General features: G+C 70.4%; 53 protein-coding genes and 3 pseudogenes. 28 read left to right on the top strand and 28 right to left on the bottom strand.

From position 1 onward, the window contains the following. The 6 genes from ABZT47_RS38485 to ABZT47_RS38460 form a co-directional block, all read left to right on the top strand. Positions 1-177 (top strand): TetR/AcrR family transcriptional regulator C-terminal domain-containing protein (locus ABZT47_RS38485; protein ID WP_354853210.1); only part of this gene is annotated, 177 nt, incomplete at its 5' end. Positions 178-1,335: 1,158 nt separating this feature from the next. Next, positions 1,336-1,737, top strand: a complete 402-nt coding sequence (locus ABZT47_RS38480; protein WP_354853206.1) for a GntR family transcriptional regulator — start codon at positions 1,336-1,338, stop codon at positions 1,735-1,737. Positions 1,738-1,741: 4 nt separating this feature from the next. Beyond that, positions 1,742-2,647, top strand: coding sequence for an ABC transporter ATP-binding protein (locus tag ABZT47_RS38475; protein ID WP_354853204.1), 906 nt, complete (start codon positions 1,742-1,744; stop codon positions 2,645-2,647). Beyond that, on the top strand, positions 2,644-3,261 hold the full coding sequence (locus ABZT47_RS38470) for an ABC-2 transporter permease (protein WP_354853202.1): 618 nt from the start codon (positions 2,644-2,646) through the stop codon (positions 3,259-3,261). The genes ABZT47_RS38475 and ABZT47_RS38470 overlap by 4 nt, the downstream gene beginning before the upstream one ends. Next, positions 3,233-4,807, top strand: coding sequence for a glycosyltransferase family 39 protein (locus tag ABZT47_RS38465; RefSeq protein WP_354853200.1), 1,575 nt, complete (start codon positions 3,233-3,235; stop codon positions 4,805-4,807). The genes ABZT47_RS38470 and ABZT47_RS38465 overlap by 29 nt, the downstream gene beginning before the upstream one ends. 341 nt (positions 4,808-5,148) lie before the next feature. Next, positions 5,149-6,588, top strand: a complete 1,440-nt coding sequence (locus tag ABZT47_RS38460; RefSeq protein WP_354853198.1) for a hypothetical protein — start codon at positions 5,149-5,151, stop codon at positions 6,586-6,588. A 333-nt stretch (positions 6,589-6,921) separates the two neighbouring features. Here ABZT47_RS38460 and ABZT47_RS38455 read toward each other — a convergent pair whose 3' ends face one another. From ABZT47_RS38455 to ABZT47_RS38445, 3 genes are all read right to left on the bottom strand, one after another. Then, a complete protein-coding gene (locus ABZT47_RS38455) occupies positions 6,922-7,389 on the bottom strand; it encodes a hypothetical protein (RefSeq protein WP_354853196.1) in 468 nt (155 codons plus the stop codon). 71 nt (positions 7,390-7,460) lie between these two features. Then, a complete protein-coding gene (locus ABZT47_RS38450) occupies positions 7,461-9,248 on the bottom strand; it encodes a pentapeptide repeat-containing protein (RefSeq protein ID WP_354853194.1) in 1,788 nt (595 codons plus the stop codon). Between the two features lie 72 nt (positions 9,249-9,320). Further along, positions 9,321-9,815 (bottom strand): hypothetical protein, encoded by a 495-nt coding sequence (locus tag ABZT47_RS38445; protein WP_354853192.1) that lies wholly within the window; start codon positions 9,813-9,815, stop codon positions 9,321-9,323. Between the two features lie 2 nt (positions 9,816-9,817). On the opposite strand from ABZT47_RS38445, the gene ABZT47_RS38440 reads away from it, so the two are divergent. Continuing rightward, positions 9,818-10,492, top strand: coding sequence for a hypothetical protein (locus tag ABZT47_RS38440; RefSeq protein WP_354853190.1), 675 nt, complete (start codon positions 9,818-9,820; stop codon positions 10,490-10,492). 114 nt (positions 10,493-10,606) lie between these two features. On the opposite strand, the gene ABZT47_RS38435 is transcribed toward ABZT47_RS38440, so the two are convergent. From ABZT47_RS38435 to ABZT47_RS38425, 3 genes are all read right to left on the bottom strand, one after another. Continuing rightward, a complete protein-coding gene (locus ABZT47_RS38435) occupies positions 10,607-13,078 on the bottom strand; it encodes an NACHT domain-containing protein (RefSeq protein WP_354853188.1) in 2,472 nt (823 codons plus the stop codon). Between the two features lie 118 nt (positions 13,079-13,196). Then, complete coding sequence (locus ABZT47_RS38430) at positions 13,197-13,412, bottom strand: hypothetical protein (protein WP_354853186.1); 216 nt, start codon at positions 13,410-13,412, stop codon at positions 13,197-13,199. Between the two features lie 269 nt (positions 13,413-13,681). Then, positions 13,682-14,170, bottom strand: coding sequence for a CAP family protein (locus ABZT47_RS38425; RefSeq protein WP_354853184.1), 489 nt, complete (start codon positions 14,168-14,170; stop codon positions 13,682-13,684). Positions 14,171-14,658: 488 nt separating this feature from the next. On the opposite strand from ABZT47_RS38425, the gene ABZT47_RS38420 reads away from it, so the two are divergent. From ABZT47_RS38420 to ABZT47_RS38410, 3 genes are all read left to right on the top strand, one after another. Further along, positions 14,659-15,186, top strand: coding sequence for a hypothetical protein (locus ABZT47_RS38420; protein ID WP_354853182.1), 528 nt, complete (start codon positions 14,659-14,661; stop codon positions 15,184-15,186). Further along, complete coding sequence (locus ABZT47_RS38415; protein WP_354853180.1) at positions 15,147-15,488, top strand: tyrosine-type recombinase/integrase; 342 nt, start codon at positions 15,147-15,149, stop codon at positions 15,486-15,488. The genes ABZT47_RS38420 and ABZT47_RS38415 overlap by 40 nt, the downstream gene beginning before the upstream one ends. Positions 15,489-15,741: 253 nt before the next feature. Continuing rightward, on the top strand, positions 15,742-15,882 hold the full coding sequence (locus tag ABZT47_RS38410) for a hypothetical protein (protein ID WP_354853178.1): 141 nt from the start codon (positions 15,742-15,744) through the stop codon (positions 15,880-15,882). 13 nt (positions 15,883-15,895) lie between these two features. Here the strand turns inward: ABZT47_RS38410 and ABZT47_RS38405 are convergent, their stop codons facing one another. The 3 genes and pseudogenes from ABZT47_RS38405 to ABZT47_RS38395 all read right to left on the bottom strand — a co-directional run bounded on the left by ABZT47_RS38405 (position 15,896) and on the right by ABZT47_RS38395 (position 16,947). Then, on the bottom strand, positions 15,896-16,246 hold the full coding sequence (locus ABZT47_RS38405) for a hypothetical protein (protein WP_354853214.1): 351 nt from the start codon (positions 16,244-16,246) through the stop codon (positions 15,896-15,898). Positions 16,247-16,308: 62 nt separating this feature from the next. Beyond that, positions 16,309-16,650: pseudogene (locus ABZT47_RS38400) on the bottom strand (IS5 family transposase); the annotation flags it as partial. A gap of 9 nt (positions 16,651-16,659) precedes the next feature. Continuing rightward, complete coding sequence (locus ABZT47_RS38395) at positions 16,660-16,947, bottom strand: hypothetical protein (protein ID WP_354853174.1); 288 nt, start codon at positions 16,945-16,947, stop codon at positions 16,660-16,662. Positions 16,948-17,527: 580 nt separating this feature from the next. On the opposite strand from ABZT47_RS38395, the gene ABZT47_RS38390 reads away from it, so the two are divergent. Further along, a complete protein-coding gene (locus ABZT47_RS38390) occupies positions 17,528-18,154 on the top strand; it encodes a hypothetical protein (RefSeq protein WP_354853172.1) in 627 nt (208 codons plus the stop codon). 158 nt (positions 18,155-18,312) lie between these two features. After that, a complete protein-coding gene (locus tag ABZT47_RS38385) occupies positions 18,313-18,615 on the top strand; it encodes a hypothetical protein (protein ID WP_354853212.1) in 303 nt (100 codons plus the stop codon). Positions 18,616-18,727: 112 nt separating this feature from the next. On the opposite strand, the pseudogene ABZT47_RS38380 reads toward ABZT47_RS38385, so the two are convergent. Together ABZT47_RS38380 and ABZT47_RS38375 are read right to left on the bottom strand one after the other, a co-directional pair. Further along, positions 18,728-18,988, bottom strand: a pseudogene (locus tag ABZT47_RS38380) (transposase); the annotation flags it as partial. 273 nt (positions 18,989-19,261) lie between these two features. Beyond that, entirely contained in the window at positions 19,262-20,194 is a 933-nt protein-coding gene (locus ABZT47_RS38375; protein WP_354853170.1) for a zinc-binding alcohol dehydrogenase family protein, read from the bottom strand. Positions 20,195-20,279: 85 nt separating this feature from the next. On the opposite strand from ABZT47_RS38375, the gene ABZT47_RS38370 reads away from it, so the two are divergent. Continuing rightward, positions 20,280-20,729 carry a MarR family transcriptional regulator gene (locus ABZT47_RS38370; RefSeq protein ID WP_354853168.1) on the top strand — a complete coding sequence of 150 codons (450 nt, stop codon included), beginning with the start codon at positions 20,280-20,282 and terminating at the stop codon, positions 20,727-20,729. 99 nt (positions 20,730-20,828) lie between these two features. Here ABZT47_RS38370 and ABZT47_RS38365 read toward each other — a convergent pair whose 3' ends face one another. Together ABZT47_RS38365 and ABZT47_RS38360 are read right to left on the bottom strand one after the other, a co-directional pair. Next, a complete protein-coding gene (locus tag ABZT47_RS38365) occupies positions 20,829-21,359 on the bottom strand; it encodes a GNAT family N-acetyltransferase (RefSeq protein ID WP_354853167.1) in 531 nt (176 codons plus the stop codon). Positions 21,360-21,637: 278 nt separating this feature from the next. Further along, on the bottom strand, positions 21,638-22,612 hold the full coding sequence (locus ABZT47_RS38360; protein ID WP_354853165.1) for an NADP-dependent oxidoreductase: 975 nt from the start codon (positions 22,610-22,612) through the stop codon (positions 21,638-21,640). A 170-nt stretch (positions 22,613-22,782) separates the two neighbouring features. Between ABZT47_RS38360 and ABZT47_RS38355 the strand changes: the two genes are divergently transcribed. Next, positions 22,783-23,781, top strand: coding sequence for an AraC family transcriptional regulator (locus ABZT47_RS38355; protein WP_354853163.1), 999 nt, complete (start codon positions 22,783-22,785; stop codon positions 23,779-23,781). 190 nt (positions 23,782-23,971) lie between these two features. Continuing rightward, positions 23,972-24,910, top strand: coding sequence for a cyclase family protein (locus ABZT47_RS38350; protein WP_354853161.1), 939 nt, complete (start codon positions 23,972-23,974; stop codon positions 24,908-24,910). 185 nt (positions 24,911-25,095) lie between these two features. Here ABZT47_RS38350 and ABZT47_RS38345 read toward each other — a convergent pair whose 3' ends face one another. Then, complete coding sequence (locus ABZT47_RS38345; protein WP_354853159.1) at positions 25,096-26,058, bottom strand: zinc-binding alcohol dehydrogenase family protein; 963 nt, start codon at positions 26,056-26,058, stop codon at positions 25,096-25,098. A gap of 360 nt (positions 26,059-26,418) precedes the next feature. Here ABZT47_RS38345 and ABZT47_RS38340 point away from each other — a divergent pair, with 360 nt between their 5' ends. Beyond that, positions 26,419-27,051, top strand: coding sequence for a TetR/AcrR family transcriptional regulator C-terminal domain-containing protein (locus tag ABZT47_RS38340; RefSeq protein ID WP_354853157.1), 633 nt, complete (start codon positions 26,419-26,421; stop codon positions 27,049-27,051). Positions 27,052-27,435: 384 nt separating this feature from the next. Here the strand turns inward: ABZT47_RS38340 and ABZT47_RS38335 are convergent, their stop codons facing one another. The 3 genes from ABZT47_RS38335 to ABZT47_RS38325 all read right to left on the bottom strand — a co-directional run bounded on the left by ABZT47_RS38335 (position 27,436) and on the right by ABZT47_RS38325 (position 30,273). After that, positions 27,436-28,275 (bottom strand): SAM-dependent methyltransferase, encoded by an 840-nt coding sequence (locus ABZT47_RS38335; protein ID WP_354853155.1) that lies wholly within the window; start codon positions 28,273-28,275, stop codon positions 27,436-27,438. Between the two features lie 134 nt (positions 28,276-28,409). Next, positions 28,410-28,856: a MarR family transcriptional regulator gene (locus ABZT47_RS38330; protein ID WP_354853153.1), complete on the bottom strand. Its 447-nt coding sequence runs from the start codon at positions 28,854-28,856 to the stop codon at positions 28,410-28,412. A 487-nt stretch (positions 28,857-29,343) separates the two neighbouring features. Then, complete coding sequence (locus ABZT47_RS38325) at positions 29,344-30,273, bottom strand: AsnC family transcriptional regulator (RefSeq protein ID WP_354853151.1); 930 nt, start codon at positions 30,271-30,273, stop codon at positions 29,344-29,346. Positions 30,274-30,380: 107 nt separating this feature from the next. On the opposite strand from ABZT47_RS38325, the gene ABZT47_RS38320 reads away from it, so the two are divergent. After that, positions 30,381-31,244 carry an NAD(P)H-binding protein gene (locus tag ABZT47_RS38320; protein ID WP_354853149.1) on the top strand — a complete coding sequence of 288 codons (864 nt, stop codon included), beginning with the start codon at positions 30,381-30,383 and terminating at the stop codon, positions 31,242-31,244. After that, a complete protein-coding gene (locus ABZT47_RS38315) occupies positions 31,241-32,302 on the top strand; it encodes an NAD(P)/FAD-dependent oxidoreductase (protein WP_354853147.1) in 1,062 nt (353 codons plus the stop codon). Before ABZT47_RS38320 ends, ABZT47_RS38315 begins: the two co-directional genes overlap by 4 nt. A 43-nt stretch (positions 32,303-32,345) precedes the next feature. Here ABZT47_RS38315 and ABZT47_RS38310 read toward each other — a convergent pair whose 3' ends face one another. Together ABZT47_RS38310 and ABZT47_RS38305 are read right to left on the bottom strand one after the other, a co-directional pair. Further along, positions 32,346-33,245, bottom strand: coding sequence for a phosphotransferase (locus tag ABZT47_RS38310; RefSeq protein WP_354853145.1), 900 nt, complete (start codon positions 33,243-33,245; stop codon positions 32,346-32,348). A gap of 255 nt (positions 33,246-33,500) precedes the next feature. Further along, positions 33,501-34,019: an RICIN domain-containing protein gene (locus ABZT47_RS38305; RefSeq protein WP_354853143.1), complete on the bottom strand. Its 519-nt coding sequence runs from the start codon at positions 34,017-34,019 to the stop codon at positions 33,501-33,503. Between the two features lie 523 nt (positions 34,020-34,542). On the opposite strand from ABZT47_RS38305, the gene ABZT47_RS38300 reads away from it, so the two are divergent. After that, a complete protein-coding gene (locus tag ABZT47_RS38300; RefSeq protein WP_354853141.1) occupies positions 34,543-37,785 on the top strand; it encodes a BTAD domain-containing putative transcriptional regulator in 3,243 nt (1,080 codons plus the stop codon). Positions 37,786-37,841: 56 nt separating this feature from the next. Here ABZT47_RS38300 and ABZT47_RS38295 read toward each other — a convergent pair whose 3' ends face one another. Further along, positions 37,842-38,714: an alpha/beta hydrolase gene (locus ABZT47_RS38295; protein ID WP_354853139.1), complete on the bottom strand. Its 873-nt coding sequence runs from the start codon at positions 38,712-38,714 to the stop codon at positions 37,842-37,844. Between the two features lie 88 nt (positions 38,715-38,802). Between ABZT47_RS38295 and ABZT47_RS38290 the strand changes: the two genes are divergently transcribed. The 3 genes from ABZT47_RS38290 to ABZT47_RS38280 all read left to right on the top strand — a co-directional run bounded on the left by ABZT47_RS38290 (position 38,803) and on the right by ABZT47_RS38280 (position 42,672). Then, complete coding sequence (locus ABZT47_RS38290; protein WP_354853137.1) at positions 38,803-39,327, top strand: CGNR zinc finger domain-containing protein; 525 nt, start codon at positions 38,803-38,805, stop codon at positions 39,325-39,327. Between the two features lie 353 nt (positions 39,328-39,680). Continuing rightward, positions 39,681-41,162 carry an SMP-30/gluconolactonase/LRE family protein gene (locus tag ABZT47_RS38285; protein WP_354853135.1) on the top strand — a complete coding sequence of 494 codons (1,482 nt, stop codon included), beginning with the start codon at positions 39,681-39,683 and terminating at the stop codon, positions 41,160-41,162. 445 nt (positions 41,163-41,607) lie between these two features. Beyond that, complete coding sequence (locus ABZT47_RS38280) at positions 41,608-42,672, top strand: ferritin-like protein (RefSeq protein ID WP_354853133.1); 1,065 nt, start codon at positions 41,608-41,610, stop codon at positions 42,670-42,672. Between the two features lie 45 nt (positions 42,673-42,717). Here ABZT47_RS38280 and ABZT47_RS38275 read toward each other — a convergent pair whose 3' ends face one another. From ABZT47_RS38275 to ABZT47_RS38265, 3 genes are all read right to left on the bottom strand, one after another. Next, entirely contained in the window at positions 42,718-43,299 is a 582-nt protein-coding gene (locus ABZT47_RS38275) for a DinB family protein (protein ID WP_354853131.1), read from the bottom strand. Between the two features lie 119 nt (positions 43,300-43,418). Continuing rightward, positions 43,419-44,645 (bottom strand): monooxygenase, encoded by a 1,227-nt coding sequence (locus tag ABZT47_RS38270; RefSeq protein WP_354853129.1) that lies wholly within the window; start codon positions 44,643-44,645, stop codon positions 43,419-43,421. Between the two features lie 294 nt (positions 44,646-44,939). Next, a complete protein-coding gene (locus tag ABZT47_RS38265) occupies positions 44,940-45,860 on the bottom strand; it encodes an SDR family oxidoreductase (protein ID WP_354853128.1) in 921 nt (306 codons plus the stop codon). Positions 45,861-45,998: 138 nt separating this feature from the next. On the opposite strand from ABZT47_RS38265, the gene ABZT47_RS38260 reads away from it, so the two are divergent. From ABZT47_RS38260 to ABZT47_RS38250, 3 genes and pseudogenes are all read left to right on the top strand, one after another. Beyond that, complete coding sequence (locus tag ABZT47_RS38260) at positions 45,999-46,670, top strand: winged helix-turn-helix transcriptional regulator (protein ID WP_354853126.1); 672 nt, start codon at positions 45,999-46,001, stop codon at positions 46,668-46,670. 155 nt (positions 46,671-46,825) lie between these two features. Continuing rightward, positions 46,826-46,978: a hypothetical protein gene (locus ABZT47_RS38255; protein WP_354853124.1), complete on the top strand. Its 153-nt coding sequence runs from the start codon at positions 46,826-46,828 to the stop codon at positions 46,976-46,978. Positions 46,979-46,980: 2 nt separating this feature from the next. Next, a pseudogene (locus ABZT47_RS38250) lies at positions 46,981-47,103 on the top strand (DUF2975 domain-containing protein); the annotation flags it as partial. A gap of 83 nt (positions 47,104-47,186) precedes the next feature. Here the strand turns inward: ABZT47_RS38250 and ABZT47_RS38245 are convergent. Beyond that, the gene (locus ABZT47_RS38245) at positions 47,187-47,642 is read right to left on the bottom strand and encodes a MarR family winged helix-turn-helix transcriptional regulator (protein WP_354853122.1); all 456 of its coding nucleotides are present in this window, start codon (positions 47,640-47,642) and stop codon (positions 47,187-47,189) included. 107 nt (positions 47,643-47,749) lie between these two features. Here ABZT47_RS38245 and ABZT47_RS38240 point away from each other — a divergent pair, with 107 nt between their 5' ends. After that, on the top strand, positions 47,750-48,607 hold the full coding sequence (locus ABZT47_RS38240; RefSeq protein WP_354853120.1) for an NAD(P)H-binding protein: 858 nt from the start codon (positions 47,750-47,752) through the stop codon (positions 48,605-48,607). 40 nt (positions 48,608-48,647) lie between these two features. On the opposite strand, the gene ABZT47_RS38235 is transcribed toward ABZT47_RS38240, so the two are convergent. After that, a complete protein-coding gene (locus ABZT47_RS38235) occupies positions 48,648-49,526 on the bottom strand; it encodes an RNA polymerase sigma-70 factor (protein WP_354853208.1) in 879 nt (292 codons plus the stop codon). 295 nt (positions 49,527-49,821) lie between these two features. Between ABZT47_RS38235 and ABZT47_RS38230 the strand changes: the two genes are divergently transcribed. After that, positions 49,822-50,595, top strand: coding sequence for an SDR family oxidoreductase (locus tag ABZT47_RS38230; RefSeq protein WP_354853118.1), 774 nt, complete (start codon positions 49,822-49,824; stop codon positions 50,593-50,595). A gap of 134 nt (positions 50,596-50,729) precedes the next feature. Here the strand turns inward: ABZT47_RS38230 and ABZT47_RS38225 are convergent, their stop codons facing one another. From ABZT47_RS38225 to ABZT47_RS38215, 3 genes are all read right to left on the bottom strand, one after another. Further along, positions 50,730-51,182 carry a hypothetical protein gene (locus ABZT47_RS38225; RefSeq protein ID WP_354853116.1) on the bottom strand — a complete coding sequence of 151 codons (453 nt, stop codon included), beginning with the start codon at positions 51,180-51,182 and terminating at the stop codon, positions 50,730-50,732. A gap of 185 nt (positions 51,183-51,367) precedes the next feature. Next, positions 51,368-52,984 (bottom strand): FAD-dependent monooxygenase, encoded by a 1,617-nt coding sequence (locus ABZT47_RS38220; RefSeq protein WP_354853114.1) that lies wholly within the window; start codon positions 52,982-52,984, stop codon positions 51,368-51,370. Positions 52,985-53,017: 33 nt separating this feature from the next. Continuing rightward, the gene (locus ABZT47_RS38215; protein WP_354853112.1) at positions 53,018-53,749 is read right to left on the bottom strand and encodes a helix-turn-helix domain-containing protein; all 732 of its coding nucleotides are present in this window, start codon (positions 53,747-53,749) and stop codon (positions 53,018-53,020) included. Positions 53,750-53,917: 168 nt separating this feature from the next. Here ABZT47_RS38215 and ABZT47_RS38210 point away from each other — a divergent pair. Further along, positions 53,918-54,505 (top strand): sigma factor-like helix-turn-helix DNA-binding protein (locus ABZT47_RS38210; protein ID WP_354853110.1); only part of this gene is annotated, 588 nt, incomplete at its 3' end.

Genomic DNA, 54,505 nt, shown 5'->3' with positions numbered 1-54,505 from the left:
GACCTCGCAGCCACCCAGTTCCTGGGCATGATCTCCAACTACGTCTTCTGGCCGACGCTCCTGGTGCCGGGCTGGGAGGTGAGCGCCGAACGCGTGGCCCAAGTGGTGGACGAGGCCGTCCGCACCATCGTCGCCCGGTACGCCGCGACTGGACCAGGGCCGTCCACCAACGACTGAGTCCCGACGACCGCGAATGCGGCCGCCCGGGACGCGGTGGCCAGGCCCGCCCGCGCGCCCTGCGAGGTGAGGCGGGGCAGGCCCGCGAGCTCTGCGGCGTCCGACCACACGTTGCCGATGGCCTGCGCGGACATCCCGCCGAGGACCTGGCCATGCCGGATCCGGCGGAACGCGGGCCCGTCTGGGCGAGGTCCACCGCGGCGGCCCACGCCTGCCACGACCGCACCGCGCAGGTCAGTTCGTGGGACCCGGCTTGATGGCCGGGCTGCGGGGGCTTGGTCTTGGAGTACCGGATGTGCACGATCAGGCCCTCCTGGTGGACCTCGACGTCCCGGGCCGGCAGGCTCGCGGATCTCGTCGCGCCGGACCGCCGCGCCGAACAAGGTCCTTGCCGAGGAGTTCACCGACCTGCGTGACAGGGTCGTGGCCGAAATAGTGGTGTCGCGGATTCGCCAGCACGTCCTGTCGAGGTCGGACCTCGAGGTGATCCTTGACTCGCCGTACACCGCGAGCTGGCGGTCGAAGCCGGACCACGAGGGCCGGGCGCGGGTTGCCTGCTACCGGATGCCGGGGATCGCGGCGGATCGGGAGCGTGAGGAGCGGTTGAACGCGGTGTTACGGGAGCTGGCGTGATCGCGTGAGCCGGTGCGTCCGCACTTGGACTGTCGGGCGCTGCCCGCCGAAGCAGGGGCTGCCGGCTTCCGTGTCCCCGCACCGCGCGATGCTGTCCGCCGCTCTGCTGCCAATGACAACCGCTTAGCAGTGAGGAAAGAGGCATATGAGCATCAAGCCGAGCAGCGAGCCGGCATTCAGCCCTCCATAAGACACTGGAAGTAGCACCGAGTTCCGGACCGCGCCGTGCGGAAAGTGCCCGTGGCGCAAGGGATGCCGACCTGACCCAGTTCAGCGACGAGGACATGCTCCGACTCCAACGTGCGCAGCAAGGGGTGATGCGCCGAGAGAACACCACGGCCGATGATGTCGCCCGACTGACCCGCGCTCCCCGCATGGCATGCCATCACGACCAGCCCGACAGCCTGCACCCGCTGCGGTGCCCGACATCCCGGCCGGTCGGCCCCCGACTCCCGGGTCCTTGTGCAACTACCGTACTGACTGTGTATAGTCGCTATGTACAGATGTAGGCGAACGGAGGCCGTCGTGCGGGTGGTGTTGTCCAATAGCGGTGGCGTGCCCCTTTATCAACAGATCAAGGAACAGGTCGGTACGGCCATCCTGTCGGGGGAGCTCGTACAGGGCAGCGCTCTGCCGTCTGTACGGGTCCTTGCTCGTGATCTGCGGATCAGCGTTATAACCACGACCCGCGCCTACGCGGAGTTGGCTGCGGAGGGGTTCATCGTCACGGTCCCCGGCAAGGGCGCCTATGTTCTGCCGCTGGACTCGGCCCTGGTACGCGAGCAGCTGCTGCGCCGGGTGGAGGACGGTCTGCAGGCCGCCTTAGACGCCGCCTTGTTGGCTCGCCTGGATCGTGACGATCTTATTCAGATCCTGGACGGCTTGCTCCAGGCCGGGCATGAGTACGCCTCAGCTCAGGAGGGATGAATCAGTGAACGGCGATCTCGCGTTCGCCCTGCGTGGAGTGGGCTGCGCGGTGGGCAACGGCTTCGCGTTGCGTGATGTGAGCTTCGAGCTGCCGACCGGCTACGTCATGGGCCTGATCGGTGCCAATGGTGCCGGCAAGACGACGGCGATTCGTTGCCTGCTGGGCATGCGCGGGATCGAGACGGGAGAGATCGAGCTGTTGGGCCATCGGGTGCCCGGACCGGCGGCGCTGCGCCAGGACGTCGGGGTGGTGCTCGATCACACCTATCTCGTGGGCGATTGGCGGCTGGCTGAGGTCGAACGGACGCTGCGGCCCTTCTATGACCGTTGGGACAGCGTCCGATATCGACAGTTGCTCGCGGAGTTCGGCCTGGACCCGCGGGCGAAGGTCAAAGAACTCTCCCGCGGCATGGGGATGAAGCTGATGATCGCGGTGGCGCTGTCGCACCGGGCGCGGCTCCTTGTCTTCGACGAGCCGACCAGCGGTCTTGACCCCGTGGCTCGGGACGAGCTCGTCGGTATCATCGGGGACTTCCTTCTTGACGAGGGGCACAGCGTCCTGTTCTCCACGCACGTCACCACGGACCTGGACCGCATCGGCGACTTCGTGACGCTCATCCATGGTGGTCGGGTCGTCCGGACGGGCCGCAGGGACGAGATCCTGGACGGCTACCGGGTGGTGCGGGCCGGGCCGGACGAGCTGATCGACCTTGTCGGCGTAGAGCTGATCGGCGTCAAGCGGTCGTCCACCACGGCGCAGGCGCTGGTCCGCACCGAGGAGGCCGACCTTCTCGGCGGGGGCGTCCTGGTCGAGGTTCCCACCCTCGAGGAGATCGCCGTCCACATCGGAGTATCGTCGAGGAACTCAGCGGCGACCGTGCCCAACGGCCGGCGGGAGGAGTTCGCATGACCGCCGTCGCCCGGATGACGCTGCTCCACCTGCGTACCATTGCGCCGTATCGGATCCCGGGCCTGCTGGTGTTCGGAGCGATCGTCCTGATCGACTCCCGCAACCCCGTGGTTCTCGTACCGACGCTCGCGCTGGTGCTCGCGCCGATTCTCACCGCGCAGCCGTTCGTCGTCGGTGACAAGGCGGACCTGCAGACCCTGTACGCCGTGCTGCCCCTGCCGCGCCGAACGGTGCTGCTCGGGCACTACGCCTGGGCCCTGATGAGCTTTTTCGTCGTCGCCATCGCCGGTACCGCTCTGGCTGCTCTCCTCGCGCAGGCCCAAGGCATACCGTTCGGCAGAAGTGTGGCAACGCTGTTGACCCTGTGCTGGGTGCTGTTCGCAGTCAACATCTCGATTCAACTCCCGTTGCTGATCAGATTCGGCTACACCCGAATCAACCTCCTAGCCACCACCATGCCGGTGGCGCTGCTCCTGACCGGCGTTGTCCGACTCCACCTGGACATCGAGTCGATCCGGGACTGGCCGGCCCTGTTCTGGGTGGCCGGCGCCGCCGCGATCGCAGCGTCCGCCACCCTGGCGTCGCATGCTTCCCGGCAACGGCAAGGCGCCTGACATGGCACCGCCGCCGGACGCGGAAGTCTTGTCGCTTCCGCATCCGCCCGTCGGCCCGCACGTCACGCTGGTTGCCTCCCGATGGTGGACGGTGCCGTGGCCCGTGTGGCTGACTGCCGGGCTGATGCTCGCCGGACTGCTCAGCCTGGCGGGGGCGTACGGCTTCCACGGCGACGAGCTCTACTTCGTCGCCGCCGGGCGACATCCAGCGTTCGGGTACGTGGATCAGCCCCCGTTAACCCCGTTGCTGTCGGCGGCGTGGGTCGCGCTCCTTGGCGTCTCGCCGACGGCCACGCGGATCCTGCCGGCGCTGGAGATGGCTTTCGTTGTGGTCATCGTGGGGTTCGTCGCCCGTGACCTGGGTGGCTCCCGCCGGGCGCAGGTGCTGGCCGCGCTGACGGCCGGCGTCTCGGGCTACCTCGCGGCCGGGCATCTGAACACCACCACGGAGCTGGACCTGTTGGTATGGGCGGCGGTGCTGTGGTTGCTCGTTCGGGTGCTCGCCGGCGGCGACCGGCGGCTATGGGTGGCAGTGGGGGTGGGTGCGGGCATCGGGCTGGAGAACAAGGACACACTGCTGTTTCTCGCCGCGGGCCTCGCCGTCGGGGTGCTGCTGTGCCGGCGCTGGGAAGTCGTGCGCTCGCGGTGGGCGTGGGCCGCGGCCGCCATCGCGGCCATCGGGTGGGCACCGAATCTGGCCTGGCAGGCCGTACACGGCTGGCCGCAGCTGACCATGGCCTCGCAGATCGCCGGGTACGCCGCGACGAACCGGGCCCAGGTCTTGCCATTCCTGTGGCTGTTCACCGGTCCCTTGCTGTTCCCCGTGAGCATCGCCGGCCTGGTCTGGGTGCTGGGGTCGCGGGCGGCCGCGCCGTGGCGACCACTCGGGGTCGCGGCCCTCGTGGCGCTGGCCCTGGACCTCGTCAGCGGCGGCAAGACGTACTACGTGATCGGCAGCGCTTCTCTGTTCATGGCGGCCGGCGGGATCGTCCTGGACGGGTGGATCGCCCGGGGCCATCGACTGCTCAAGACCGCGGGGTTCGCCGCGGCGGCCATCACCTCCGGCGGGTTGATCGCGTTGCTGACCCTGCCAGTCCTGCCGGTCGCCGACTACGCCAGGACCACCTTGCCCGCCACCGTGCCCGACGTGGCCAATCAGATCGGCTGGCCGCAGTTCGTCGCCACCGTGGCGCAGGTCGTGTCCGCCCTGCCCCCAGAGCAGCGCGACCACGCGGTGATCCTGACCAATGACTACAGCGAGGCCAGCGCCATCGTTCTCCTCGGCCAAGGACTGCCGCCGGTCTACTCGGGTCACAATTCCTACTGGAGCTGGGGACCTCCACCCGCCGCCCGCACCACTGTCGTCCACGTCGGGGATTGGCGACCGGCCAGTTGGGCCCAGTACTTCGCCGGCTGCCGGGATGTCGCCCATATCGACAATCAGCTTGGCATCGACAATGGCGAACAGGGCAGACCGGTCACGGTATGCACCAGCACCCGTGCCCCGTGGACGACGATCTGGCCCGCCCTGCGCACCATCAGCTGACACACCACGCCCGCAGGCCTGGTGAAGCCATCGGCATCTCGACTGCGTTCACTGGCACGGCTAACAGCAGCGGCCACCGACGGGTGGTAGCCGCGCCTGACAGCATTCGGCCCCGGACTTCGTGAGAGGTCCGGGGCCTACTGCTCCCCGCCGAAGCCCGCGCCGTGGCGCGCTCGGCCGGGGGTGAAGCTGACTACCGGCCACCGTCATGGTGGCCGGCGCGGTCGGCTGGTGATTGCTCCCACGGCTGGGCGATGCTGGGAGGTGCCTGGGAGCAGACGCGTAAGCGCTTATCGACGCGCGTGTCCGTTGCCTGATCGACTGGTCAGCGGTCTTAGCTTGTGGGACTACACGCGCTGCTGCCCGGTCTGGGCGGTATCGAGCCCTACACCCGCCTGGCCGAGCGGGTCGGCCAGGCGGTGGTGCACCCGGCCGCGGTGCTGGAGTTCGCCTACGACTGGCGGCTGCCGGTCCGCTACAACGCCGCCCTGCTCGCCGAGGCCGCCCACCGCCACCTCGCCGACTGGCGCGCCCACCCCGCGCACCAGCAGGCACGCCGCCACCGCCCCGACCCGCGCGGCCGCACCACCGGCCCTGCCGGCCCTGCCGGCCCGGGCGACCCGGATGCGCGGGATCGGGGGCGGCAGGGGCAGTTGATGCTGGTGGCTCACTCCATGGGCGGGCTGCTGGCCCGGGCGCTCACCCTGATCCCCGGCGCCGTCGACGACATCCGGGCCGTGGTCACCCTCGGCACCCCCTACCGGGGATCCCCGCTGGCCGCCACCCTGATCGGCGCCGGCCACGGCGCCCCCCTCCCGCTGCCCCGCGACGGTCTGCGCCGGCTGGCCGCCACCATGCCCGGCGTGCACGATCTGCTGCCCTCCTACCGCTGCGTCGACACCGGCGACGACGCCGTCGCGCTCACCCCCGCCCAGGTGGCCGACCTCGGCGGCGACGCGGACCTGGCCGTCGATGCCGCGCGGCTGCACGCCCTGCTGGACCTGGCCGCCGAACTCGGCCCGGCGACCGACTCCCCCGCCGCGGCCGCCGCGAGGACAAGGCTCGGGGTCACAGCCGAGCAGGCGCGCGGCATCATCCAGTCGCAGGCGCACCTGGACGCCGTCACCCACGTGCTGACCGGCATCGACCAGCCCACCGTGCAGTCACTGACCATCCACCAGAGCAGCGTGCACCCCCACCGGCACACCTTCTCGGTGCACCCCGACGGCGAACTGGTCCGCGACCGGCACGGCCGGCTGGTCCACCGGGGACGCCATGGGCGATGGCACCGTGCCCCGCGTCTCAGCCCACCGGCCCCGCGCCACGCCGCTGGCCCAGCAGCACGGCGCCCTGGCCAAAACCACCGCCGCCATCGACTTCGCCTGCGGAGTGATCACCGGCGGCGATCTCGACCACGGCGGCCGGCTCGGCCCCGGCCACGCCCCCGGCCTGGACGCCCCCGACACCGTGGCCGCCGGGCAGCCCTGGCAGCTCACCCTCACCGGCGCCCAGGCCGCCCCCACCGGCGCCGGCTGCTGGATCGAGGAGGCGATCACGGTCACATCATCGACCGCCCCTCCCCCGGCCGGCGCGGCCAGATGTACGCCGCGCAGGTGGAACTGCCCCGGCCGGGCCTGTACCGGATCGTCGCCGACACCCCCGGAAGCAACCCCGTCACCGCACTCATCCTCGCCATCGACCCCGCATCCCTGGCAGGCACCCACCACACCGGCCATGCCACCCCACACACCACCAACCCACCAGCAAGCAGGGATAGATGACGAAATGTCCCCCACTACCGAGCCAGCACCAAGGCAGCCCATCCGGCAGCTCACGTTATGAGATCGGCGCCCAGCTCATTGCAGGCTCGTCTGGGTCACACCGCGAGCTTCTACACTTAACTGGAATACTCGCCAACCCAGTCCTGGTAACGAAGCCCTGGTCTCGGAATCATCCTCACGGCAACCCGTAGCAGCCTGCGCTGGCGAGGGCGTCACGTTTCTGCAGGGCCCATCCCGGGAGCTTTCCTCCTGGAAGGAAGTCATCTCCGTTGAGTTCCATTCGCAGCTCATGGCACTTCGCCTTGTTCTCCGGTTGTTCCCATGTGATGCTGTTCAATCCCCACGCCTCGGCGCCTTCCACATGCGGATATATGCCTCAGCGCCGTACCACAGCGGGCCAAGCTCTTGATCGGAGATGCCCATGACTCGCAACGCCTCCACAAAATCGGGAATCATTCCCACATGGGCGACCCCGTCAACGGAGATATCGTAGGCTTCCGGCCGGCCGCTCCATGATGAGAGATCGGACCGATCGAAAGTCGCGCCGGTGAGCGGCGAGGTGAACGGATACATCACGTGAGGAGGGCTCGGCGGAAATCCACCTAGAGCCAAATAGCACTTGCCGTGCCCTCCTGGGCTTCCGACGAACAGGCTGCTAAAGTCGGTATAGCCCAGGACGTTCTGATCGGTATCGAATCGGCCGCTTGGCCACCCAGCCAGACCGTTGAAGTCGGACCCGAAACCTACCCCTACAAAGACGTCCCTACCATTGCGCTGCTTCTTGTTGATTTGGTTGCTCACCAAGTACCGGTACGCTTGGCCGTTCCCGCCACCCGTGACAACCCGGCAAAACAGCGCCTCATCCGCACGGCTCACTCCCCGGCGGTTGCCGCCTCCGGCGGGGCCTCGCCCGCACCAGACGACGCCGGAACCGGCTCCGACATCGCGACGGCCACAGCCGGCAACAGCAGACCCGCTGGCGCCGGATTCGACAACCCGACCAGCGCAACCTCCCACCGAGCCGGAGTGCTCAGGTCGACCGTACCGCCGGAGAACACCGCGCCGCGGAAGTCCACCATGCCGCCGGAGAACGCCGCACGGCCGAAGTCGACCATGCCATTAGAGAACACCGCACCGCCGAAGTCGACCATGCCATTAGAGAACACCGCACCGCCGAACTTGACCGTGCCACCGGAGAACACTGCGCGGCCGAAGTCGACCGTGCCACCGGAGAAGCTCACAAGGTTGAAGTCGACCGTGCTACCGGAGAACGCCGCGCGGCCGAAGTTGATTGTGCCGCCGGAGAACACTGCGCGGCCGAGGTCGACCGTGCCACCGGAGAACACTGCACCGCCGAGGTTGACCGTGCCATCAGAGAACACTGCACCGCTGAACCCGACCTTGCCACCGCAAAACTTCGCGCCAGCGAAGCCGACCCTGCCGCCGCAGAACTTCGCGGTGTTGAACCTCGCCGCGCCTCCGGAGAACTCGGCGCCGACGAAAGCAGTCGTGCCGCCGGAAAACTCGGCGCCGATGAAAGCAGTCGTGCCTCCGGAGAACTTGGCGCGGTCGAACCCGACCATGCCACCGGAGAACTTCGCGCCCCTGAACCTGACCGTGCTGCCGGAGAACTCGGCGCCGACGAACCCGGCCTCACCGCCGGAGAACATCGCGCCGTTGAAGTCGACCGTGCCGCCGGAGAACACCGCGCCGCCGAAGCTGACCGTGCCACCGCAAAACTTCGCGCCAGCGAAGCCGACCCTGCCGCTGGTGATGTTCGCGCCGTTGAAGTCAACCGTGCCGCCGGAGAACACCGCGCCGCCGAACCTGACCGTGCTGCCGGAGAACTCCGTGCCGACGAACCCGGCCTCACCGCCGGAGAACGTCGCGCCGTTGAAGTCGACCGTGCCGCTGGAGAACTTCGCGTTGTCGAAGCGGACTTGTCCAGCGGGGAAGACCGTGTTGGTGAAGTCGACGTTTGTGGTGAAGATGACCCCAGTGAAGTCCAAGTCGGCCCCGTGCCAGGCGATGGCGGCGTTGGCGCGCAAATGCGTGCCGATCAGGCGCCAGATGGTCGCACGGACCTCGGCCATTGCCTGCCAGGCGGTGTGGGTGTCGGCGGCGTCGTCGGGGCCAGGATGGGGGGCCGGCGGCATGCGGAGGTAGGCGCACAGCACGTCAATGCACATCTGCCGGCCCCCGGCCCAATCATCAGCCAGCGCGGCCAGGGCATGTACCCCGGCCAGGCGGACGGCGGCTGAGTCGTTGCCGAGTTTGTCGCCTGCCTTATCAAAGCGCTCGGCGTATAGCTTGGCCTGCTCGCGATGCTCGCCTGCCTCGGTGATGCGCTGCTTGCGGTAGGCCACTACCAGCGCCACCACACCACCGATCCCAGCCACCACCGCTAACGATAGTTTCACCACCTCCAGCACCTGATCCACGGTCGGCGCCGCAGCACCCAGCTTCACCGGCCCCAGTGCGGCCAGCCCGCCCAGCACCAGCACCAGCGCCGCCGCAGCGCCCGCCGCCAGTGTGAGGATCAGTGCGATGCTGATCGGAAGCAACCGCACCGGGCGTACCGGCCGATGCAAGCGCCATCTCATCGTGGAGACCGGTGCAGGCTCGCGGCGCAGAAGACGATGGAGGAGTAATCGGGCCATGACCCTACGATGCCCATATCCCGGGCACTCTCGCTCGGCCTGTCGGAAACTGCCCCGCCACACTCGCCCGGCTCACTCTCTCCCGGTCGCCTCCTCCGGCGGAACCCCGCCCGCACCAGACGCCCCCGGATCCGGTCCCGGCACCGCGACGGCCACCGCCGGCAACAGCAGACCCGCCGGCACCGTAAACGGCAACCCGACCGGCGCAACCTCCCACCGGCCAGGACTGCTCAGGTCTACCGTGCCGCCGGAGAAGTCCGCGCTGCCGAAGTTGACCGTGCCGCCGGAGAACCTCGCGCCACCGAAGTCCACCGTGCCGCCGAAGGTGACCGTGCCGCCGGAGAACACCGCGCAGGTGAAGTCGCCCCCGTCGAAGATCACGCCGGTGAAGTCCAGGTCGCGGCCCTGCCACGACGCTGTGGCGTCGTCGCGTAGGTGGGCGGTGATCAGGCGGATGATGGTGTGCCGGACCTCGCGCAGCCCAGCGAAGGCCAGCCAGTCGGCCTCAGGGGCGTCGTCGGCGGGTCGCGGGCTGTCGGGGCATCCGCAGATAAGCGCACAGCACATCGATGCACATCCGCCGCAGCTCCCGGGTGGGGGCGCCGTCGGCCAGCCCGGCCAGGGCGTGCGCGCCGGCCAGCCGCGGAGTCGTGGCCGAGCTGCCCGGCGGCAGTGGTGAACCGCTCGTTGTGCAGCTTGGTCGCCTGGCGCTGCTCGCCACGGTGAGCGCGCTGCTCGGCCTGCTCGGCCAGAACCTGAGCGGCCTCGGCGACCTTCTGCCGCCGGTAGGACACCACCAACGCCACCAGCCCGCCCACCCGGCCACCACCGCGAACGCGATCTTCAGCAGGTCGAACAGCGTGGCCGCGCTCACCTGTGCCTCCGGGCGGAGCCCCTGCACGCCGAACAGCACCAGCCCGCCGACGATCACTCCAGCCAGCGTCTGCCCCATGCTGGCCGGTGCCAGGGAGCACTACCGCTCCACCCCTCGCGACCTGAACGCCGAGCACTGTGGCGACGGGGCATGCGACTGCCACCGGTGGGCGAACTCACCGGACGCCCGGGTGCGCGGCGGCGCCGCGGCATTCCCCTTCTACGCCGCGTGGATGCCGGCCGCACGCTACCAGCCGCACTACGACCCGCAGGACGGCCACCTGCTCGGCATCGCGGTGGATCAGACCGCCACGTTCCGCCTGATCACTCCAGGCCGGCCAGATCTGCTAGAGATCACCCGGATTCGGTAGTCCATTCCGCGTGAAGGTCGTAGAGGCCTCGCGCGCTGAGCAGCGGGTTGCAAGGTAGGTCCGAAGGGCGGTGGCCGATCTTGTTCAGACCTACTTCGCATTTTTCGTGGATTTTTATGTTGTGGCTGTGGCGCTCGCGTTGCCCAGCCTGGGGAGGGCTGCGAGATGGTCTTGCAGGTCGGCGTGGCGGAACTGGTAAACAGGGCCGACCGTACGCAGCAGGCCTAGCCGGTGGGCGTCGTCGAGAAAGGCCATCAGCGCACGCGGGGTACGCCTGGCCCGGGCCAGCCGCCAGGCGGTGATCTGGTAAGCCAGCCAAGCATGATGGTCTCCCACCGTGAGCCCGCCCACGACGCCGAGCATCACACCCATCGCGAGCCCGGCCACGCTCTCGAGGCCGAGCCCGACCCCCAGCAGGAACGTGCTGTAGACCGCCAGTCCGAACACGAGCCCGAATGTGACCGTTCGCAGGACAGTGAGCCTGCGATCGGCTTTCCAACTGCTCAACGGGGTGGTCGCGGTCGTGGTGGACGCGGGCTGTTCTGCCCACGCGATGAGACCGAACGCCAGGCCGAACACCAGCCCGGCTACCGCCCCGAGCAGCGCGCCCACAAGCAGCCCGGTCACCAGATCGCCCGCGAACTCGATCGCGAGTTCGAGCGTGAACCCGTAGACCAGACCGATCACCAGCCCGACCATCAGCCCGATACTCAGGGACGATCTCAGGTGTTTGATGAGGTCGGCTGTCCTCCCGTAGAGGCGAAGATCGGCATAGCCAGGTGTCTGGGTGAACCACTGCTGCGTCGCGAACCCGCACACCAGGCCGAGCACCAGCCCAAATACCAGCCCGAACACCAACAGAGTCACCAGGGGCAAGGAGAATGAGCCGATCCCATACGCAAACCCCACCACCAAGGTGATCAGGAGTCCGATGCGCAGACTGGCTCTGTGGCGTGTGATGAGCTGCGCGGTTTTCCTGCGAAGGCGCGAATCGACATGACCCCATGCCCGGATGACCCACCGCTGAGCGGCCAGGCCGGCGACGAACCCCGGAACCAGCCCGGAGAGTAGCCAGGGGGCCGCTCCGAAATCGGCCCCGAAGATGACCCGCCCCGAAGCGTCGGTCCACGTGTAGCCCTCCACCATGGCCCGGAACCCGACCGTGGGCATTCCCGCGAGCCCGTACGCGAGCACACCGGCGACGCTGGCCAGAAACAGGACTGCGAGCTGGGCGCGGCGGGCCATCGCGCGCCGTTGGGCGGGATCAGGGATGACATGTCCGGCAAGATGCCACCAAACCAGATCGCGGGTGTGCTGATCGGTCAGCAGACGAGCCAGGTAGGCCAGGTAGTCTCGGGCCTGTACGGGATCCCACGTGCGCCGGGGGCGGAAATGCTCGGCCCGATCGGTGCTGGGGGGCCGGTTGTGGACGGCGGCCGTGACCAGGTGGTCCAGAAGGTGCGCGCGCAGCGTTGTCTCCTGCTCGGCCAAGGGGCCGGTGAGCGGTGTGGGGTGTGTGACCGCGGTGATGTACACGGTGCGGATCAGCCACAGTCCCAGCGCGGTTTCGGTCAGTGCGCTGAGCCCTGGGCGGGAGGCGTTGCGCAGCGCGGTCCAGACCGGTGTCCAGTTGTGCCGGGGTACCGGGGGCAGACAGGTGCGCAGGTAGCGTTCGGCGGTGGCGGGGGTGATCGGGGCGGGGGTGATGACGGCGGCGGCGGTCAGCACGTCGCCGGCCTGGTCCACCGCGGTGGCGAACTCGCTGGTGCGGCTGGTGAGGATGAACTGGTCGCTGTCGGCCAGCCACCGGTTCAACGCGCTCATCACGGCGGTGCGGGCCTGGTGGGGGATCTCGTCCAGGCCGTCCAGGATGGGCAGTATGTGGCCGTGGTCGAGGAGGGCTTTGGCGGCGGCGGGGCCGAATTGCGGGGCGGTCAGAGCGGGGTAGTCGCGGGCCAGGCGGGTGGCGAGCCAGTCGTGCAGCCGGGGGTGGGCGGTGGTGTCCCAGCCGTTGACCGGCACCAGCACCGGCACCGGATCGGCGCTGTCACCGGCCGGGCCGGACAACTGCAGCAGCAGTTGGATGGCCAGGGTGGTCTTGCCGGTGCCGGGGCCGCCGGTGATGACCAGCCGCCGGCGGCGCAACTGGCGAAAGTGGTGGACAAGCTGGGGAATCTGGTCGCCTCTGGCGGTGAAGGTCAGCAGCTGCTTGCCGATCAGCCGGGGATGGTCCATCAGGCCCGGGTCGTCGACCAGGTGCCACACGATGGGGATAGGTTCGGGATCACCCAGAGAGCGGATGGTGGCCTCGGTGCGCCATTGCTGGGCGACCAGGACGGCCAGCGTCTTTTTGGCGGCGGCGATGGTGTCGTCGGAGACGACCGACGCAGGCGCTGGGCCGCTTCGGCGATCAGCGCGCATTCCGTAGAGCGTCAGAGCCAGGCTCGCCAAGGCGATGAAGGCGCCGACCACGCTGGCCCGCTTGTCGGCCGTGTCCGGCGTGGTCTGGGTGAGGTAGAGACTCATCCCGATCGCAGTGCCGATGAAAAGGGTGATGCCCACCCATTTCAGAACGCGTCCCGGCATGACCCCATACTCGCGTCATGACAAGATCGCGGCTGGTGATCGCGTTCAAAGGTAATCCGAACGTTGCATCGGTCCAAGGGACGCCGGTCTGACCTGAAAGCGCGAGAGGACCTACAGGTCAGCACAGGGCGTAGACGAAGTCCTCATTGGACTGGCCGCCTCCCCAGCCCAGTCCCTTGATCGTCACCGTGGAGTAGGCGCACCGTGGGACGGTGAACGACACCGAGAAGTATCCTGAGGCGTTGGAATAGGCGCCTGTCGCCCAGTACCAGGTCGAACCGCCGTCGATCCGGTAGTAGATGTCACCACCGCCGCTGAAGTTGTAGGCGTACACGTAGATGGGGCCGATGTATCCGGCGCGTCCTTCGGCCCGGACTCCAGTCGGGCCTGCAGCCGGGCGCGTTCGGTGCTGCTCAGCGGCCGGCGCCGCAGCAGGTCGGGCCAGCCGTCCGGCCGGGTCGGCACTGCCCCCTACCCCCGGGGGTTTCCGACACGGCGGCCTGGACCTCCTGTAGCTATGACGAGCTGCCACCCGACGAGAGTCCTATGGCATCGGCCGGAGAGAGGTTCCGTGGTGGGTACCGAATGGAGCTGATCAGCCGGTCAGGCGGGCAGCACGTTGTCCGCGAATGCGCCCTGCATGTTTCCGCGCTCCTCGAAGACGAACACAATGTACGTCTCGAAGTATTCACCTGGCTGCCCCGCGACGCGCGCGATGCCGACCTTGGTGCTGGCCTTCCAGACCAGTTGCGTGAAGTGGCCGGCGCCGGATGAGAACTGGGCGGCGGCGAAGTCGTAGGCGGCGATCTCGTCGTACCACTTCTTGACCGCGACCGATCCGGGCAGGGCTTCAGCGTCGCCGCCCCAAAAGATGTTCTCGCCCGTCTGCGTGCGCAGGCCGGTGTGACCGGCCTTGAGCCCTTCCTGCTCAGAGCGGGAGGAAGCCCGCTCTAACGCATAGGCGTTGAGTTCCGGGTCCATGACCATGGGCGGCGCGTGGTGCTTGGCGCGGTAGGCGTTGGCTTCGGCGAGTGCTTCGGCCTGGAATTCCGGCGTGGTGGCGTTGGGCAGGGCAGGGCGGGTTCCCGTCATGAGACATCCTTCGAACAGCGCTAGGGAACGCCGGTCCGGATCACGATCGCTACACGTCGTGGCCATATACCGGCGGTGGAGGACGAGCAGGGCGACCTCTACCGCGGCCGCCCTGCTCATCCTCCACCGCCTGCACAAATCCGCCAGATACAGTCCGTGTCCGACATCGGACACTTAGCCACCACCTCAAGATTGTTCCTTCTTCAAAAGTCAACATCCGTCCCGGGAGGCACACCAGTGGCCGTGCTCGCACCCCGCCCGACCGGCCCGCTCGCCCTCGGCGGGCACAGCGAGGCGGATCTGTCGCTCAGCGCCGCGGCCCGCGCCGCCATCGAGGCCGGCGTGCCGGAGTCGCCGCGCCGCGCCGCGCCTACGCCCGCGACTGGAGCGCGTTTCTCGCCTGGTGCGCCGAGCGCGGCCGCGTCCCGATCCCCGCGACGGCTCAGACCGTCACCGAGTACATCACGCATCTGACCGTCGCGCCCTCGGTGCGCACCGGCCGGCCGCCGGCCCCGCCGTCCATCGAGCGCGCGCTGGCCGCGATCCGCACCATGCACCACGCCGCCGACGTCGACCCGCCGCAGACCAAGGGCGCCCGCAAGGTGCTGTCGGGCTACCGCGAGCGCCTGGCCCTGGCCAAGGATCCGGCCGCGCGGCCGCGCAAGGCCGACGCGGCCGTCCCCGACGCGCTGTGCGCCATGCTCGCCACCCTCGACCGCTCGACATTAGCCGGCAAGCGCGACGCCGTGCTGCTGCTGCTGCTGCTGGGCTACGCCTGCGCCGCCCGCGTCAGCGAGCTGGCCGCGCTCGACATCGCCGACGTCGCCGAGACCCCCGACGGGCTGCTGGTCACCGTCTACCGGCGCACAAGGGTGGCCATTCCCTACGGCCGCATCCCCGCCACCTGCTCGGTGCGCGCCGTGCGCGACCTGCTGGCCGCCATGGCCGAGGCGGGCCGCACCGCCGGCTGCTGCTGGTGCGCATCGACGAACACGGCCGCGTCGCCGCTCCGATGACCCGGGCCGGGCGCCCGATCGGCGACCCCGACGGCCGGATGACCCCTGAGGCGATCGCCGACGTCGTGGCCCGCATCGCCGCGGCCGCCGGCCTGGAGGGCCGGTGGACCGGCCACTCGCTGCGCCGCGGATTCGCCACCGCCGCCCGCCGCGCCGGCGCGAACCTGGAGCGCATCGGCCGCCACGGCGGATGGGCCGACGGCTCCCGCGCCCTGCTCGGCTACCTCGAAGAGGGCGACCCTGGACCGACAACCCCGTCACGGGGCTGTAGAAGCCCACCCACGTGGGCGGGTGCCACCTAGGTCCTTGCATAGGCCAACACCTAGGTACCTAGGCTTGGCCATGGGTGTCCCGGCTCGCGTTGGGCGTAGATGAGCCCCACCCGGACGGCGGCCTGTGTGGTGAACCGGCCGGTTGCACACGCCCTATCCGGTAAGAGCGCTGGAGAGACGGTGCCGGCCAACGTGTTCGCGCTGATGGGCCCTCGCGAGCTGCTCAGCTCACCGTCCGGCGTACGTCGAGTGGTGAGCTGAGCAGGTCGACGTACGCCGGGCGGTGGAGCCGGGCGACGGCGGCTCCACCGCGCCGGCGGACGTGCCGGGCATGGATGCCGTCACCCGTTACACCAGCCTGCTGTCCGACCGGCTCGACACGCTGATCGGCGCCGATCGGCTGACGTTGCGGTCTGGGTCTTGACACCCGAAGACGGTCAGACGGTGCGCTTGGCCCAGAAGTGGATTCCGATCTGGGCGAACTGCGACAAGGGAACGGCACTGGTCGATTGGCTCTGGCCGAGATGCCTCAAGGTCTGGACGTTCTTCGTCGGCAGGGTGCCCCCCGGGCCCGCGACGGCAGTCGGATGGAACCACTTCTGGCTGTCGGTGTTGTTGCAGGTCGCCACGATGACGTCCACCGTGTTCTTGGCGGTCAGACACAGCGGAGCGCCGCTGTCGATACTGGCCCGCAGGGTGTAGATGAAGGCGCTCTGACCGCCACCGGACGAGACGGTGGCCGTCTGCGCCCACTGACCGAAGCTGCTGTTCGTGTCGCTCTTGAGCACGACATCTGACCCGTTGAAGTTGGCGGAGGCACCACCGGGCGGTTCGACCTGCAGGTCCCCCTTTTCCGCGCCCCGGCGGCGTGCTGGTGGGCCCGGCAGACGGTGGAGTCGACGTTGATGTCCCAGGCGATCAGCTGCTTCGCGTCCGCCTGGGCCTGCAGCTCGGCGAAGATCCGCTGCCAGGTGCCGTCCCGCTGCCAGCGCCGGAACAGGTCGTACACCCGGCCCCAGGGCCCGTACCGCTCCGGCACATCCCGCCACGGTGTCCCGGTCCGTGTCCGCCACCGTATGCCGTCGATCAGCTGCCGCCTGGCCCATATCGGCGGCCGGCCCGGCTTCGCGCCCATCGGCAACAACGGCTCCAGCCGGGCCCACTGCGCATCCGTCAGATCTCCACGTGCCACAGGACAAGATCATCCCACCTCAAGATCTACTTCCGATACACGCCCTAGCGCCGACCACTCCCCGGCCCATGCAGCGCCCACCGCGAACCCCGTGATCACCGGGATCGCGCGCAGCAGCCGCGGCCAGCGCGGTGGCGCGGTCGGGACCGCCTTGCGGAAGCGGCGCCGTACGGGCTGGCCGCCCCTCGCGCGGAGCACGAGTATGGTGGCGCGCATTTCGATCACCATGGTGATGATGACCATGGGGATGACCTGGGCGACAGTGGAAAAGTAGCTCTCGGGGATCGAAGCCGTCATGCCCGGTGACCGCGGGATCGGCACCAGACGTTACATGCGCCCGCCAGCGGATTCGGGCGGGCTAGTGGGGGTGCCGTTGCGAGCGGCAGCAGCCGTCAGGCCGTCCAGGGTGCGCTCGCTCAATACCGGTCACCAGCGTTTCGGGGATGGATTTCGAGGCGACTTTTCTCCGCCATCCGCAGCCATCACACCGAGGCATTGCGAATGATGACGGTCCCGTGTCGCCGTCTACGATCGGGCATGCCGCCCCAGAGGAGTGATCGTTGGAACAGGAGCCGTTGATTCGGCCCGCCTACGAGTTCGTCGCGGGGCTCTGGCCTTTCCTGCTCGCCAGCGCGCTTGTGGTCGCCGTCGTCCTGGTCCTCGCTCTGCGTCGATGAGCGCGCATTCCGCTACCTGCTGGTAACGGCACAGAATCTCCGTCTCTGACCTGTACGTCGAGCGCTGTGACCTGCGGAAACACCAGGCAGGCCGCCTATGCTTCACGATCCCTCGAGCTCCCGAAGGCGTCACGCCGAAGAGCATCGGCCGGTCTCGCGGCCTACTGTGGAGGGTATCCCCCTGTCTGCGAAGGAGAGCCGTGGCTAGCCGTCCTCCGCTCACCCCCCAGTCCGCCGAGATCACCACCGCCACCGTGGAGATCAAGGCGCTGACCGTCAACGGCAAACAAGTGACCCTCGCTGTCTTCCGTCAACTCTATGAAGAACCGCTGTACGACTCCCGCACGTGGCAGTCGTTCGGGACGCCATGGTGTCGAGTCAACTACCACCCGGACCGGTGCGATCGTGACCCGGTCGCACATGAGCATGTGGTGTGGCAGAAGGGCGATGAACTGCGCCGTGCCCGACTCGACCGGCCCTCGGGCAAGCTGGACGATGTTCCACGATTCGATGAGCACCCTGACGACGAGCTGGCGGCCTGCGTGGCCATGGGCAGCATCAGCAATGCCCGGATCACCTCTGTCAAGGGCACGCGCGGTTACTCCACATCATCCGAGTCCGTGCCCGAGAAGCCGGCCGCATACGTCGCCGGGGCGTTCGACACCGGCCGCGAGATTACGGCCAAGCTCTTCCTCTCCTCGCCTAACGTGGCCTCCCTCATGAAGGGCTACGGAGGCCAGCCTCACCCCACTCTCGAGACCGAGCATGCGCGCATCCACCCTGACGCACGGTGGTGCACGGACGCCTCCAGAAGGCGACGCCGGTGAACCCCAGATCGTGGCCTTGCCAGGACACCGCGGCGCCGTTGCGGAGGTGGGCGGTGATCGGGCGGATGATGGTGTGCCCGACCTCGCGCAGCCCGGCGAAGGCCAGCCGGTCGGTCTCGGGGGCGTCGTCTGCCGGCTGCGGGATGTAGGGAATCCGCATGGTAGGCGCACAGCACATCGATGCAGGTTTGCCGCGGCTCTCGGGTCGGGGCGTCGTCCGCCGGCCCGGCCAGGGCGTGCGCGCCGGCAAGTCGCACCGCCGGGGAGTCATGGCCGGGTTGGCCGGCGGCGGTGGCGAACCGGTCGTTGTGCAGCTTGGTGGCCTCGCGCTGCTCGCCGCGGTGTGCGCGCTGCTCGGCCTGCTCGGCCTGCTCGGCCAGCACCTGCGCGGCCTCGTCGTGAGTAGACGTCGAGCACGAGGCAGCAGTAGACCTTGCCCTCCCGGGTCGGGTGCTCGGTGATGTCGGTGACCCACAGCTGGTCAGGCCTGCCCCGGGCGAACAGCCGATCGACCATGTCGGTGGCGGTCGGCACCTGCGGCACGGGGCGCCGGCGGCGATGGCCGGGCAGGCCCTTGATGCCGGCACGGTGCATCAGCATGGCGACCGCGCCATGTCCCACCGCGATGCCGCGGCCCAAAGTGAGTTCGGCGTGCACCCGGCGGCCACCGTAGACGCCCCTGGAGGCGGCATGGACCTGGCGGATCACGCCGGTGAGCCATGCGGTGGCGCACCGACCGAGCTGATGGCGGGCGAGTGCGCCAGGCGTAGTAGCCCGACTCCGACACGCCCATCCCCGGCAACAGACCTGGACAGGCAAGCCTTCTGCGGCCATCACCACGATGGCCTCGAAGCGTCTTTTAAGGACACCACCTGGCGCAACAGCTCACCGGCTCGCCGGGTCACCGCCAGCTCGGCCTCAAGCTCGGCGATCCGGCAGCGGGCGGCGACCAGCTCCAGGTGATCTGAGGAGGTGATGCCGTGCTCCAGGCCGTTTGGCGAGAGGCTCCGCTCCCCGCGCCGTGCTCGCCGCCTCGGCTCTCAGGTCATCGGGGCAATCGATACCCCTGGCGCTCGCGGTCGCCGGCTCGGCTCGGTGTGCGGCGGGTCAGGGTACGAGGACGATGCGGTCGCGGGTGGTGGCGGCGTCGGTCCAGGCTTGTTCGACGTCGGCGAGGGGTAGCGTGCGGACCCGGACGTCGAACGCGCCGCCGGCGATCGCGGATGCGAGCTTCGGTAGCTCTTTGATGAAGTCGCGGCCCGGGACCGAGCCGATACCGCTGCCCACGATGTTCAGGCGGGCCGAACGCAGGGCGGCGGACGGGATGGGGGCGGTCGGGCCGGCGACGGAGCCGATCTGTATCCAGGTGATGGGTGCGCCGCGGTCGCGGCGGGCGGTGAGCATGTCGACCATGGCCCGGGCGCTGGGCTCGCCCCACACGTAATCGATGACCACGTCGACATCGCAGGCGCCCGCGAGTTGGTCGAAGCGGCACGTCCGGTCCGCGCCGAGGGCGGGCAGCTCCGCCAGGAGGACCTCGTCGCGGCCGGCGGCGATGACGTGGGCGGCGCCGAAGCGCTTGGCGACCTGGATCGCCATGCGACCGGCGTTGCCGGTGGCGCCGAGCACGAGCACCCGCTGCTTGCGCGGCGGGTCGACGCGTCGGCGCAGCGCGACCCATGACGACATCACGGGGTTCATCGCGGCTGCGAGCAGCGCGGGATCGATGCCGTGGGGCAGGACGACGCTGCGGTTGAGGTCGATGACGGTACGTTCGGCCATGGTGCCGAGGGTGGTGTCGTCCATGACGGTGTACCGGATGCGACCTTCCGGGTCGCGCACCACAGCGTCCACGCCGGGCACCAGAGGCAACTCGTCGGTGCTGGTGTAGTGCGAGCCGTCGGCCTGGGAACGCACCCGCGGATGCAGTCCTGCGGCGAGGACCTCCACCACCACCTCGTCCTTGCCGTGGGCCACCGGATCGGGGTACTCGCCGTAGCGGGGTGGGGAGTCGAACGAGGTGACGACGGCTGCGCGCATGACAGGGCTCCCGACCGAATAGTTGGTATTACGAATCATCTCAAGGATGGTTCGTAATACGAATTGAGTCAAGTACGCTGGCCGGGTGAGCGTGAAACCACACACGACGCGGGGCGCCGAGACCCGGCCCGACGGCGAGGCGATCGTTGACGCGCTCGCCCAGTGCGCGTTCGTCGTGACGGGCGCGCTCACCAGGGTGGGCGCCGAGCACGACCTGTCGCTCACCCAGCTTCGGGTCCTCGGCATCCTGCGCGACCGCACACTCAAGATGTCGGAGCTGGCCGACTTCCTCGGGCTCGAACGATCGACGATGTCCGGCCTGGTCGAACGGGCCGAGCGGCGCGGGCTCCTCCAGCGCGCTCGCAACCCGGTCGACAGCCGTGCCATCGACGTGTCCATGACCGCCGCTGGTCTGGTGTTGGCCGAGGGGGTCCGCAAGGACCTCGAGCGCGCCTTGGCCCCCGTGACCTCCCGGCTCAACGCGGACGAGCGCCGGATGGTCGCTCGGCTGTTGCAGCGCATGCTCGGCCGTTAGCGTGAACCCCGCCCCGTTCGCGACGTGACGAGTTCGCCGTCGCCGGCCTCGCGGGGCTGAAGGTCTCCGCGCTGCGCGGCGCGCGGGCACTCGCAAAGATCAGGACCGTGTGGTCGGGACCTGGTACCGGCGCTTGTGCCCGGTGACGTCGAGCAGTTGTCCCCCGTTGGCTTCGATGACCCGTTGCGATGCGGTATTGGTGGTGTCACACATGACCAATGCTGCCGGGGAGATGCCGAGAGATCGGGCGATCGGCAGCGCCGCGGCGAGCATGGCCGTCGCGTGACCCTGGCGGCGTGCACCGGGGCGGACGTCATAGCCGATGTGACCGCCGAGCTTCTCCAGTGCCGGGGTGAGTCTGTGGCGGATGGCCAATCTGCCCAGGAAGTGCTCGCCGTCGGCCCACCACAAGGTGGTCATGGGCACGAATCCCGGCCGTACGCCCGATTGGTTCCGCTCGCCGAGCACGCGCGCGGTGTACGCCTCGAAGGCCGCCGAGTCGACCAGAGCCCGCGGGTCGACATCATCGACGAACCAGGGAACCGGATGGTCGTGGTCGGCGCGGAACTCCGCCACCGCGGCCAGGAACGATGTCATCAACCTGCCGGTCGGATCGACGAATTCTGGCATGGCTCCCATGATGCCCGCGAGAGTGGGCCGAGCCGAACCGTTGTCGATTCTCGCCGGGACGAGCAGGCGCGCCGACCGGTTGAGGTGGATGAGGCGGGACGACGACCCGGGCCGGGCGTCCGTCGCCGGGGGTCAACGTGAAGTTCCACGCCCAGACTGCGGGCGGCAGCCCACAGCCTGGGCCGTCGCCAGGACGGCACCACCGACCGCGTACGCGGGGCGGCGAAGGCGCGGGGCGGCCGAGCGGGTGAAGGTGGTGGGTATCGGAGCGCTCTTCTTCAGGGGATGAGGATCGTCTTGCCGCTTGTGTGGCCGGCTTCGGCGTCGCGGTGCAGTGCCGGGAGTTCGGGGAGCGGGCGGGCTGCCGTGATGTCCACGCGCACCATGCCGCTGTCGATGAGGGTGATGAGTTCGGCGAGCTGGGCGGGGTCGTTGCGGGCGACGAAGTGCGTGGCCGTCACGCCGGTTCCGGCCGGGGGTTTCACCGGGATCGTGATCGAGACGATCGAACCGCCGGGACGGACGGCACGGCACAGCGCCTCCGCGGCCTCGGGCGGTATCGGGACGAGGTTGAACACCAGATCCACCGGGCGGTCCAGCGTCTGATGCGGCGGGACCCGTGTGTAGTCGACGATCTGCTCGGCGCCGTAGGCGCGGACTCGTTCGGCGCTGCGGGGGCCGGCGGTGGCGATGACGTGCGCGCCGGCATGGCGGGCCAGTTGGACGGCGAACATGCCGACGCCGCCGCCCGCGCCGTTGATGAGGATCCGGGTGCCTGGTTCGATGCGGGCGTGTTCGAACAGTCCCTGCCAGGCGGTGAGGCCGGCGACCGGGATCGCCGCGGCATGGGCGATCGGAAGCGTGGAGGGGGCGCGTACCAGCCGGGCAGCGGCGGCGGTGAGGTAGTCGGCCGCCGCGCCGCCTTCGTCAAGACGGCCGACGACGTGGTCGCCGATCTTGAAGTGTTCGACGCCGTCTCCGGTCCGGACGACCGTCCCGGCGGCTTCGGAGCCGAGAATGAACGGCAGGTCATGCGGGACGATGTCCTGCATCATGCCGGCCCGGAAGCCGACGTCCGAGGGGTTGAACCCGGCGGCGGCCACACGCACCAGCACCTCCCCCGGTCCAGGGTGCGGACGGGGTACCTGCTCATGGCGGATCACGTCGGGCCCGCCGAAGGCGTGGACGCGCGCCGCCATCATCGACGCGCCCGGACTCTCAACGGACCGGCCCGATACGGGTTCTGCTGTCATGAGTGTTCCTGTCTGAAGCGGCACCAGGCCCTCGCTCCGCACGGGTACCGCTCCTTGCTGATCTTTGAGTGATTCGACCGTAGGACCGATGCCTGAGACGGACAATGCGCGTTCATCTCGGATTCTTAAGAGAGCGTCTTCGCGGTGAGAAGCGTCGCTAGGCTCCGGGGATGGATGTGCTGAGCGATGTGATCGCCGTGATGCGCACCGGTGAGCCGCGATCGGCCCTGGTCGAATGGCCGGTGCCGTGGGGGCAGTGGTTCCGGACGGTGCCGGGAGCGGCGGGATTTCAGATCGTCTTGCGCGGCCCCTGCTGGTTCATCCCCGAAGACGGTGACCCCTTCCCGCTGGCCGTCGGCGACGTGGTGTTCCTTCCGCATGAGAGCCGGCACGGCCTGGCCGACGCTCCGTCCACGCCCGTGGCCGACCACGTCTGTGACCCGCAGGAGGACGTCAGGTTCGAACGCAGATATGCCGCCGCACCGGCCGGCCGGGCGCGCGCCGGCTCCCCGGTCACGGTGACGTTGTGCGGGGCCTACCAACTCGACGCCGCTCGCGCTCACCCGCTGCTGAACGATCTGCCTCCGCTGCTGCACCTGCCCGCACGGCCCGGGCACCATCCCCGGCTGCGCGCCGCGGTCGATCTGCTCCGCGCGGAACTCGAAGAACCCCAGCCGGGCGCCGGCGCCCTCGTGCCCGCTCTGCTGGACACGCTGTTGCTCTACATCCTGCGGGCTTGGCTCGCCGATCAACCGGTGGGCGGCAGGGCCACCGGATGGGCGGCCGCGCTCGCCGACCCTGCTATCAGCGCCGCCCTTGAGGCGATCCACCGCGATCCCGCGCACCCTTGGAGCGTCGCCGGCCTGGGCGCACACGCGGGACTGTCGCGGGCCGCCTTCTCCCGTCGTTTCACAGCGCTCGTGGGGCGGCCACCGCTGGCTTACCTGACCTGGTGGCGGTTGACGACCGCGATGCGGCTGCTGCGCGACTCCGACGCTCCGCTGAGCGTCGTGGCAGAACAGGTGGGGTACGGCTCGGAGTTCGCCTTCGCCAACGCGTTCAAACGCGAACTCGGCCTCGCGCCCGGACGCTACCGGCGCGACAGCCGCTCGTCCGACCAGCCGAAACCGGCGGACTCCGGTCTCGCCCACGCCCCGGCCTCCCATTGACACCGGCCGTATTCATCCGCGACCCCATCGCCGAAGGCGCCGGTCCGTGGACGCGACCGACATGATGATCTAGTACCATGCCGGCTCAGCGGAGCTTGGCATGTCAGAGGAGAGGGCGGGACGCGCTTCCTCCGGTGTCTCGAACCGCCTGACCGGAGGAGCCGATGCTGGGATGACGGCAGAGCGACCAATGCCCACACAAGACGACGTGCTCGGGTACTTCGACACGCTGTCGAACTGGGGACGGTGGGGTGACGACGACGAGCTCGGCACTCTGAACCACATCACCGACGACGTCCGGCTGGCGGCGGCGCGGGCCGTGCGCCACGGCAGGAGCGTCTCGTGCGCGTGGGAGGTCGCCGTGCCGGAGGAGATGGAGCGGTCGACGACGACGTGCCCGTGCGCCGCCGACATGCCGGGTGCCGAGAACATGCCGGCGCCCGGATTCCGCAACGACCGGCGCTGGGGCTTTTCGACCGAGCGTCTCGGCATCACCTTCCACGGCAACACCCTCACCCACCTCGACTCGCCGTGCCACATCTACTGGGACGGCACGATGTACAACGGACGGTCGCACTCGCTGGTCGACGCCGCGACGGGATCGTCGTGGGCGTCCGTCACGGCGGCGGCGAACGGGATCATCACGCGTGGTGTCCTGCTGGACATCGCGAGCGCGCGAGAGGTGCCGTGGCTGGAACCGGGGCAGGGCGTGTTCCCCCATGATCTCGAGGAGGCCGAACGTCGCCAGGGTGTGCGGGTGCAGGCCGGCGATGCGGTACTGCTGCGGACCGGCCATGGCCGCGTCCGGCACGAGACCGGTGCGGCCGGCGGTTTCACACAGGCCGGCTGGCACGCGTCCTGCCTGCCGTGGCTGCATGAACGGGAGGTCGCGCTGATCGGCGCCGACACCCCCCAGGACGTGCAGCCGTCGGGGTACGAAGACGTGTTGATGCCGGTCCACGCCGTGAGCCTGGTAGCCATGGGTCTGTGGATGCTCGACAACTGCGACCTGGAGGCGTGCGCGACGACGGCCGCCGACCTCGGCCAGTGGGACTTCCACCTCGCGGTCGCGCCGGTCCGCTTCGCCGGTACGTCCGGCAGCCCGGTCAACCCGATCGCCACATTCTGACCGCGGCCCGCGCCGATCGGACTGGTGCGGCACATCCGATCGGCGCAGCCGGCTACGCGCGAAGCCGGTGGTCGGTTCCGGTCACGGCACCAGGCGCCGCCACTCCAGACGGATCCGTCGACGCCGTGGGTGGGGACGGCGCTCGGAACACCGACCGGTGATCATCGCGGATGTGCCGTGGCCGGTCATGGCATCACGACCAGTCGCCTGCCTTTGAGGTCGCTTCGCTGCCAGGCGGTCTCGATGTCGCTCAGCGGGACCTTCTCCACGTCGAAGGTGAGCTCGCCGGACCGCGTCCACGTCAGGATCTGCTGGTACACCTCTTCCATGGTCCGCGGGTCGAGCCCCTTGGCCGCGCCGTAGATCTCCACGCCGGACGTGCGCAGGCTCGAAGCGGCGAGGGCGAGCTCACTGCCGGCCGACTCGCCGATCTGGACCACCCGGGTCGGCTTGCCGAACGCGAACGACCTCGGCACCAGCGCGCGCAGCAGGATCTCGCTGGGCCTGCCCCACAGGTAGTCCACGACGACGTCGTAGCCGCCGTCCCCCTTGGCGTCGAGGTACGCCTGCGCCAGAGCCTCGTCGGAGACCGCGGTGTTGATCACCGTGTCGGCCCCGATGGCCTGTACCTCGCGCAACTGGTCGTCGTCGCGGCCGGTGGCGACGATCCGGCCGGCGCCCAGCAGCCGGGCCACCTTGACCGCGAGCCGCCCGGCCACCCCGGTGGCGCCCTGCACCAGCACCGTCTCCCCAGGGACGAACCCGGCGGCCGCTTTCATCGACATCGCGGTGATGGCCGAGGCCATCACGGTCGCCACGGCCGGGTCGACGTCGTCGGGGATCGGCACGTAGGAGCCCTTCGGTACCACGGCCTTCTCGGCGAGCGCGCCGTAGGGCAGGCGGATGTCGCCGAACCCGACGAGCGTGCCGTCCGGGAGGGCGCCGATGCCGTCGAAGGCAGGGATCACCGGGAACCGGCCGAGGTACTTCTCGCCGGCGTAGTGCGTGCCGGCCGCGATCGCCTTGTCGACGTTCTCGACGGCGACCGCCTTGACGTCGATGATCACCTCGCCGTCGCCGGCCACCGGATCGGGGAAGTCCTCATAGCGCGGGATGCCGCCGGCCTCGTGGAGCACCGCCGCCTTCATCCCAGCTCCTGACCGAATAAGCGGGCGATCCGCGTCTGCCACGCCGCGAGCACGCGAGGCGGACGGGCCGGAGCGTGGTTGAACCCGTGGTGGTGCGCATGGTGGTGCGCACTGTGGGGCGCGCCACCGTGCGAACGGTGGTGCGGGAGCGAGTGCCGCCACCCGTGGTCGTGGCGGACCCGGCCCTGATGGCCGGCCGGCCGCTCGGTGTGCACGGGAATGCCAGGTATGCGATGGGTCGCCCAGTGCAGCAGGTCGCGGAGCGAGTGCCGGTGTCTCATCGTTGCCTCCTCTGACGCGTTTCTCTATCACTGATAGAGAACTCTATCACTGATAGAGTGCGCAAGGGAGGTAGCGGAATTGGTTCTGGACAAGCAGCGGATCGTCACCGAGGCCGTCGCGCTACTGGACGCCGAGGGCCTGGACGGCGTGACGACGCGCAAACTGGCCGCCCGGCTCGGCGTACGGTCGCCGACGCTCTACTGGCACATTCCGAACAAGGCGGCGCTGGTCACCGCGATCGCCGAGGCGATTCTCGATCAGCAGTTCCCCGAGCTGGCATCACCCGCGCCGGAGGAGCGCTGGCAGGACTGGCTGATCGGGCTGGCCGGGCGGCTGCGGCGTGCGTTGCTGACCCACCCGGACGGAGCCCGGATCATCGCGGCCTCCCAGCTGTCCCTCAAGATGGCCGCCATCTCCGAACTGGCGATGAGCACACTGGTCGGGCGGGGCATTCCCCTGCGGCAGGCTCGCCTGATCGTGTTGACGGTGTTGCGCTTCACCGTCGGCTACGTCCTGGAGGAACAGGCCGGCCGCCCCGACGCCGACGCCTTGGACGGCTTCGACATGGTCGCGTACGCCACGGCGTATCCCACCGTGATGGCCGGGGTGGCCGAGTACTTCCAACCCGGCCGCACCGTCGACGATCTGTTCCGCGACTGCCTGGAACAGATCATCCATGGCCCTGCCGCGCAGTCCGGCCCCACATCCTGACCGGTCAGCCGCTCCGCAGGCGAGTGAGCCCTGACACGAGCGCTCCGAGTCGCGCAGCAGAGCAGGCCGGCATCGTCGCCGTCTCCACAGGCCCTCGCCTGTGGAACAGCCGTCCCGGCGGGGAACATGGTGGCCTTCCTTCGCAGGCGTGGCACCTCGGGAAATCGGTGATGTGATGCCGTGGCCGGCCGCGGTCCTGGTGAATCAGCGGGCGAGGTGGTCGAAGGCGTCGGCGAGTTCTGCGGGGCCGATGACCTCGATGTCGGCGTCGTAGCGTGCGATGGCGGCCGCACGTATCCAGCGACCTGCTCGCCGGTGCCGGCACCACCCTCGACGACGAAGAACGTCGAACCTGGCGGTAGCTGCCGGGACAGGGGCGATTCCTCACGCTGTCGCGGTGAGGAACCGCGTCTGGATCTGGGTGGGGCGACCGGCCACGGTCACCTGGAAGTGGTCGACCGCCGTCACCTCGTCCGAGTTGTCCGCGTCGTCCGCGTTGCCGACCCGCCAACCGGTCTTGGCGAACAGTGCCAGCCAGGCGTCGCGGGATTGGATGGTGTGCAGCGGTCCGGCGCCGCCGAACTTGACATCGTCCACAGTGGAGACGACGAGGTCGGAGTCGAGGTCGGCAGCGTGCACCTCGGCGGTCATGGCCAGGGTGCTCCCTGCCGCCGCGCGGTCGAAGAGCCCCGCCATCAGTGATGCGACGTCGCCGGGTTCCAGGAACAGGGCGAGGTGCTCGGCGAGGAACAGGGTCGGCCGGTGGGCGCCGTGCCCGGCGCGCGCCAGGACCTCGGCGACATCGTCGGTGTGGAGGTCCACCGCGACCAGGGCGAGGTGCGCGGTGTCGGTGCCCGTCGCTTGGAGGCGGCGAGCCTTGTCCGCGACGATGCCGGGCAGATCGAGGTCGAAGAACCGCACGCCGGAGTGCCGCAACCGCAGCGCGCGGTCGTCGTAGCCGGCGCCGAGGTTGACGACCTGGGTGACCCCCGCCGCGATGGCGTGCAGCACGAGCTGGTCGAAGTACGCGGCGCGGGGCGCCAAAAGCGCGAGGGACAAGGAGATGTCGCTGGGCTCGCCGTCCGGGCCGATGGCCCGCAACCCCTGGACGAGCGCACGCCCGGCGTCGGGGTCGCCTTCGGCGGTGGACGGCCGCTCCAACTCGGCGCGCCCGAGGGCGCACACCTCGCGGATCATCGTCAGCAGCGGATTCTCCCGCGTCATGGTCTGCTCCTTCGGTGCTGGACGCGTGCGTCCGGGCAGGTGCGATCGCGCGGCGGCACATGCCGCCACGGCGAGGAACGAGGAAGAGGGAATAGGGAATGAGGAAGCGGTCCGACGGGCCCCGATCGGGCGCGCTACGCGTCACCCGGGTCCGGCAGACCGGCGGTGATCTTGTCGAGCAGCACCTGGAGGGTGGCTCGCTCCGACTCGGTCAGCGGCGCGAGGATCGATTCGTCCGCCGCGGCCATGGCCTCGTCGCGCCCGGCGATGAGCGCGACCCCGGCGTCGGTCGCGAAGACGCGCTTGCTGCGTTCGTCGCCGTCCTCGAAGCGGCGTTCGACGAGTTCTCGCGCTTCGAGCCCGCGCAGGACGCCGGAGACGTTCGCCGCGGTCGTACGGGTCGCCCGCGCGATGTCGCGCTGGATGGCGCCGGGATTGGCGGCGAGATGGCTCAGCACGAACGCCTGCTGCAAGCTGAGGCCTCGCGCGCGGATCCACTCCTGCCCCGCCCGCACCTGGGCCCAGGTGATGACCCTGAGACTTTTCAGGGGACTGGTGAGGAGGGCTTCCGGCTGATCCATACCTCGACCATAAATGTTAAGGACTTAACAGTCAACTCATTAAGCGATCCAGGCCATGCGGGACGCCCTGCGGCGCTACCCGCCAAAGCGGGCATGCCGGCCCGCTATGGATGAACCTGGAAGTGCTTGCCCGCGTCGCCGTGACAGGCCTCCGCCAGGCCACCGCCGCGATGCTCCCGCGCGATGCTCCTGCGCAAGGTGGTCAAGCAGAGCACGGCCGCAGGTTCAGGATGGCCGACGTCGGCGAGAGCCGGACGACAGGCCCTGTCTCACGAAGAGATCGTCGCCCGCGCCTTCGAGGGCCTCTATCCTGACCGGTGAGTTCGAGGGTCTCGGTCCCAGCCGGTGAGCCGTCGCCCCGGAGACGCGGCGCGCCGGCCGGTCGCCGTCCGAGATGTCGCCGCAGGCCGACCGTGGCCGGGGCCGCGCGGGCGGCGGTGATCGTGTCGTGGTGTCGGCGGGGCATCGGCCGGGTGAGGGCTGAGCGTCAGGGCAGGAAGGTGCCCACCCGCTTGACGGTGCGGATCACCGGTGCGGTCTCCAGTTCGCGCACACCGTGGAGCGGCGCGACCCGCTCGGTGAGGTAGCGGTAGAGGTCGCCCGTGTCTCGGCAGGTCACACCGGCCATGAGGTTGGTGGGGCCGGTGGTGGCCGCCACCACGTCGGCCTCAGGGTGGGCGGCCATGGCTTCGCCGACCGAGACCAGGGCCGACGGCTCGACCTTCATCCACAGCCAGGCCTCGGCGTGGTAGCCCAGGGCCTGCGAGGAGATCTCGACGTCGAACCTGAGCATGTCGCCGGACCGCAGTTCGCCGAGGCGGCGTCGCACGGTCGTGTGCGACCATCCGGTGGCCGCCGCCAACTCGCCGAACCCGGCCCGCCCGTCCTGCGCCAGCACGCGCACCATGGCGTGATCCCGCACACTCAGCGAGACCTGTTTCTCCTGCGGCAGAGCGGGCCGGATCCGCTCGGCCTGCTCGTCGGTGAGTACCGCGACCCGGCTGCGCCACCCGGCGAACATGTGCAGGGTCGCGTGTGCGGACATGGCCACGATGCGCGGCGTCCGCGGCAGCTTCTTCAGCAGCAGGGCGTCATCGTCCTGGTCGCCGCCCGCCTGGACGCCGCAGGCGATCTCGGTGCCGCCGGACAGCAGGCGGACCCAGACGGTGTCGTCGCGCCGGGCGATGGCCTCCGCCACCTGGCCTGCCGCGTCGGGCGTGCACACCAGGCGCACCGACCAGGAGGTGCGGCCGAAGCGCCGGCCGTTGAGCCAGCCGGCCACCCGCAGGACGCCGTGCGCGCGGAGCTTGCGGTAGCGGCGGGCGACGGTGTGCTCGGAGACGTCCAGCGCGTCGGCGATCGTGCGGAAGGAGGCGCGGCCGTCGATCTGCAGCGCGTGCACGAGAGCGTAGTCCATCGCATCCAACGTGCTAGTTATCGCCATATTTCATTATTACAGGCTATTTATCGCGACGAAGTGGCACGTGAGGTGCGTGGTCGCCGGCATGACGGGACTCTTGACGCATGAGCACTTACCTGGTTTTCGGCGCGACCGGCAACGTGGGCAGGAGGGTGGCCGAGCGGCTGGCCCGCGGTGGTGCCGCCGTACGGGCCACGAGCCGTAACCCTGAGGCCGCGAAGCCACCCCAGGGCGTCGAGGTGATCACTCCCGATCTGGAGGCGCCGGGCGCCCTCGACGACGTCGACGCCGCGTTCCTCATGTGGCCCTTCCACTCGGCCGAACCCGCCCGCCCCCTCGTCGACGCGCTCAAGCGCCGCGTCCGCCACGTCGTCTTCATGACAGGCGGCGGCGCACTGCCCGGAGTCGCGCCCGAGGAGCAACCCAACCCGGTCGCCCGCTGGCACGCCACCGTCGAGCGGCTGATCGAGCGGTCCGGCATGGACTGGACGGTGCTGAGCCCCAGCACCTTCATGGCCAACGTCCTGTGGTGGAGCACGCAGATCAAGGCGGGCGACAGCGTCCGCGGGGCCTTCGGCTCGCTGGCGATGACGCCGATCCACCAGGACGACATCGCGGCGGTAGCCGTACACGCGCTGACCGAGCCCGGGCATGAAGGACACCGCTACACCCTCACCGGGCCCGAGGTGCTGACCCAGGCAGAGCAGGTGCGACTGATCGGCGAGGCCATCGGGCGCCCACTGCGCTGGCAGGAGCTGACGCTGGAGCAGGAACGCGCCCGGCTACTGGCCGATCCCGGCTTTCCCGCCGGCTTCGTCGACGAGCTGCTCGACGGCTACACCACGATGGCCGCCGCCCCGCGTCCGCAGGTCACCTCCGCGGTGCCCGACATCACGGGGGCGCCCGCCACGACACTGTCGGCGTGGGCCGCCGAGCACGCCGCCGCCTTCGGCGGGGCCCGGCGATGAAGGTGATCGTCACCGGCGCCGGCCTCGGCGGGCTGGCCCTCGCCACCGGGCTGCGCGGCGCCGACATCGACGTGGCCCTCTACGAGCGCGACCAGTCGCCACTCGTCCGTCGCCAGGGCTATCGGCTGCATCTCAGCGACGTGGGCATCGACGCGCTCACCAGCGTGATGCCCCCGGAACGGCGAGCCGCCTTCTTTGCCACCGCTCACATACCCTCGCCCCGCTTCGTCCGCTTCGATCCCATGCTCGAGGAGTTCGAGGTCCTCGAACACGGCGGACTCCACCTGTCGATCGACCGGCAGACGCTCCGCGACGCACTACTGGGCGAGGTGGCGGAGACGATCACGTACGGCATGCGGCTGACCGGCTTCGAAGTCGAGGCCGACCACGTGGCGGCGCGCTTCGACGACGGCACCACCGTCACAGGCGACGTCCTGGTCGGCGCCGACGGCATCAACTCCGCGGTCCGCCGCCAGTACCTGCCGCACGCCCGCATCGTCGGCACCGGCCTCGTCCAGCTCTACGGCAAGATCCCGGTCGAGCTGGCCGAGGGCATGGACAACGTGTTCACCGCGATCATCGGTCCAGGTCATCGCATAGTGGGCGTCGCGCCCACCCGCGACTACGCCACCTGCTCCTTCGGCGCCCGCGCCGAAGACCTCCCACCCGGCCTGCACACGATGACGCAGAACCAGCTCAGGGCCCTCGTCATGGACATGACAGACGGCTGGCACCCTCTCGTCCGGCGGATGATCGCGCAGTGGCACGAAGTCTTCCCGCTGGAGCTGCGCACCAGCGTCCCGATCCCACCCTGGCGGACCACCCAGGTCACGCTGCTCGGCGACGCCATCCATGCCATGAGCCCGGCTGCCGGGGCCGGGGCCAACCTGGCCCTGCGCGACGCCGCGGCGCTCACCGCGGCACTCGCCCACGGTGGCCCGCTCGTCCCCGCGCTACGCTCCTACGAGCAGGAAATGATCGACTCCGGATTCGCCGCGGTCCGCATCTCCGCCGCCAACGGCGCCCGTGTTCTCGGCCAGGACCCTCTGCCCGGTTGACGGCGCATGGCCCCCCGTCGAACGTCTGGCCGAGGGTGTGGCACTACGCCGGGAACAGCCACCGCAGTGCGGTGAGGCTCTTGGTGAGGTAGCTGCCGTGGCCGGTGTCGATTCCGTAGGCCATGTCCTCGAAGACGCTGCACCTGGCGTAGAAGGCGGCGCGTGCGCTGATCGCCTCGGCCTCGTGGGCGCCGGTGCGGTACCTGCTCAGGGCCGCACGTACGGCGAGGGGTCCGAGGTCGCGGTGGATGAGGCCGAAGTCATAGGCCGGATCGACGATCGCGGCGTCGCTCCAGTCGATGACGCCGGTCACCGCCCGCCCGGCCGGGTCGACCAGGACGTGTTCGATCCCCAGGTCGTTGTGGGAGAACGCCAGAGCGTGCCCGTCGGCGGGCGGCGGCGCGTCGAGGAACGCCTCCACCGCGTGGCGGTACACCGGCGGCACCTGGTCGGCGACCATGGCGTAGGTCTCCGCGGCCTCACGTAGCCACAGCTCCTTGGGCTGGTCATCGGTGTCCACCAGTTCGGCCATCCGCCCGATCGGAACACCGTGCAGCGCGTTCAGCAGCTCGCCCAGCGTCGCGGCGATGGCGGCGGTGTCGGCCGATCGCCGCGACGCGGCAAGATCGATGAGCGGTGTGCCGGGGAGTTTGAAATAGGCCAGGCAGCCCTCCTCCGCGACCGTGAAGCTCGGCTCGGGGACGGGCACCGGTGAGATGTCCGCGACGGCCGCCAGAAGGCCGGCCTCGTCCCTCACCTGCGCGGCCCGGACCGCCAGGTCGGGCTCCTTGGAGAAGCGTACGATCAACTCGCCGTTGACCTCGTAGGCGATGTTGTCCTGACCTTCGCCGAGGAGCACCACCGAGTGGACCAGATAGCCGGGCAGCCGCATGGCCACGACATCCTGGACGTCTCCGGCATGATCGCGGCCCCGGCTCTGCATCCCGCGACTCTAGTACGGCGCCGGGAACGGTGGGGCGGCTGTTGACGCCGAGGCCTGTGATCCGCGGTCCGCGGCGCGCCGCCCGTCACGGTGCTCAGCGCCCTCGGCCGGATCGCCTTCGACCTGACCCCTGGTCGGATCGGCGCCGAACGACGACGGACGACCGCGGTGGGGTCGCGGTCGCCCGCCCCCACCAGACCGGCGGCTCCTGGGAAGCCGCCGGTGCGTGGGTAACGCGTCGATGAGGTCTAGGACTCAGCCCAGCCAGGTCCAGATCTCATTGGGGCCGGTATTGCAGGTGTACTGCAGGAGTTTCGCGCCATTGGCGGTCGAGGCGTTCTGGACGGCGATGCATTTCTGGCTCTTCGCGTTTCTGATCATGTAGTACTCGTATCCCCCCTGGGTGGTTCTGGCGTTGTCCTGGAACCACCGCTGATTGGCGCCGTAGTTGCAGGCGTACTGAATGATGGGGGCGTTGTTGTCATAGGATGCGCCGTAGACGGTCAGGCATTTCCCGCTGGAGCGATTGACGATGATGAAGCTGTCGTCCCCGGCGGGCACCCATTCCCACTGCTCATTGCTCTGCCTCGGGCTGACGCAGCTCCAGATGTCCAGCTGGACGTTTCCGCTGGCGAAGTTCGGGTTGTCGATGCACTTCTGCGAGCCGAAGCCCCGGATGACCCAGTAGGTGGCCGCGTTCGCGGGAGATGACGCGGCCAGCACCGTGACACCGAGGACGACGGCACCGAACAACGCCATGATGGAACGACGCATTTTCATATGGTTCCTTTCATCACCAGTCCGACAGCGCACGCTGTCGCGGACGCCGATCCCCCTCCTGACCGACCTCTCTCCCCGCAGTGCACGGCGGTGAGCGGGATGACGATGGACCGGCGGCGAGTGTGCTGACATGTGCCCTCCTGGCTTCGCGGGTGCCCGGGTGGTGCGCCCTACGACCCGGAATCGCCGACCGGTGGTGAGCCGGCGGCCGGGATCCGGGATCTGTCCGGGGCGGCAGGTGCTCGTGCGGCCCGATGATGGCACCGACCGCTACCGACACACTCCTCAGCGCCTACTGATGCACTCCTGGACGCCGGACGCGCAGGTCAGGGCCGCTTTCAGGCGGTATGTACGTGAAATGAGCGCGGCATGCGCGCAGGCTCGTCCGGCGATCGCGACCCCGGCCGTAGCAGGGTGATCCGGCCGTAGGGTCGTCCACGCTCGGGCCGGCGCTCGCGTGCGTCGTCATCGGCGGCCGCCCCTGGATGGCCATCGGCATCGGTATTACTGTGCAGCTGTGGTGATCGACGCCTTCGAGCGTTCGGCCGGCGATCCGCCCATCGACTTTCGGATGCTGGGGCCCCTGGCGGTCGAGACCGCCGGTGTCGAGCGGGTGATCGGCGGGCCGCGCGAGCGCACCGCCCTGGCGATGCTGTTGCTGGAGCGCAACCAGGTCGTCCCGCGTGATCGGCTGATCGAGGCGGTGTGGGCCGACGACCCGCCGTCGACGTGCCATCAGCAGGTTCAGACGTGCATCTCGCTGCTGCGCCGGAGTCTGGCGCTGGCCGGCGCCGCCCACGTGATCGAGACCCGACGACCGGGTTACCGCCTCCTGGTCGAGGACCGGCAGGTCGATCAGAGCCGGTTCGACGCGCTGGTCGCGGCCGGCCGGCGAAGCCTGGCCGACGATCCGGCCACGGCGGAACGGCTCCTGCGTGAGGCGCTGGGGTTGTGGCGTGGACGGCCACTCGCCGACATCGACAGCCCGCTCGTCCGGAAGATGACCTTCACCCTTGCCGAGGCGGAGTGCGCCGCGGCGGAGGACTGGTTCGACGCGCTGCTGGCGCTCGGCCGGGTCGAGGAGGTCTGCCTGGAGGCGGCGGCGCTCGTCGTCCGGCAGCCGCTGCGTGAACGGTTGCTGCGCCAGCACATCACCGCGCTGTACCGGGCCGGACGTACGGCCGACGCGCTCGCCGCCTACCGCCGGGCCCGGGACCTGTTCGTCGAGGAGCTGGGTGTGGAGCCGGGTCCACAGCTCCAGGATGTGCAGCGTGCGATCCTGGAGCACGACGCCGGCCAGTGGACGGCACGGTCGGCACGGTCGGCGCAGCCGCCGTCCCCGCCGGTCACCTCGGCCGTCACCCCGCCGGCCACCTCGCCGGCCACGTCAGCCGTCGCCCCACCGGTCGCGTCACCGGTCGCGTCACCGGTCGCGCCGGCCGTCACATCGGCGGTGCCCAGGCAACTGCCCCGGTTCGCCGGCGACCTCACCGGCCGGGAGCACGCCGTCGCGCGCCTGCGCGCGCATCTGTCGTCGGGCGCCACGACCGCGCCCATCGCCGCGCTCAACGGACCGGGAGGTGCGGGCAAGACCGCGCTGGCGATCCACGTGGCGCACCTGATCGGCGACCGGTTCCCGGACGGGCAACTGTACGTGACGTTCGGCGGGGGCGGCCGGCGCCGCCGGTGGACCGACGTCGATGTGCTGGAGCGGCTCCTGCGCAGTCTCGGCGTGCCGGGCGCGGGCATCCCGCACGAGGTCGACGACCGGTTGTCGCTGTACAGGACCATCATCGCGGGCCGGCGGCTGCTGCTGGTCCTGGACGACGCGGCCGACGAGGGCGATGTCCGCGAGCTGCTCCCGGCCACACCCGGCTGCGCGGCCATCGTCACCAGCCGGCCCCGCCTGACCGGCCTGGACGATGTGCTGCACGTCGACGTCGACGTCTTGGGGCCATCCGAGGGCGTCCGGCTTCTCCTCCACCTGACCGGTCGCCGCATCGGCGCGGGCGAACTCGACGCGACGCGGAGCCTGGTCGACCTGTGCGGAGGCATGCCACTGGCACTGCAGATCGCCGGCGCCCGGCTCGCCGCCCGTCCGCACTGGACCGTCGCCGGCTTCGCGGCGCGGCTGGAGTCGGAGCGGCGCCGCCTTGACGAACTGGCGCACGGCGACCTCGCTGTCCGTCCGAGCATGGCGCTGTCCTACGCGAGCCTCGGCGCGCAGGCACGCCGGATGTTCCGCCGGCTCGGTGTGCTGGAAGTGGAGGATTTCGCAGCCTGGGTGGCCGCGCCGCTCCTCGGCACGACCATGGACGAGGCCGCCGAAGTGCTGGAGGATCTGGTCGGCGCCCGCCTGGTCGAGGTCGGCGGCAACGAGCAACGGGGCCCGCGGTACCGGATGCACGAGTTGCTGCGGGTGTTCAGCCGCGAGCGGCTGGCCGCCGAGGAGTCGGCCGACGACCGGACCTCCGCCCTGGCCCGGCTGCTCGGCTGCCTGCTGCATCTGGCCGAGGAGGCGCGCCGGCGGTACTACGGCGGTCCTGACCAGTGCATCATCCGCAGCGAGGCCACCCGGGTGCCTCTCGATGCGGCATCGGTGAACGCGCTCGTGTCCGACGGGTGGCGGTGGATGGAAAGCGAACACCCGCTTCTGGTGACCGCGGTCACGCAGGCCGCCCGGGCCGGGCTCACCGAGTTGAGCTGGGACATCGCCAACGCCAGCCTCACCCTGTTCGAGGTGGGGGCCCACCTCAACGACTGGCGGTCCAGCGCGACGGTCGCCCTGCAGGCGTCCCGGCGCGCCGGAGACCGGCGCGGGGAGGCCGTCATGGAACTGACGCTGGGCGAACTGGGCACTTTTCATTCCGACCCGCACACAACCCTGCGGCACATGGCCACCGCGACCCGGCTCTTCGAAGCGATCGGCGAGCGGCACGGCCACGCGCAGGCCGTTCGCGGCACGGCCAGCGCGATGCTCGCCCTGGGGCGGCTCGTCGAAGCCGCGGACGGCTTCCGTGAGGCGCAGCGCCTGATCGCTCCCATCGACAACCCGTCGACCAAACTGCACATCCTCTACAAACTCGCCTTGATCGAGATCGGCCAGGGCCGGCTCGATCGTGCGGACGCCCCACTGCTGGAGGGGCTCGCGAGCGCCGATGACCGCATCGACCGGCGTGTCAAGCTCATGCTGTCGCAACGTCTCGGCGAGATCTACCTGGAGCGTGGCGAGTGGGCGCGGGCGACGCAGGTGCTTCGCCCCGCGTTGAGCGGAACCCAGGCCGCGGGCGACAGGATCGGCGAGGTTTACCTCCGCCTGGCGCTGGGCCGCACGGCCGCCCGGATGGGCGACATGGCCGAGGCGGAGGCACAGTTCACCACCGCACTGGACATGGCTCACCGGCTCTGTGTCACGGTGTTGCACGGCCGGCTCCTGCTGGCACTCGGTCAGGTGTACGCGGCCGGCGATCGACGGCACCTCGCCGAGCCGCTCATGCTGCAGGCACTGGCCGTGTTCCGCGACAGGGGTCTGGTCCTGTTCCAGGTCTCGGCCCTGGAGGCGCTGGGACTGCTCCACCGGTCCGCCGGAGATCGCGACGGTGCCGAGGCGGCGTGGCAGCAGGCGCTCCACCTGATCAGCACGCTGCGCGGCGGCGACGGCACCGGCCTCAGCGCCCGGCTCGTCCACCGACTGTCCACCCTGTCGAGCGGCGTCCCCTCCCCCGACGAACACCGGCAGACCGTACTGGCGACGATTTGAGAGCGGGCTCGACCTGAGTGTTTCGGGCGTCGACCGACCGGTCGTCGCGGCAGATCTCATGCCGCCGGCAGGTGTCGGGCGAGGAAGTCACGGATCAGCGCCGCCACCTGCTCGCCGGCGGTCTCCAGGAGGAAGTGGCCGTCCTCGAACAGGTGGATCTCCGCGTTGGCGGTGTCGCGGGCGAACGCGCGGGCCCCGTCCGGGCCGAAGAAGGGGTCGTACTTGCCCCACGTGGCCAGCACCGGCGTCTGCTTGGTGCGCAGCCATTCGTGCAGCGCCGGATACAGGGGCGGGTTGGTGGCGTAGTTCAAGAACAGGCTCAGCTGGACCTCCGCGTTGCCCGGCCGCGAGAGATAGGCGTGGTCGAGGTGCCAGGTGTCCGGGCTGACGATGCTCGGGTCCTCGACGCCGGTCACGTACTGGTCCCGGATCGCCTCGAGGGTGAACAGCCCGCGCAGCGCCGCCTCGTTCTCCGGGGTCTGCTCCCGCTGGTAGCGCCAGATGCCCTGCCAGGTGTCGGCGACGAAGCCCTCGTCGTAGCCGTTCCCGTTCTGGCTGATCACCGCGACGACCGCGTCGGGGTCGCGGATCGCCAGCCGCCAGCCGATCGGGGCGCCGTAGTCCTGGACGCCGATCGCGTAGCGGGTCACACCCAGTTGCCCGAGCAGTCCGGCGGTGAGGTCCGCCAGCGCGTCGAAGCTGTAGTCGAACTCCTCGACCGGAGGCGCGTCGGAGAGCCCGAACCCGAGGTGATCGGGGGCGATGACCCGGTACCCCTCCAGCCGGGGGATCAGGTCGCGGAACATGAACGAGCTCGTCGGGAAGCCGTGCAGCAACACGATCGTCGGCATGCCCGCCGTCCCGGCCTCCCGGTAGAAGAGTCGATGCCCCTCGACCGTCGCGTACCTGTGGTGCACTACCGCACTCATTGCCCTAACCCCCATAGTCACCTTTGTTGGTTAGACGGTAAGCATGGGAGTGTAACCTTGTCAAACAAGAATGGAGGTTAGAACGACGATGAAGGTCGAAAGCCTGGACGAGGGGCTGCTCCTGGCCCTGCTGAACACGACCCCGACCGTCGCCGGAGAGGTGACCGATCGTCTCGCCGACCCCGAGGAGGCCGGCGCCTGGATCGCGGAACACGCGGGCGAAGCGCATCTCGGCGAAGACCTCGCACTTCTGCGCTCGACCCGCGACACGCTCCAGGCACTGGTGCACGACCAGGCCACGCCGGCGGCGCTCGCCCCGGCGCTCCACGGCGTCAGCTACCAGCCGCTCATCAGCGACACCGGCATCAGCTGGCGGCTCGCGACGCCTCGCGAGCACATCCTGGCGGCCCGAGCCATCGTGGCCTGGGACGCGCTCCGGCACACCGCCCCCGGCCGGCTCCGCGCCTGCGAGAACAAAGACGAGTGCACGCTCTTCTTCGTCGACCACTCCAAGAGCAACAGCGCCCGATGGTGTTCGATGGCCGGCTGCGGCAACCGCATGAAAGCGCGCCGCCACTACGAACGCCGGAAGAACGCCCCGACCATCACCTGACATCCCACCGCCATGACGGCCATGGCGCTCGGGGGCGGGCTGAACGTTTCAGCGCCGCGGCCCGGGCTCTTCTCGGTCGCCGATCGGCTCGCCGGGACCGGCGGGCGGTGGCGTTCGCCCAGGCTGAGGCGGGCGTCGGTGCGGCGGCGACCGGCCGCCGCGCGAAGGGTGATCAGGCGGCGTCTCACCCGGCGGACGCCGTGACGGGCGACCGATCGCGACCCTCCACCTAATCTTTGATCCCGGGACGTCGGTCGGCGGTGCGCCGCGTGGCGTGCCGGTGGACCCCGTCCCCGACCGGCGCTCTGAGGCGGGCGGCGGCTGCCCGTCGTCGTTGCCGAAAGGACGCCCAGATGAGACGGAGTCTCGCCACTTTCGCGGTCACCGGACTGGCCGCCGCGCTGGTCGTCTCCGGTGGAGTCGCAGCGGTGACGATGCCGGCGGCGGCCGCCGCCGGGTGCAAGGTGACCTACAAGATCGTCAATCAGTGGGGCGGCGGCTTCCAGGGCGATGTGGCCATCACCAACCTCGGCGACCCGGTCAGCAGCTGGAAGCTGGAGTTCGACTTCCCCGACTCCGGCCAGAGGATCGGGTCCGGCTGGAACGCCACGTGGACGCAGTCCGGCGCGCACGTGACCGCGACCAGCATGCCCTACAACGGCTCCATCGCCACCAACGCCACGGCCAGTGGCATGGGGTTCAGCGCGAGCCTCACGGGCGCCAACCCCGTGCCCAACACCTTCTGGCTCAACGGCGTCATGTGCAGCGGGCCCGTGACCCTCACCCCCACCCCCACGGTCACGCCCACCCCCACCCCGACGCCGACGCCGACGCCCACGCCCACGCCGACCGTGACACCCACGCCCACACCCACGCCGACGCCCACCCCCTCGCCGGGGACGCCGCGCCCCGGCGTCGGGCCGTGCACGCCGGGCACGAGCTACCCCAACCCGCTGCCGTCGACGTCGGTGTCCGCCACGAAGATCCGCGACGGGTTCAACTTCCTGGAGGGCCCGGTCTGGGACGCCACCACCCAGACCCTGCTGCTGTCGCTGATGCGTGACGGCACCGGTTCGGAAGGCGTCCAGCCCGCGGACGTGCTGCGCTTCACCGAGCCGAACACCTTCGAGACCTTCATCGCCGGTTCCGGCAGCAACGGCCTGGCGCTCAGCCGGGACGGAGGCACACTGCTGGCCGCGACGCACGACCAGCGCAGCGTCTCATCCTTCCGCCTGTCGGACCGGACGCGGGGCGTGGTGGCCTCCTCCTACCAGGGGCACGCCTTCAACTCGCCGAACGACCTCACCGTCGGAGCCGACGGCACCGTCTACTTCACCGACCCCGACTTCCAGCGCGCGAACCGCACGGACCAGATGTCCGGCCGCACCGGCGTGTTCCGGGTCAAGAACGGCGTCGTCTCGCTGATCGACGACACCATCCGGGAGCCGAACGGCATCGTGCTCTCCCCCGACGGCAAGACGCTCTACGTCGGCGGCAACGGTTCGGGGAAGGTCTACAAGTGGCCGGTCAACGCTGACGGCAGCGTCGGCACGCGCGCCGACTTCGCGTCCCTGAACGGTTCGGACGGCGCGACGATCGACTGTGCCGGCAACCTCTACCAGGTGTCCTACAACGACGGCAAGGTTCACGTGTACGCGCCGTCCGGCGCGCAGCTCGGCACCATCTCCGCCGGGCTGAACACCACCAACGTCGCCTTCGGCGGCTCCGACGGCCGGACGCTGTACATCACCTCGGGCACGCCCTCCCGGGGCGGTAACAGCGGCAACTTCGGCCTCTACCGCGTCCGGCTGAACGTCCCCGGCTGGCCGTACTGACCTCGCCGTCACCTCGCCCGGGCCGGATGCCCTGCCCGGGCCGACGGTCGTGCCTGGTCAGGCATGGGAGGGGATCTCGCCGCGCTGGTGGGCGCGCCGGTCGCCGCTCGTCCGCGGTGTTGGTGTACCTCGCCGCGATCGGGTCGAGTGTCCTCTGATTCTTCTCCGCTCCGCCCGTGATGGATCCCGGTCCGGCGGCCCGCATGGTCGTGCGGTCCTGAGGAGCCTCGGCCGGCCTGGGCGAGCCGAGTGCTCGTATGTCGCCGCGAGCCCGGCGCGGGCGGGGTGGGCCGGCTGATTTTCTCGCGGGTTCTGTCACAGGGCCGGTGGGCTGTCCTGTCTTAGCTGGCGATCGGGGTCCGGCGTCCAGGTGCGTGACCCGTCCCGAACGTCCCTTTGGCGGCGGTGCGATCCGCCCCTTCCCGAACACCGAGATAGGACACCCATGGAACACCCGCGACCGCCAGAGTCCGCCGCCGCCTCGGCGGCACGGATCGACACGCTCGACAGTCTCCGCGAGCACCTGCAGTGGGCGATCGAGCTGGAGCACGCGACCCTTCCGCCGTACCTGTGCGCGCTCTACTCGCTCGACCCGGACCGCAACCCGGAGGCCGCCGAGGTGGTGGGCGGCGTCTTCGTCGAGGAGATGCTGCACCTCGTGCTGGCCGCCAACCTGCTCAACGCCGTCGGTGGCCGGCCACGGCTGGACAGGCCGGAGATGCTGCCGCCGCACCCCCGGCGGTTGCCGCACGGCGACAGGTCCCTGGAGCTGTCATTGCTTCCCTTCGGCACCGAGGCGCTGGAAATGTTCCTGCGTCTCGAACGGCCGGCACCGCCCGGCGGTCCGGCGGAGGGAGACGCCTACGAGACGATCGGGCAGTTCTACGCCGCGATCGAACAAGGACTGCGCGACCTGTGCGACCGGCTCGGCGAGCAGGCGGTCTTCTGCGGCGATCCGTCCCGCCAGGTGAGCGCCGGCCACTTCCGGCACACCGCCGGGCGGCTGGCAGCGGTGGACGGTCTGAAGTCCGCGCTGGCGGCGCTGGAAGAGATCGTCGAGCAGGGCGAGGGTGCGGCGGGTGGCGAGGTCTGGGACGGCGACCAGGATGTCTTCCACCCGGAACGGGACGAGGTCGCGCACTACTACCGGTTCCAGGAGCTCAAGGCCGGCCGGCGCTACCAGCGGGGCGACACCCCGCAGACCGGGCCCACCGGCGAGACGATCTCCGTGGACCCGGCCGGCGTCCTGCCGATGCGGCGGAACCCGCGGCTGGCCGACCACGCCCCGGGCAGCCCGATACGCGCGGCGCAGGAGGAGTTCGGCCACGGCTACCGCGACCTGTTGCAGGTGCTGCAACAGGCTTTCAACGGCCACCCCGAGCTGCTCGGGCAGGCCACGCGCGCCATGTACGCGCTCAAGGCCCAGGCCCAGGCTCTGATGCGAACGCCCGACGAAGACGGCACCACGGCCGGGCCGATCTTCGAGTACCTACCGCCCGAGTCACGCTGACCAAGCGCGCACCTCGACGGCGCGCCCAGCCTGCGGCGGGGATGATCACTGGCCGATGCGGCCGTCGATGCGCTCGCGCAGCAGGTCGGCGTGGCCCATGTGGCGGGCGTACTCCCAGATCATCCCGACCAGCACCTCGCGCAGCGACATCAGTCCCCCGCCGCTGCCGTGCAGGTTCTCGGGGTCGTCGGCGGTGACGTCGAGATCGGGCGCCCCGGCGACGTACCGCTCGGCGAAGTCCACCTCGGCGCGCCACGCCTCCCACGCCTCCGCCACCACCTGGGGGTCGGGAACGGCGCCGTCGAAGTCACCGTCACGGTCGGTGTCGGAGCAGTACAGCCGGGGCACGTCGTGACCGGCCATCAGCACCCGGAACGTCGCGCGCTCCACCTCGGCCAGGTGCCGCACCAGCCCGAGCAGCGACATCGTGGACGGCTCGACCGACCGCCGTGCCATGGCCTCCGCGTCGAGATCGGAGCACTTCATCTCCAGTGTGAGGCGTGCGCAGCGCAGGTTCTCGATCAGTGTGGTGCGCTCGTCGCCCAACGTCGGCCCGTTCTCCCGCGGGTCGTCGTCGGAGGGCTTGCCGTCCGCGGTGAACATGTCCGCTCGTCGTGTCGTGGGCATGGCGGCCATCATCGGTGACGCGCCCGGCGGCCGACAACGGATTTAACGCACCACACAGGCGCGTGGCGGGGCACACGCTCATCGCGCGCATCACCGTGCCCCGCCGCCGGCCCGCGCGATCAGCCCTTGGAACGGCCGGCCGGAGACCAGATCAGCAGGCCGAGGCACATCTCGTCGCTGGTGCCCTCACCCCACACGACGTACCGGGGCGGCAGGCCCTGCAGAGCGGGCAGCATCCTGCGCAGCCCCGCGTCGTGGGTGCAGGTCACCCGGAGGGTGTCCCCGGCCTTGACGGCGAGGGGCTTCGGCAGCGGCCGGATCGCCTGGTCGTCGAAGTTGTAGACCGGGATGTCGAGCAGGGTCCGTTCGCCGGGCTTGCCGGGGTTGAGCTGGATCGTGATGGACCGGCCGAGCAGGTGCATGTGCCCGGCGACGCCGTAGATGGTCGCCGGCCCCGGGACCGGGCGGTCGCAGTGCTGGGTCGGGCCGGGGGGAACGGCCGCGCCCTTGGCGCAGAACTCGCTGCGCATGCCGAGCGTCTGTTCGGCCTGTGCCCCGAAGCGGTGGGTCAGGTCGCCGACGGCGGCCTTCCGGTCGCACAACGGGCCGGACTCGCCGCTCGCGCAGGGGAGTTCGACGGGGGCCGGGAGCCGCGCGGTCTGCAAGGGGGTGTAGCCCTTCTCGCCGTCGGCGACCCGCAGCCGTATCCCCGACCGGTCGCTCTGGCCGGGCTTGCCGTCGGTGGCGAGCAGGTTGTAGTGCACCTGCATGATCAACCGGCTGCCGGCCGCCATCGCGTAGCCGACCTTCTGCGAGAACAGCGTCTCGTTGGCCCCCGGCGCCCAGTGGCCGACCCAGGCGCCGTCCTGGACGCCGGCGTCGCCGAAGCACGTCCATCCCTCGCCGGGCGTGCGGGCGTCGAGGTCACGGGCGGCCTGCACCTTGTCCGGGCCGATCTGGAAGATGATCGCGTGGTGCACGATCGCGGTGTTCTGCGGCAGGAACTGGCTGCCGGTGAGGAACGCCGGACCGGTCAGGCCGGGGTCGAGCAGGAAGCAGCGGTATTCGTCGGTTCCTCCCGAGGGGGCGGCCGGGGTGTACGGCTTTGGCGGCTTCAGGTCCACGAACCGCTCGGACGGGCGTAACGGCTGGGGCGGAGGCGCCTTGAACGGTCCCCCGTGGCCGGCGTGCGTGCCGGTGGTCGTGCCCGTGCTCGCCTGCGGCGAGCCGGAGGTGGTCCCGTGCCCGGCCACCGAGGATCCGGTGGTGGGTGACGGTCCGCACGCGGCGACGAGAAGTGTCGTGGCGAGTGCGACGGCTGCTCCGGTCAGCGCCGTGTGCTTCACTTCGGGCTCCTGCTCTCCACCGGGATGGCCCCCGTGAGCTCACGAACCGGCACCGGGAATGCCGGTCCTGTTGGCTCCAGCCTGCCGCGCGGGACCCTCGTTCCTCCATACGCCGCTCGGCTGAGCCGCTCCTCCGACCGGCGGAGGACATCCCTGAGATCACCCCTGACTTTCGGCCCGCGATTTCGGCCCGCACTTACGGCGGGCCGGACCACACGACGGTGGCCGTCCCTGGGCCGCTTCGGTCATGGCCGAGGTGGCATGCGCCACGCGTGGCCGGGCGAGGCCGCCCGTTCACCTGGCGCCGTCGCCCGACCGGCCGGCCGGGGTGACGGCGTACTGGGCCTCGCCGCGGAAGACCCCGGCGTGGCGGCGGGCGAACTCGGCGAAGGTGGTCGGCTCGACGCCGAAGCGCTCGTGGGTGCCGAGGTCGACTGTCGAGCGGCCAAGCCTGCGGCGCTCCGCGAAGAGCTGCCCGAACGCCGTCACGCGCGGCGCGGGGTACCCGGCCTCGGTCCAGGACCGCTGCTTGTCCTCGATGGAGACGTCGCGGTAGCGGACGGGCCTGCCGATGGCGTCGGAGATGTGCCGGGCGGCCTCGGTCATGGTGAGGGCCTCGGGGCCGGTCATGGGGTAGATCGCGCCTTCGTGGCCGGGCGTGGTGAGCACGGCGCAGGCCACCTTGGCGATGTCGTCGATGTCGACCGGGGCCAGCGTGGTGTCGCCGAGCGGGAGGCGCAGTTCGCCGGAGGCGACGATGTCGGGCACCTCCTCGAAGTACACGTGCATGAACTGGCTCGGCTGCAGCACCGTCCAGAGCGCGCCGGAGGCGTACAGGTACCGCTGGATCTGCTCGTGACTGCGGCTGGACCGGAACCTCTCGTTGTCGAACCCGTCGGTGGAGTCCTTGCCGGAGAACTTCACGATGTGGCCGACGCCCGCCCTGACCGCGGCGTCGATGAACGTGCACTGGGTCTCCAGCATCAGCGGACCGGCACCGGAGATCATCAGCACCCGGTCCACCCCGGCCAGCGCCGGCTCCAGCGTCTCGGGCCACAGCATGTCGCCGTGGACGATCTCGACGCCCGGCAGGCCGCGCAGGCCTTCGGCTTTCGCCGGCTCCCGCACGAGCGCCCGGACGGGCCGGCCGCGCCGCGCGAACTCACGCACGACCGCCGAGCCGGGACGCCCGTTCGCGCCTGTGATGAGGATCATCGCTTCTTCTTCCTGTCGAGAGGATGGCCTTCCTGGCCCGAGGGGGCCTGCGATGCACAGTACATATCGATACCTGTTAGTACAACTTCGGAACTAGAAGGTTCTCTTCGGTCCGAAAGCTCGGTTAGACTCGGCGACGTGGGAGGCACGCGGAACTATGGCGACGCCTGCGCCGCCGCGCACGCCCTTGACCTGGTCGGCGAGCGCTGGGCCCTGCTGGTGGTGCGCGAGTTGCTGCTCGGCCCCAAACGCTTCAGCGACCTGCGTGCCGGGCTGCCGAACGCCGGCCCCAACCGCCTGTCGCAGCGGCTGCGCGAACTGGAGGAGTCCGGCATCGTGCGGCGCCGCAAGCTCGGGCCGCCCGGGCGGTTCTGGGTGTACGAGCTGACCGAATGGGGGCGGCAGCTCCAGCCGGTGCTCGTGCACCTCGGCCACTGGGGCCGGCTGTCCCCGTTCCGCGACCTGGACGCCGGCATCAGCGTCGACGCGCTCATGCTGGCGCTCCAGGGGGACTTCGACGCGGAGGCGAGCGGCGGCCTGACCGCGACCTATGGGCTGGTCTTCGGCGACGACCACATCACGGTGCGCGTCTCCGGCGGCCGCATCGACGTCGCCCGCGGCGAGCCGTCCGCGCCCGACGCGACCGTCACCGCCGACACCCGGACGTTCGCGGGCCTGATGACCGGCAAGCTCGCCGTCGAGGAGGCCGTGAGCGCCGGCCAGGTCACCGTGTCCGGCGACCTGGCCGCGGTCGGGCGCCTGTTCGCCTCACTCCCCCGGCCCCGCACCGTCGCGGCGCCGCCGGCATAACCCACCGCCGGCGCGATCGGCCGTCGAGCTCGCCGGCGGAGCCGCACCGGCCGTGGTGCTCGTCCTCACCCAGCCCACGTCTCGACGACCTGACCTCTTATCTCGTATATCGATAGTCGATAGATGATCATCGTTAGTCGATCGAAGGAGAGATGATGGGGAGGCTGCCGGTGCTCGCGCTGCGCGTCGTGCCCGTGGCGCTGCTCGCCGGGTCGGTGTTCGTGCAGACGGTGATGGTGCCGTTGCTCGCCATCGACCAGGAGGAGCTGGACGCGCACTACGCCTACCTGCGCACCCGTTCCTGGTGATCATGGTCCTGGGTGTCGTGACGGTCCAGGTCGTCCTGGTCTGCATGTGGCGGCCGGTCACGATGGTGCGGCGCGGGACGGTGTTCTCCCACGCTGCCTTCCGGTACGTGGACATCGTGATCGGCGCCATCGTGGCTGCCGCCCTGGTGATGTTCGCGCTCCCGGTCCTGCTCGCGCCGGGTGATCCGGCGCGTCCGGCTGAATGGCGTCAGGCGGTGGCCGAGTCACGGTGGGCGACGGGGGCGTCCAGCAGGGTGCGCGCCGAGCGGTGGATCTTCGCCAGGGCGCTGAGCAGATGTTCGCGTTCCGCCTCGGTGAGGTCGGCGGTGACCGCCTCCTCGAGCAACCGCCGCTCCCTCTCGATGGGCGCCCGCAGGGCGCTTCCGGCGTCGGTGAGCCACAAGCGGACCAGCCGGTTGTCCCGGTCGTCGCGGCGCCTGGTGAGCAGGCCGGCCGCGGCCATCCGGGTGGCCGCCTTGACCACGTTGGGGGTGGTGACGTTCAGGGCGGCGGCCACCTCGCCGGGGGTGCGGCCGTCCTGCCGCCACAGCACCGCGAGCAGGTGATCTTGCCCCAGGTGCACCCCGTGACGGCGCATGGCCACCTCGGCCGCCGCCCGCAGCGCCTTCGACATCTTGCTGTGCAGGTCCAGGAACTCGGGCATGACAGGGCCTTCCGGTGTCGGGGACGCGGTGCGGTTCGATTGACGGCCAGATCATGTACCGGTTAACGTTCTGCCATCGTTAACCGGTACATGACTTGGGAGCTCTCATGATACTGATCACCGGCGCGACCGGGAACGTCGGCCGCGAGCTCGTCCGAGGGCTGGAGGAGACCGGCGCGCCCTTGCGCATCCTGATCCGCGACCCGGTCCGCGCCGCCGCGCTGCCCGGGCGGGCCGAACGGGTCGTAGGGGACCTGAGCGACCCGGCGACGCTGCCGCCCGCCTTCGCCGGAGCCGACCGGCTGTTCCTGCTCACCCCCGGCATCGGCCTGGACCACACCAGGCATGCCGTCGCCGCTGCCCAGGCCGCCGGGGTGCGCCACATCGTGCACCTGTCCTCCTTCAACGTGCTCGGCGACCCGATGCCCGCCATGGGCCGCTGGCACCACGAACGCGAGCAGGTCATCCGCGCGTCCGGCATCCCGGCCACGTTCCTGCGGCCTGGCGGCTTCATGACCAACGCCCTGGAGTGGCTGCCCACCATCCGCGAGGCGGGTTACGTCCTCGATCCGATCGGCCCTGGCCGGTACGCGCCGATCGACCCCGCCGACATCGCCGCCGTCGCCGCTCTGGCCCTGACCGGCGAGGGCCATCAGGGCAGGGAGTACGTGCTCACCGGTGAGGAACTGTTCACCGTCACCCAGCAGGTCGAGATCCTCGCCGCGGCGGCCGGCCGGGACCTGGAGGTACGGACGGTGACCACCGCGGAGCAGGCCGTCGCCTCCCGCTTCCCAGGCGGGGCGCCCCCGGCGCTGGCCGAGGCCATCGCCGAGGGGTTCCATCTCATGCGCGCCGACACCGCCGGGTTCCGCACCGACACCGTGGAACGCCTGCTCCGGCGCAGGCCCCGCACGTTCGCCGACTGGTGCGCGCGCAACGCCGGCGCCTTCAGGCGCACGTCCTGAACGAAGCAGGACAGGCGCGCCCGGAAGGGGCGGGCGCGGGTCAGCGGCTCAGCGCGGTCTCTCTGTCCACCCGCGACAGCTTCTCGGGATTGCGTACGGCGTAGAGGCCGGTGATGAGGCCGTCGTCGATGCGCACCGCGATGAGGGTGTCGATCTCGCCGTCGAGCCGGAGCGCCAGCGCCGGGTAGCCGTTGACCTGCACGGGTTCGACCGCCATCTCCTGGCCGATCTTGCGCACTCCGGCGGTCAGCACGCGGGCCACCCGGACGGCCCCGACGATGGGCGACAGCGCGGCCTTCCGGACCCCGCCGCCGTCCCCCAGGAAGACGACGTCCGGCGCGAGCATGTCGAGCAGGCGCTGCAGGTCGCCGGTCTGGACCGCCCGCTGGAACGCCTCCAGGGCGCCGCGGGTCTCGGCCGCGGAGACGACTCCGCGCGGCCGGCGCGCGGCGACGTGGGCCCGTGCCCGGTGGGCGATCTGGCGGACCGCGGCCGGGCGCTTGCCGACCGCCTCGGCGATCTCGTCGTAGTCCAGGTCGAACACCTCGCGCAGCACGAACACCGCCCGCTCGGTCGGCGCGAGCGTCTCCAGCACCAGCAGCATCGCCATCGAGACGCTGTCGGCCAGTTCCACGTCCTCGGCCACGTCGGGAGTGGTCAGCAGCGGTTCGGGCAACCAGGGACCGACGTAGGACTCCTTGCGCCGGCCGAGGGTGCGCAGCCGGCTCAGCGCCTGCCTGGTGGTGATCCGGACGAGGTAGGCGCGCCGGTCGCGCACGGCGCCGAGGTCGACGCCCGCCCACCGCAGCCAGCTTTCCTGCAGGACGTCCTCGGCGTCGGCGGCCGAGCCGAGCATCTCGTAGGCGACGGTGAACAGCAGGTTGCGGTGGGCGATGAACACCTCGGTGGCGGAGTCCATGCGGTCGCCGCGAGCGGGCGCCTCCCCTGTGCCCGTCGTCGGCTCGCTGCCCTCGTTCATCGCCGGCTCCCGCCTGTCGGTTCTCGACTGTGCCACACGCACAAGACGCCGGCCCGCACCAATGTGTGACACCCGCGGCCGGTGGCGCACGTCACACGGGCGCGCTGTCACAGCGGCCGGACCGCCGGCATCTGGTGTCCGTCAGGACGCCGCGCGAACGATCCGCGCGGCACGCGGCTTCACGCGGCTTCACCTGACTTCGCACAGACGGACACGCTCGGACGGGAGCTCGGTCATGAACGAACACACCACACAGCGGCGGGTGGCACTGATCACCGGGGCGAACAAGGGGATCGGCCACGCGACCGCCGGACGGCTGGCCGCGCTGGGCATGACGGTCCTGGTCGGCGCCAGGAACCCCGGGCGCGGCCAGGACGCCGCCGCGGCCCTGCGCGCGGCGGGCGGCGACGCGCACGCCCTCACCCTGGACGTCACCGACCCGGAAACGATCCGGCGGGCCGCCACGTGGGTCGAGGAGCGCTTCGGCCGCCTTGACGTGCTGGTGAACAACGCCGGAATCGCCGGCGCCGGGATGGACCACGTCGCCCCAGAACTGGCCCGCGGGGAGATCCCGAGCTCCGTGGACACCGGCATGGTCCGCGCGGTGTTCGAGACCAACGTCTTCGGGGTGATCGCGGTGACCAACGCCATGCTCCCGCTGCTGCGGCGCTCACCGGCGCCGCGCGTCGTGAACCTCAGCAGCACCGGCGCGTCGCTGACCATCACCAGCGACCCGGACGGCCCGCTGGCGGGGCTGCCGCAGTCGGCCGCGTACGTGCCGTCCAAGACCGCCCTGAACGCGCTGACCGTGCAGTACGCCAGTGAGCTGCGCGAGGCCGGAATCCTGGTCAACGCCGCCTGCCCGGGTTTCTGCGCCACCGACATCAACAACTTCCGCGGGCACCGCACCGCCGCGCAGGGCGCCGCGGTCGTGGTGCGCCTGGCCACCCTGGGCGCGGACGGCCCGACCGGCGGCTTCTTCAGCGAGGACGGCCCGGTGCCCTGGTAGTCGTCGGGTGAACGGCCCGGCCCTGCGACCGGCCCGCCCCGCGTGGGCGGGCCGACGTCGGGCGGCTCATCGCTCGCTCCCCAGGATGCCGGGCCCGTGGCCGCCGGCGTCGGGAGCTGTACGGCTCACCGACCTCAGGTGGTGAAGTTGGCGAAGGCGGTGCCGACCGCGTTGACGGTGCTCGTCTCGTCGAGGGTCTGCTTGTCGACGGCGAGGTTGGGTGCGGCCGCCGCCGCTTTGTTGATGTCGTAGGTCTGCCGCTTGAGCGTCTTGCCGTTGAAGTCCTGGATGGTGATCTGGGAGATGCGGAAGACGGGCCGGGCGTTGTCTCCCAGTTCGCTGGCGACCCGCATCGTGATCTTCCGGAAGCCGGCGTCCACGGTGACGCTGTCTCGAAAGGCATGGCGGGTCGGGGTGAGTTCGTGTTCGAACTGCACCGTCTGGCAGGTGAAACCGGTGTAGCAGAGCTTGGCCTCGCCGTGGATGGTGGCGGTCGCGGCGTGCGCGCCGCCCGCCGTCCCGGCTAAGCCGGCCGCCGCGGCAGCGGCGCTCACCGCCAGTGCCGTCATTCGCCGCCGAACAGTCATGATCGATTCCTTTCTCAGGGGGACTGTTCTGTTTCAGTCCCGATGAGCTCAAGGTAGGAGCGTCCGGTTCTCCGTTCCGTGCCGAAGTACGCGTTGTCCTTGTGACCTCGATCACCACGTGTCCCGTACATGCGGGCGGGCGCCGAGGCGGGCCGCTTGTTCCGTGAAGGTGTCGTGGCCGGCGGTCACCGAGATTCGAAGTGCTCGGACGGGGCCGGCGCGAAGGCGGCGCAGGACACCTGGGCCAGCGCCGCGGTCAGCTCGCCGGCGGGCCGGACGGGCAGGCCGCGGGAGCGCCAGGCGATGTAGCCGTCCGGCCGGACCAGGCTCGCGCCGTCCTGGCCGACGCCGTAGGCGCGGAGGAACTCCTGCGGCTCCCGCGGCCGGAGCCGGCCGCCGATCCGCCGGCATTCCAGGGGTACGCCGGTCCGTTCGCTCGCCCGCTCGGCCGCGGCGGCCCAGCGGTCGTGGCCGGCCAGCAGGACCCACCCGCGCTGGAACAGGTCCAGTGTGGACGGCCGCTCGCCGTCTCCGCTCAGCCACAGGTGCGGCGCGCGGGTGCCGGGCTGCCCGGCCCACTGCTCGGGCCGCGCCGCGGGCGGCAGCTCCTCGCCGGCCGTCAGCACCGCGGCCGACCGGTACAACTGCCCGAACTCCATGGCCTCCTCGTCGAGGATCGGCGTACCGGCGTCGCCGGGGGTCTCGGTGAACCGGCGGTGGTCGGCCCGGGCGAAGATCTGGTCGTGGCGCAGCCACGCGACCGGGCGTCGCTCGGCGTCGTAGGTGCCGAGCAGCCGGGGCGCCGACTCGCCCGAGAGCACCGAGGACAGCTTCCAGGCGAGGTTGTGCGCGTCCTCGATGCCGGTGTTGGCGCCGTAGCCGCCGCGGGAGGGGGGCAGCGTGTGCGCCGCGTCCCCGGCGAGGAAGACCCGGCCGGAGGCGAAGCGGTCCGCCACCAGGGCACTGAGCTCCCAGCGGCCGGTGGTGATCAGCTCGACCGGAAGGTCGGTCCGGCCGATCGCCTGGAGCACCGTGGACTTCAGCGTGTCCGGGTCGCGTTCCCGGTCGTCGGCGAACATCAGCACCCAGCGGCCGTCGCCGTAGGTGGTGAGGAACGCCTGCAGTCCCGGCTGGTCGATCTGGAACTGGCTGACCCCCGACTCCAGGTACTCCTCCAGCGGGGCCCTGAACAGCACGCTGCGCGAGGTGCCGAGGTGGCCCCGGCCGCCTCGGCCGATCCCCAGCGCCTCCCGGACGGGGCTGCGGGTCCCGTCGGCGGCGAGCAGGTAGCCGGCCCGCACTTGATGCTCGTCGCCGTCGCCGGTGCGCAGCACGGCGAGCACCCCGTCGGCGTCCTGGCGCCAGGTCAGCAGTTCCGTGCCGAACCTGAGGTCGGCGCCGAGTTCGGCGGCCCTGTCGCGGAGCAGGGGTTCGAGCCGGTCCTGGGCGATCGCCGCGCCTGTGCACGGCGAGTACTCGATCGCGGGCGCCTCATCCACGGGCCCGTCATCGCCGCGCGGCGTCCAGGGGATCTCCTCCGACCACGGCCCGGCCAGGCTCTGGACCCGGGCCCGGCGCAGCCGCGCGCCGGGCGGCACCTGCGGCACGTGCGAGCCCAGGCCGACCGCCCGGAGCAGCTCCATCGTGCGTGGCGTGAAGCCGACGGCGCGTGGGTGCGGCGAGCTCGCGGCATGGCGCTCGGCCACCAGCGTGGGGACCCCGTGCCAGGACAGGAACACCGCCGCCGACAGGCCGACCAGCCCGCCGCCGGCGACCAGCACCGATGTCTCTTCCGTTCGCATGACCCTCCTCGGCCCGCGTGGGTGGGTGAACCGTCAGGGGTTGCCGGACGGTCTCTCTGGCCGGGCCGCGTCGCCGAGGCCGGTGTGCAGGATGTCCAGCGCCCGGCCGACGGTGTCGGTGAGGGTGGCGGTGATCCGCTCCGGCGACGCTCCCGCGCCGCGCAGCCGCGTCGCCTCCTCGATCATGGCGCCGACGGTGGTCAGGATGTAGGCGGCGATCGCCCGCGCCGCGACGGGCCCCAGGTGTGCGGGGACGCGGTCGGACAGGATCGCCGCCAGGTCCTCCTGATAGCGGGCGCCGCGCAGCCGCAGGGCGTCCTGCAGGGTGGGACTGTTCTGGATGATGGCGAAGACGCCCGCGAGCCGGTCGTCGGCCGCGCTCCGCGGGTCTTCGCCGTCCGGCGCCTCCGGCAGCGGCGGCAGGTGGGCGAACATGCGCGGCAGCTCCTGCTTGAGGAACTCCGGCAGCGGGGTGCTCAGCGGGAGCTGGTCGATCATGTCGATCAGATCGGCCTCGACCGGGCGGTGCCAGGCCAGCAGCAGGTCCTCTTTGGCCGGGAAGTGGTTGACGACGGTCTGTTTGGCGACGTCGGCGGCCTGGGCGATCTCGGCGATGGTCACCGCGTCGTACCCTCGCCCGGCGAACAGGGCCAGCGCGGTGCGGGCGATGCGGTCTCGGGTCTCACGGCGCCGCCGCTCGTGCCGGGACGGCGCGGACGCCTCCTGTGGCCGCGCCCCACCGGCGCCGCCTGCGTTGTCCTCCATGGTGGTACCGTACCATCTTTGTACTGGTACTAACAATGGTATGAGCCCACACTGGCATGCGACGCCGCCGTACGGCCGGAAGGATCCACCGGCCGGGAACCGGGCGATGTCGGCGCTCATTTGCTAGTTTCGTTAGCGTCCTGGTCTACGTCAGGAGTGTTGATCCCTGTGCTCAGTAGGGACGATCCGGCCGCGTACGAGCGGCTGTGCCAGGAGTACGGCGATCGTCTCCACGACTACTGCCGATCGGCGCTGGACGACGACGAAGCCCTCGCGGCGACGGCCGGGGCGCTGCAGGCGGCCCTCGCCCACTCCCATCGGCTGCCCGACGCGACGCGGCTGCGCGCGTGGCTGTACTCGCTGGCCCGCGCCGAGTGCCAGGCACGGCAGGACGGCATGGGGCACAAGGGCGCCTCCGCGCGGCGGGGACGCGACGGCGCCCCGGAGGTCGCGCTGGAGGTGCTGGCCAGCCTGGAGCCGCGTGAGCGGGAGATCCTTGATCTGACGCTTCGTCATGGGTTGAAGTCCGACGAGGTGGCCCGGGTGCTGGACATCTCGGTGGAGTCGGTGGAGTCGGCGGCGCGTGCGGGGCGGCGTCATGCCGAGCAGTGGCTGGCGGCGGTCATGGACGCCCGGGGCGCCGAGCCGCGGTGTTCGGTGCTGCCGGGGCTGGTGAGGTCGTGGGCGGAGTCGCCGACGCGGCTGCTGCGGGCGCACATCACCCGGCACATCCGCTCGTGCAAGAGCTGCGAGGGC

It is taken from the genome of Sphaerisporangium sp. NPDC005289 (genome assembly GCF_040607455.1).
In the GTDB taxonomy this organism is placed as follows: Bacteria; Actinomycetota; Actinomycetes; order Streptosporangiales; family Streptosporangiaceae; genus Sphaerisporangium; species Sphaerisporangium rhizosphaerae.
The sequence above is the reverse complement of the archived record's forward strand: the minus strand, read 5'-3'. Positions and strand labels throughout refer to the sequence as shown.

Bases quoted from the DNA above. Each gene is read 5' to 3' on its own strand.
- ABZT47_RS38335 (WP_354853155.1), bottom strand. From the start codon at position 28,275: ATGACGCGGGAGAATCCGCTGCTGACGATGATCCGCGAGGTGTGCGCC.
- ABZT47_RS38385 (WP_354853212.1), top strand. From the start codon at position 18,313: ATGGTAGGCGCACAGCACATCGATGCAGGTTTGCCGCGGCTCTCGGGT.
- ABZT47_RS38220 (WP_354853114.1), bottom strand. From the start codon at position 52,984: ATGCGAACGGAAGAGACATCGGTGCTGGTCGCCGGCGGCGGGCTGGTC.
- ABZT47_RS38245 (WP_354853122.1), bottom strand. From the start codon at position 47,642: ATGCCCGAGTTCCTGGACCTGCACAGCAAGATGTCGAAGGCGCTGCGG.
- ABZT47_RS38240 (WP_354853120.1), top strand. From the start codon at position 47,750: ATGATACTGATCACCGGCGCGACCGGGAACGTCGGCCGCGAGCTCGTC.
- ABZT47_RS38365 (WP_354853167.1), bottom strand. From the start codon at position 21,359: ATGCCAGAATTCGTCGATCCGACCGGCAGGTTGATGACATCGTTCCTG.
- ABZT47_RS38440 (WP_354853190.1), top strand. From the start codon at position 9,818: ATGCACATCCGCCGCAGCTCCCGGGTGGGGGCGCCGTCGGCCAGCCCG.
- ABZT47_RS38265 (WP_354853128.1), bottom strand. From the start codon at position 45,860: ATGATCCTCATCACAGGCGCGAACGGGCGTCCCGGCTCGGCGGTCGTG.
- ABZT47_RS38215 (WP_354853112.1), bottom strand. From the start codon at position 53,749: ATGGAGGACAACGCAGGCGGCGCCGGTGGGGCGCGGCCACAGGAGGCG.
- ABZT47_RS38465 (WP_354853200.1), top strand. From the start codon at position 3,233: ATGCTTCCCGGCAACGGCAAGGCGCCTGACATGGCACCGCCGCCGGAC.
- ABZT47_RS38230 (WP_354853118.1), top strand. From the start codon at position 49,822: ATGAACGAACACACCACACAGCGGCGGGTGGCACTGATCACCGGGGCG.
- ABZT47_RS38310 (WP_354853145.1), bottom strand. From the start codon at position 33,245: ATGCAGAGCCGGGGCCGCGATCATGCCGGAGACGTCCAGGATGTCGTG.
- ABZT47_RS38350 (WP_354853161.1), top strand. From the start codon at position 23,972: ATGCCCACACAAGACGACGTGCTCGGGTACTTCGACACGCTGTCGAAC.
- ABZT47_RS38395 (WP_354853174.1), bottom strand. From the start codon at position 16,947: ATGACGGCTTCGATCCCCGAGAGCTACTTTTCCACTGTCGCCCAGGTC.
- ABZT47_RS38285 (WP_354853135.1), top strand. From the start codon at position 39,681: ATGAGACGGAGTCTCGCCACTTTCGCGGTCACCGGACTGGCCGCCGCG.
- ABZT47_RS38225 (WP_354853116.1), bottom strand. From the start codon at position 51,182: ATGACTGTTCGGCGGCGAATGACGGCACTGGCGGTGAGCGCCGCTGCC.
- ABZT47_RS38255 (WP_354853124.1), top strand. From the start codon at position 46,826: ATGGGGAGGCTGCCGGTGCTCGCGCTGCGCGTCGTGCCCGTGGCGCTG.
- ABZT47_RS38280 (WP_354853133.1), top strand. From the start codon at position 41,608: ATGGAACACCCGCGACCGCCAGAGTCCGCCGCCGCCTCGGCGGCACGG.
- ABZT47_RS38435 (WP_354853188.1), bottom strand. From the start codon at position 13,078: ATGCCGGGACGCGTTCTGAAATGGGTGGGCATCACCCTTTTCATCGGC.
- ABZT47_RS38290 (WP_354853137.1), top strand. From the start codon at position 38,803: ATGAAGGTCGAAAGCCTGGACGAGGGGCTGCTCCTGGCCCTGCTGAAC.
- ABZT47_RS38470 (WP_354853202.1), top strand. From the start codon at position 2,644: ATGACCGCCGTCGCCCGGATGACGCTGCTCCACCTGCGTACCATTGCG.
- ABZT47_RS38235 (WP_354853208.1), bottom strand. From the start codon at position 49,526: ATGGACTCCGCCACCGAGGTGTTCATCGCCCACCGCAACCTGCTGTTC.
- ABZT47_RS38330 (WP_354853153.1), bottom strand. From the start codon at position 28,856: ATGGATCAGCCGGAAGCCCTCCTCACCAGTCCCCTGAAAAGTCTCAGG.
- ABZT47_RS38320 (WP_354853149.1), top strand. From the start codon at position 30,381: ATGAGCACTTACCTGGTTTTCGGCGCGACCGGCAACGTGGGCAGGAGG.
- ABZT47_RS38345 (WP_354853159.1), bottom strand. From the start codon at position 26,058: ATGAAGGCGGCGGTGCTCCACGAGGCCGGCGGCATCCCGCGCTATGAG.
- ABZT47_RS38445 (WP_354853192.1), bottom strand. From the start codon at position 9,815: ATGTGCTGTGCGCTTATCTGCGGATGCCCCGACAGCCCGCGACCCGCC.
- ABZT47_RS38360 (WP_354853165.1), bottom strand. From the start codon at position 22,612: ATGACAGCAGAACCCGTATCGGGCCGGTCCGTTGAGAGTCCGGGCGCG.
- ABZT47_RS38355 (WP_354853163.1), top strand. From the start codon at position 22,783: ATGGATGTGCTGAGCGATGTGATCGCCGTGATGCGCACCGGTGAGCCG.
- ABZT47_RS38425 (WP_354853184.1), bottom strand. From the start codon at position 14,170: ATGACGGGAACCCGCCCTGCCCTGCCCAACGCCACCACGCCGGAATTC.
- ABZT47_RS38375 (WP_354853170.1), bottom strand. From the start codon at position 20,194: ATGCGCGCAGCCGTCGTCACCTCGTTCGACTCCCCACCCCGCTACGGC.
- ABZT47_RS38275 (WP_354853131.1), bottom strand. From the start codon at position 43,299: ATGCCCACGACACGACGAGCGGACATGTTCACCGCGGACGGCAAGCCC.
- ABZT47_RS38305 (WP_354853143.1), bottom strand. From the start codon at position 34,019: ATGCGTCGTTCCATCATGGCGTTGTTCGGTGCCGTCGTCCTCGGTGTC.
- ABZT47_RS38295 (WP_354853139.1), bottom strand. From the start codon at position 38,714: ATGAGTGCGGTAGTGCACCACAGGTACGCGACGGTCGAGGGGCATCGA.
- ABZT47_RS38315 (WP_354853147.1), top strand. From the start codon at position 31,241: ATGAAGGTGATCGTCACCGGCGCCGGCCTCGGCGGGCTGGCCCTCGCC.
- ABZT47_RS38325 (WP_354853151.1), bottom strand. From the start codon at position 30,273: ATGGACTACGCTCTCGTGCACGCGCTGCAGATCGACGGCCGCGCCTCC.
- ABZT47_RS38450 (WP_354853194.1), bottom strand. From the start codon at position 9,248: ATGGCCCGATTACTCCTCCATCGTCTTCTGCGCCGCGAGCCTGCACCG.